This is a genomic window from Mesorhizobium sp. M1338 (assembly GCF_040318045.1).
Taxonomy (GTDB): Bacteria; Pseudomonadota; Alphaproteobacteria; order Rhizobiales; family Rhizobiaceae; genus Mesorhizobium.
In genome coordinates, this window is sequence record NZ_JAMYLL010000004.1 from 1 (window position 1) to 54,760 (window position 54,760).

At 62.8% G+C, this 54,760-nt stretch carries 58 protein-coding genes, 3 pseudogenes and 1 riboswitch (1 of these 62 cut by a window edge); of the genes and pseudogenes, 41 read left to right on the top strand and 20 right to left on the bottom strand.

The genetic code is table 11. The features are described 5' to 3' along the window. A partial coding sequence (locus NKH19_RS05495; protein WP_502910883.1) for a transposase family protein occupies positions 1–270 on the bottom strand: 270 nt, incomplete at its 3' end. Between the two features lie 204 nt (positions 271–474). Here NKH19_RS05495 and NKH19_RS05500 point away from each other — a divergent pair. Continuing rightward, complete coding sequence (locus tag NKH19_RS05500) at positions 475–1,395, top strand: glycine--tRNA ligase subunit alpha (RefSeq protein ID WP_056581147.1); 921 nt, start codon at positions 475–477, stop codon at positions 1,393–1,395. 3 nt (positions 1,396–1,398) lie between these two features. Here NKH19_RS05500 and NKH19_RS05505 read toward each other — a convergent pair whose 3' ends face one another. Continuing rightward, positions 1,399–1,575: a hypothetical protein gene (locus tag NKH19_RS05505; RefSeq protein WP_352950301.1), complete on the bottom strand. Its 177-nt coding sequence runs from the start codon at positions 1,573–1,575 to the stop codon at positions 1,399–1,401. Positions 1,576–1,923: 348 nt separating this feature from the next. Here NKH19_RS05505 and NKH19_RS05510 point away from each other — a divergent pair, with 348 nt between their 5' ends. Beyond that, the gene (locus NKH19_RS05510) at positions 1,924–4,824 is read left to right on the top strand and encodes a glycine--tRNA ligase subunit beta (protein ID WP_352981893.1); all 2,901 of its coding nucleotides are present in this window, start codon (positions 1,924–1,926) and stop codon (positions 4,822–4,824) included. 110 nt (positions 4,825–4,934) lie between these two features. Further along, positions 4,935–5,216 (top strand): ATPase, encoded by a 282-nt coding sequence (locus NKH19_RS05515; protein ID WP_352981894.1) that lies wholly within the window; start codon positions 4,935–4,937, stop codon positions 5,214–5,216. Between the two features lie 107 nt (positions 5,217–5,323). On the opposite strand, the gene NKH19_RS05520 is transcribed toward NKH19_RS05515, so the two are convergent. Both NKH19_RS05520 and NKH19_RS05525 read right to left on the bottom strand, forming a co-directional pair. Then, a complete protein-coding gene (locus NKH19_RS05520) occupies positions 5,324–5,710 on the bottom strand; it encodes a hypothetical protein (RefSeq protein WP_352981895.1) in 387 nt (128 codons plus the stop codon). 177 nt (positions 5,711–5,887) lie between these two features. Beyond that, positions 5,888–6,364 (bottom strand): hypothetical protein, encoded by a 477-nt coding sequence (locus tag NKH19_RS05525; protein WP_352981896.1) that lies wholly within the window; start codon positions 6,362–6,364, stop codon positions 5,888–5,890. Between the two features lie 195 nt (positions 6,365–6,559). On the opposite strand from NKH19_RS05525, the gene NKH19_RS05530 reads away from it, so the two are divergent. From NKH19_RS05530 to NKH19_RS05540, 3 genes are all read left to right on the top strand, one after another. Then, positions 6,560–7,534 (top strand): L-threonylcarbamoyladenylate synthase, encoded by a 975-nt coding sequence (locus tag NKH19_RS05530; RefSeq protein ID WP_352981897.1) that lies wholly within the window; start codon positions 6,560–6,562, stop codon positions 7,532–7,534. An 8-nt stretch (positions 7,535–7,542) separates the two neighbouring features. Then, entirely contained in the window at positions 7,543–8,973 is a 1,431-nt protein-coding gene (locus NKH19_RS05535) for an FAD-binding oxidoreductase (RefSeq protein WP_352981898.1), read from the top strand. Between the two features lie 185 nt (positions 8,974–9,158). Further along, a complete protein-coding gene (locus tag NKH19_RS05540; protein ID WP_352981899.1) occupies positions 9,159–9,725 on the top strand; it encodes a DUF6101 family protein in 567 nt (188 codons plus the stop codon). 97 nt (positions 9,726–9,822) lie between these two features. Here NKH19_RS05540 and ubiA read toward each other — a convergent pair whose 3' ends face one another. Together ubiA and NKH19_RS05550 are read right to left on the bottom strand one after the other, a co-directional pair. After that, entirely contained in the window at positions 9,823–10,806 is a 984-nt protein-coding gene (gene ubiA / locus NKH19_RS05545; protein WP_352982061.1) for a 4-hydroxybenzoate octaprenyltransferase, read from the bottom strand. A gap of 68 nt (positions 10,807–10,874) precedes the next feature. Beyond that, the gene (locus NKH19_RS05550; RefSeq protein WP_352981900.1) at positions 10,875–11,786 is read right to left on the bottom strand and encodes a LysR family transcriptional regulator; all 912 of its coding nucleotides are present in this window, start codon (positions 11,784–11,786) and stop codon (positions 10,875–10,877) included. A gap of 89 nt (positions 11,787–11,875) precedes the next feature. Here NKH19_RS05550 and NKH19_RS05555 point away from each other — a divergent pair, with 89 nt between their 5' ends. Then, positions 11,876–12,697: a phytanoyl-CoA dioxygenase family protein gene (locus tag NKH19_RS05555; RefSeq protein WP_352981901.1), complete on the top strand. Its 822-nt coding sequence runs from the start codon at positions 11,876–11,878 to the stop codon at positions 12,695–12,697. 154 nt (positions 12,698–12,851) lie between these two features. Continuing rightward, the gene (gene purD, locus NKH19_RS05560; RefSeq protein ID WP_352981902.1) at positions 12,852–14,129 is read left to right on the top strand and encodes a phosphoribosylamine--glycine ligase; all 1,278 of its coding nucleotides are present in this window, start codon (positions 12,852–12,854) and stop codon (positions 14,127–14,129) included. A 25-nt stretch (positions 14,130–14,154) separates the two neighbouring features. On the opposite strand, the gene NKH19_RS05565 is transcribed toward purD, so the two are convergent. From NKH19_RS05565 to NKH19_RS05575, 3 genes are all read right to left on the bottom strand, one after another. Next, positions 14,155–15,264 (bottom strand): glycoside hydrolase family 25 protein, encoded by a 1,110-nt coding sequence (locus NKH19_RS05565; RefSeq protein ID WP_352982062.1) that lies wholly within the window; start codon positions 15,262–15,264, stop codon positions 14,155–14,157. Positions 15,265–15,434: 170 nt separating this feature from the next. Further along, a complete protein-coding gene (locus NKH19_RS05570; protein WP_352981903.1) occupies positions 15,435–15,722 on the bottom strand; it encodes a type II toxin -antitoxin system TacA 1-like antitoxin in 288 nt (95 codons plus the stop codon). Beyond that, the gene (locus NKH19_RS05575) at positions 15,658–15,894 is read right to left on the bottom strand and encodes a hypothetical protein (protein ID WP_352981904.1); all 237 of its coding nucleotides are present in this window, start codon (positions 15,892–15,894) and stop codon (positions 15,658–15,660) included. The genes NKH19_RS05570 and NKH19_RS05575 overlap by 65 nt, the downstream gene beginning before the upstream one ends. Before the next feature lie 215 nt (positions 15,895–16,109). Here NKH19_RS05575 and NKH19_RS05580 point away from each other — a divergent pair, with 215 nt between their 5' ends. Both NKH19_RS05580 and NKH19_RS05585 read left to right on the top strand, forming a co-directional pair. Next, on the top strand, positions 16,110–17,879 hold the full coding sequence (locus NKH19_RS05580; protein ID WP_352981905.1) for an acyl-CoA dehydrogenase family protein: 1,770 nt from the start codon (positions 16,110–16,112) through the stop codon (positions 17,877–17,879). A gap of 19 nt (positions 17,880–17,898) precedes the next feature. After that, positions 17,899–18,651 carry a crotonase/enoyl-CoA hydratase family protein gene (locus NKH19_RS05585; RefSeq protein ID WP_352981906.1) on the top strand — a complete coding sequence of 251 codons (753 nt, stop codon included), beginning with the start codon at positions 17,899–17,901 and terminating at the stop codon, positions 18,649–18,651. 9 nt (positions 18,652–18,660) lie between these two features. Here the strand turns inward: NKH19_RS05585 and pdxH are convergent, their stop codons facing one another. Next, entirely contained in the window at positions 18,661–19,278 is a 618-nt protein-coding gene (pdxH, locus tag NKH19_RS05590) for a pyridoxamine 5'-phosphate oxidase (protein ID WP_352981907.1), read from the bottom strand. A gap of 77 nt (positions 19,279–19,355) precedes the next feature. Here pdxH and NKH19_RS05595 point away from each other — a divergent pair, with 77 nt between their 5' ends. From NKH19_RS05595 to NKH19_RS05610, 4 genes are all read left to right on the top strand, one after another. Further along, the gene (locus NKH19_RS05595) at positions 19,356–19,817 is read left to right on the top strand and encodes an RT0821/Lpp0805 family surface protein (protein WP_352981908.1); all 462 of its coding nucleotides are present in this window, start codon (positions 19,356–19,358) and stop codon (positions 19,815–19,817) included. A 261-nt stretch (positions 19,818–20,078) separates the two neighbouring features. After that, positions 20,079–21,008: a DnaJ C-terminal domain-containing protein gene (locus NKH19_RS05600; RefSeq protein ID WP_352981909.1), complete on the top strand. Its 930-nt coding sequence runs from the start codon at positions 20,079–20,081 to the stop codon at positions 21,006–21,008. A gap of 106 nt (positions 21,009–21,114) precedes the next feature. Next, complete coding sequence (gene fabI / locus NKH19_RS05605) at positions 21,115–21,933, top strand: enoyl-ACP reductase FabI (RefSeq protein ID WP_128288839.1); 819 nt, start codon at positions 21,115–21,117, stop codon at positions 21,931–21,933. A gap of 45 nt (positions 21,934–21,978) precedes the next feature. After that, on the top strand, positions 21,979–22,566 hold the full coding sequence (locus NKH19_RS05610) for a histidine phosphatase family protein (protein ID WP_352981910.1): 588 nt from the start codon (positions 21,979–21,981) through the stop codon (positions 22,564–22,566). A gap of 133 nt (positions 22,567–22,699) precedes the next feature. Here NKH19_RS05610 and NKH19_RS05615 read toward each other — a convergent pair whose 3' ends face one another. After that, complete coding sequence (locus NKH19_RS05615) at positions 22,700–22,960, bottom strand: DUF1344 domain-containing protein (protein WP_352981911.1); 261 nt, start codon at positions 22,958–22,960, stop codon at positions 22,700–22,702. A 280-nt stretch (positions 22,961–23,240) separates the two neighbouring features. Here NKH19_RS05615 and aroC point away from each other — a divergent pair, with 280 nt between their 5' ends. Then, positions 23,241–24,341 (top strand): chorismate synthase, encoded by a 1,101-nt coding sequence (gene aroC, locus NKH19_RS05620; protein WP_352981912.1) that lies wholly within the window; start codon positions 23,241–23,243, stop codon positions 24,339–24,341. Positions 24,342–24,436: 95 nt separating this feature from the next. Further along, positions 24,437–25,537 (top strand): 3,4-dihydroxy-2-butanone-4-phosphate synthase, encoded by a 1,101-nt coding sequence (gene ribB / locus NKH19_RS05625; protein ID WP_352981913.1) that lies wholly within the window; start codon positions 24,437–24,439, stop codon positions 25,535–25,537. A gap of 44 nt (positions 25,538–25,581) precedes the next feature. Here ribB and NKH19_RS05630 read toward each other — a convergent pair whose 3' ends face one another. Beyond that, on the bottom strand, positions 25,582–26,805 hold the full coding sequence (locus NKH19_RS05630; protein WP_352981914.1) for an MFS transporter: 1,224 nt from the start codon (positions 26,803–26,805) through the stop codon (positions 25,582–25,584). 121 nt (positions 26,806–26,926) lie between these two features. On the opposite strand from NKH19_RS05630, the gene NKH19_RS05635 reads away from it, so the two are divergent. Both NKH19_RS05635 and NKH19_RS05640 read left to right on the top strand, forming a co-directional pair. Continuing rightward, positions 26,927–27,535 (top strand): TetR/AcrR family transcriptional regulator, encoded by a 609-nt coding sequence (locus NKH19_RS05635; protein WP_352981915.1) that lies wholly within the window; start codon positions 26,927–26,929, stop codon positions 27,533–27,535. A gap of 333 nt (positions 27,536–27,868) precedes the next feature. Next, positions 27,869–28,852 (top strand): hypothetical protein, encoded by a 984-nt coding sequence (locus NKH19_RS05640; RefSeq protein ID WP_352981916.1) that lies wholly within the window; start codon positions 27,869–27,871, stop codon positions 28,850–28,852. 116 nt (positions 28,853–28,968) lie between these two features. On the opposite strand, the pseudogene bluB reads toward NKH19_RS05640, so the two are convergent. Beyond that, positions 28,969–29,643, bottom strand: a pseudogene (gene bluB, locus NKH19_RS05645) (5,6-dimethylbenzimidazole synthase); the annotation flags it as partial. A gap of 3 nt (positions 29,644–29,646) precedes the next feature. Continuing rightward, positions 29,647–29,825: riboswitch (cobalamin riboswitch) on the bottom strand. Positions 29,826–29,946: 121 nt separating this feature from the next. Between bluB and NKH19_RS05650 the strand changes: the two are divergent. The 6 genes from NKH19_RS05650 to NKH19_RS05675 all read left to right on the top strand — a co-directional run bounded on the left by NKH19_RS05650 (position 29,947) and on the right by NKH19_RS05675 (position 34,958). Then, positions 29,947–30,873, top strand: a complete 927-nt coding sequence (locus NKH19_RS05650) for a histone deacetylase family protein (protein WP_352870341.1) — start codon at positions 29,947–29,949, stop codon at positions 30,871–30,873. A 3-nt stretch (positions 30,874–30,876) separates the two neighbouring features. Then, positions 30,877–31,128, top strand: coding sequence for an exodeoxyribonuclease VII small subunit (locus tag NKH19_RS05655; protein ID WP_027046614.1), 252 nt, complete (start codon positions 30,877–30,879; stop codon positions 31,126–31,128). Positions 31,129–31,237: 109 nt separating this feature from the next. Beyond that, on the top strand, positions 31,238–31,504 hold the full coding sequence (locus tag NKH19_RS05660; RefSeq protein WP_023759114.1) for a DUF2277 domain-containing protein: 267 nt from the start codon (positions 31,238–31,240) through the stop codon (positions 31,502–31,504). A gap of 38 nt (positions 31,505–31,542) precedes the next feature. After that, complete coding sequence (locus NKH19_RS05665) at positions 31,543–32,463, top strand: pirin family protein (RefSeq protein ID WP_352981917.1); 921 nt, start codon at positions 31,543–31,545, stop codon at positions 32,461–32,463. A 144-nt stretch (positions 32,464–32,607) separates the two neighbouring features. Further along, positions 32,608–34,521 (top strand): 1-deoxy-D-xylulose-5-phosphate synthase, encoded by a 1,914-nt coding sequence (gene dxs / locus NKH19_RS05670; protein ID WP_352981918.1) that lies wholly within the window; start codon positions 32,608–32,610, stop codon positions 34,519–34,521. 149 nt (positions 34,522–34,670) lie between these two features. Further along, positions 34,671–34,958: a hypothetical protein gene (locus tag NKH19_RS05675; protein ID WP_352981919.1), complete on the top strand. Its 288-nt coding sequence runs from the start codon at positions 34,671–34,673 to the stop codon at positions 34,956–34,958. A 106-nt stretch (positions 34,959–35,064) separates the two neighbouring features. Here NKH19_RS05675 and NKH19_RS05680 read toward each other — a convergent pair whose 3' ends face one another. Continuing rightward, on the bottom strand, positions 35,065–36,213 hold the full coding sequence (locus NKH19_RS05680) for a GNAT family N-acetyltransferase (protein WP_352981920.1): 1,149 nt from the start codon (positions 36,211–36,213) through the stop codon (positions 35,065–35,067). Then, positions 36,210–37,205 (bottom strand): sterol desaturase family protein, encoded by a 996-nt coding sequence (locus tag NKH19_RS05685; protein WP_352870336.1) that lies wholly within the window; start codon positions 37,203–37,205, stop codon positions 36,210–36,212. The genes NKH19_RS05680 and NKH19_RS05685 overlap by 4 nt, the downstream gene beginning before the upstream one ends. A 328-nt stretch (positions 37,206–37,533) precedes the next feature. Between NKH19_RS05685 and NKH19_RS05690 the strand changes: the two genes are divergently transcribed. Continuing rightward, positions 37,534–38,298 carry a TlyA family RNA methyltransferase gene (locus tag NKH19_RS05690; protein ID WP_352870335.1) on the top strand — a complete coding sequence of 255 codons (765 nt, stop codon included), beginning with the start codon at positions 37,534–37,536 and terminating at the stop codon, positions 38,296–38,298. After that, positions 38,295–39,536 carry a class I SAM-dependent RNA methyltransferase gene (locus NKH19_RS05695; protein ID WP_352981921.1) on the top strand — a complete coding sequence of 414 codons (1,242 nt, stop codon included), beginning with the start codon at positions 38,295–38,297 and terminating at the stop codon, positions 39,534–39,536. Before NKH19_RS05690 ends, NKH19_RS05695 begins: the two co-directional genes overlap by 4 nt. A gap of 197 nt (positions 39,537–39,733) precedes the next feature. On the opposite strand, the gene tldD is transcribed toward NKH19_RS05695, so the two are convergent. Together tldD and NKH19_RS05705 are read right to left on the bottom strand one after the other, a co-directional pair. Continuing rightward, positions 39,734–41,146, bottom strand: coding sequence for a metalloprotease TldD (gene tldD, locus NKH19_RS05700; protein WP_352981922.1), 1,413 nt, complete (start codon positions 41,144–41,146; stop codon positions 39,734–39,736). A 201-nt stretch (positions 41,147–41,347) separates the two neighbouring features. Then, entirely contained in the window at positions 41,348–41,872 is a 525-nt protein-coding gene (locus tag NKH19_RS05705; protein WP_352870332.1) for an invasion associated locus B family protein, read from the bottom strand. A gap of 376 nt (positions 41,873–42,248) precedes the next feature. Here NKH19_RS05705 and coxB point away from each other — a divergent pair, with 376 nt between their 5' ends. The 15 genes and pseudogenes from coxB (at position 42,249) to NKH19_RS05780 (ending at position 52,877) form a co-directional block, all read left to right on the top strand. Further along, positions 42,249–43,148, top strand: a complete 900-nt coding sequence (coxB, locus tag NKH19_RS05710; RefSeq protein WP_502910884.1) for a cytochrome c oxidase subunit II — start codon at positions 42,249–42,251, stop codon at positions 43,146–43,148. A gap of 37 nt (positions 43,149–43,185) precedes the next feature. Continuing rightward, entirely contained in the window at positions 43,186–44,838 is a 1,653-nt protein-coding gene (gene ctaD / locus NKH19_RS05715; protein WP_023759128.1) for a cytochrome c oxidase subunit I, read from the top strand. A gap of 76 nt (positions 44,839–44,914) precedes the next feature. After that, positions 44,915–45,859, top strand: a complete 945-nt coding sequence (locus tag NKH19_RS05720; RefSeq protein WP_352981924.1) for a heme o synthase — start codon at positions 44,915–44,917, stop codon at positions 45,857–45,859. After that, on the top strand, positions 45,856–46,023 hold the full coding sequence (locus NKH19_RS05725) for a cytochrome c oxidase system small membrane protein (protein WP_352981925.1): 168 nt from the start codon (positions 45,856–45,858) through the stop codon (positions 46,021–46,023). The genes NKH19_RS05720 and NKH19_RS05725 overlap by 4 nt, the downstream gene beginning before the upstream one ends. Then, positions 46,023–46,653 (top strand): annotated as a pseudogene (locus NKH19_RS05730) (cytochrome c oxidase assembly protein). The gene NKH19_RS05725 and the pseudogene NKH19_RS05730 overlap by 1 nt, the downstream one beginning before the upstream one ends. A 1-nt stretch (position 46,654) precedes the next feature. After that, positions 46,655–47,536, top strand: coding sequence for a cytochrome c oxidase subunit 3 (locus tag NKH19_RS05735; protein WP_352981926.1), 882 nt, complete (start codon positions 46,655–46,657; stop codon positions 47,534–47,536). 146 nt (positions 47,537–47,682) lie between these two features. Beyond that, positions 47,683–47,793, top strand: a pseudogene (locus tag NKH19_RS05740) (L,D-transpeptidase family protein); the annotation flags it as partial. Between the two features lie 21 nt (positions 47,794–47,814). Beyond that, positions 47,815–48,201 carry a DUF983 domain-containing protein gene (locus NKH19_RS05745; protein ID WP_352870403.1) on the top strand — a complete coding sequence of 129 codons (387 nt, stop codon included), beginning with the start codon at positions 47,815–47,817 and terminating at the stop codon, positions 48,199–48,201. Beyond that, positions 48,198–48,953, top strand: a complete 756-nt coding sequence (locus tag NKH19_RS05750; protein WP_352981927.1) for an SURF1 family protein — start codon at positions 48,198–48,200, stop codon at positions 48,951–48,953. Before NKH19_RS05745 ends, NKH19_RS05750 begins: the two co-directional genes overlap by 4 nt. A gap of 88 nt (positions 48,954–49,041) precedes the next feature. Further along, complete coding sequence (ispH, locus tag NKH19_RS05755; RefSeq protein WP_352981928.1) at positions 49,042–50,052, top strand: 4-hydroxy-3-methylbut-2-enyl diphosphate reductase; 1,011 nt, start codon at positions 49,042–49,044, stop codon at positions 50,050–50,052. A gap of 5 nt (positions 50,053–50,057) precedes the next feature. After that, positions 50,058–51,035 carry a homoserine kinase gene (locus NKH19_RS05760; RefSeq protein ID WP_352981929.1) on the top strand — a complete coding sequence of 326 codons (978 nt, stop codon included), beginning with the start codon at positions 50,058–50,060 and terminating at the stop codon, positions 51,033–51,035. Beyond that, positions 51,032–51,562, top strand: a complete 531-nt coding sequence (rnhA, locus tag NKH19_RS05765) for a ribonuclease HI (RefSeq protein WP_352981930.1) — start codon at positions 51,032–51,034, stop codon at positions 51,560–51,562. Before NKH19_RS05760 ends, rnhA begins: the two co-directional genes overlap by 4 nt. A gap of 40 nt (positions 51,563–51,602) precedes the next feature. Then, positions 51,603–52,181, top strand: a complete 579-nt coding sequence (locus tag NKH19_RS05770) for a histidine phosphatase family protein (protein ID WP_352981931.1) — start codon at positions 51,603–51,605, stop codon at positions 52,179–52,181. A 113-nt stretch (positions 52,182–52,294) separates the two neighbouring features. Beyond that, positions 52,295–52,576, top strand: coding sequence for a ribbon-helix-helix domain-containing protein (locus tag NKH19_RS05775; protein ID WP_352981932.1), 282 nt, complete (start codon positions 52,295–52,297; stop codon positions 52,574–52,576). Next, a complete protein-coding gene (locus tag NKH19_RS05780; RefSeq protein WP_352981933.1) occupies positions 52,566–52,877 on the top strand; it encodes a type II toxin-antitoxin system RelE/ParE family toxin in 312 nt (103 codons plus the stop codon). Before NKH19_RS05775 ends, NKH19_RS05780 begins: the two co-directional genes overlap by 11 nt. Before the next feature lie 4 nt (positions 52,878–52,881). On the opposite strand, the gene NKH19_RS05785 is transcribed toward NKH19_RS05780, so the two are convergent. The 3 genes from NKH19_RS05785 to NKH19_RS05795 all read right to left on the bottom strand — a co-directional run. Then, a complete protein-coding gene (locus NKH19_RS05785) occupies positions 52,882–53,358 on the bottom strand; it encodes a DUF2938 domain-containing protein (protein ID WP_352981934.1) in 477 nt (158 codons plus the stop codon). An 81-nt stretch (positions 53,359–53,439) separates the two neighbouring features. Continuing rightward, positions 53,440–53,916: a peroxiredoxin gene (locus NKH19_RS05790; protein WP_352868851.1), complete on the bottom strand. Its 477-nt coding sequence runs from the start codon at positions 53,914–53,916 to the stop codon at positions 53,440–53,442. Between the two features lie 83 nt (positions 53,917–53,999). After that, positions 54,000–54,760, bottom strand: the 3' portion of a protein-coding gene (locus tag NKH19_RS05795; protein ID WP_352981935.1) for a protein-disulfide reductase DsbD domain-containing protein. The gene runs 46 nt beyond the window's last position; only the last 761 of its 807 coding nucleotides appear in the window; its start codon lies beyond the right edge, outside the window — the gene reads right to left on this strand; it ends in the stop codon at positions 54,000–54,002.

The window sequence follows — 54,760 nt, forward strand, 5'->3', positions numbered from 1 at the left end:
GTTCATCAGAATGGTCAGCCAGCGCCCGCCTGGCACGCCGTGGTGGTAGGGCATATAGCGGCGCAGGAAATCGAGATGCGCCTCCCCCCATTCGGCGATGCCGTCATAGTCGTCGCAGTCGCAGATCGTGCCGCAGACGACCACAAACAGCACTTCGGGCAGGGGATGTGCGACCCGCCACGGTTCGCGCGGGTCTTCGATTGCAGAAAGGTGCTCCAACAGCGCCTTCAGGCGTGGCTTCTCGAAACCTTCGAGTGCGGTAATGGTCATGGCAGGGCTCCGAATCATGGGAACCCAATGGAATCAGATCAGCCGCAACCCCAAAAGCGCGTTAACCCGAGTTCGTAGCCCTGGGCGGGCGGGCGCCTTGCTTGACGCTTCGCCGCCGTGTCTCTAGGACGTGCCTGCAAGCTAGCCTGTGCTGTCGAGGCCCCCGTGACGATTGAAATCCCGACGATTGAAATCCCCGCCCATATGCATCCCAGCCGCTCGTTCCAGGGGCTGATCCTGACCTTGCACAACTATTGGGCGGCCTATGGCTGCGTCATCTTGCAGCCCTACGATATGGAAGTCGGCGCCGGCACGTTTCATCCGGCAACGACACTGCGCGCGCTCGGGCCAAAGCGCTGGAACGCCGCCTATGTCCAGCCTTCGCGTCGTCCCAAGGATGGCCGCTATGGCGAGAACCCGAACCGGCTGCAGCATTATTACCAGTATCAGGTGATCCTGAAGCCGAACCCGCCCAATTTGCAGGAACTCTATCTAGGCTCGCTGGCGGCGATCGGCGTCGACCCGCTGCTGCACGACATCCGCTTCGTCGAGGACGATTGGGAAAGCCCGACGCTGGGCGCCTGGGGCCTCGGCTGGGAATGCTGGTGCGACGGCATGGAAGTCTCGCAGTTCACCTACTTCCAGCAGGTCTGCGGCATCGAATGCGCGCCGGTGGCCGGCGAATTGACCTACGGGCTGGAGCGGCTGGCCATGTATGTGCAGGGCGTCGACAATGTCTACGACCTCAACTTCAACGGCCGCGAAGGCGCCGACAAGGTCACCTATGGCGATGTCTTCCTGCAGGCCGAGCAGGAATATTCGCGCCACAATTTCGAATACGCCAACACCGCGATGCTGCTGCGCCATTTCGAGGACGCCGAGGCCGAGTGCAAGGCGCTGCTCGATGCCGGTGCGCCGGCGTCGAACGACAATCTGCCGATGCACCGCATGGTTTTCCCGGCCTACGACCAGTGCATCAAGGCCAGCCATGTCTTCAACCTGCTCGATGCGCGCGGCGTGATTTCGGTCACCGAACGGCAGAGCTACATCCTGCGGGTGCGCAATCTGGCCAAGGCCTGCGGCGAGGCATTTTTGAAGACGCAGGCGGGTGGCTTGGCGGCCTGAGTTTCAGGCACGCTTCATCATCTCGAGGGAAGCGTTGATTGGCGACAGGATCTGCCCGCTCGGGCCGGCCATTGTCCGCAATGCCTGCCGTACACCCGGCATCGAGAACGCGCCGTGAGCCTGCGCGGTGAAGCAGGCGCTGAGTGCGAGGATCTGCAGAAGTCTGGATGCCGTTTTCATGGTCGTTCAGCCAATGGTTCCCTGCCTGAGCGTGGGTCGCTTCAGCGCTGCATTAGGTTCATGGAAATCTTTGATCCAAGGACGGGTGCGATCGTCTCGTCCCGACAGGGACGGCCAAGATTTCTGAAAACGGGCGCAAATCGGCGATCGCCGCGCCATTCGCTTCTGGAACCATGAAATCAAAAACGAACTGGATTCCGTGCTCGATACGATCTATGCGGCGGTGGAAGAACGAAAATCACACCTCGGCGCGCGAGACGCCGAAGGCGCTTGAAACCGAGACGCCGCCACCCCACCCCGGCGCTGACGCGCCGACCCTCCCCATCGAGGGGAGGGTGAGGAGCTACTATGCCTGACCTGCTTCTAGAACTTCGCTCCGAGGAAATCCCCGCCCGCATGCAGCGCAAGGCGGCGGGTGACCTCAGGAAGATGCTGACCGACGGTCTGGTCGAGGCGGGGCTGACCTATGAGGCGGCACGCGAGTACTGGACGCCGCGGCGTCTGACGCTCGATATCAGGGGCCTGACCGCACGCTCGAAGGACATTCGCGACGAGATCAAGGGGCCTTCGACATCAGCGCCTGAACAGGCTGTGCAAGGTTTTCTGCGCAAGGCAGGGCTTGCTTCGATCGCCGAGGCGCATGTCCATTCCGACCCGAAGAAAGGCGACTTCTACGTCGCCCATATCTCGAAGCCGGGCAGGGCGGCCGAAGAGATCATCGCCGAGCTCGTGCCGGGCATCATCCGCAATTTTCCATGGCCGAAATCGATGCGTTGGGGCCCGGCCTCGGCCAAGCCCGGTTCGTTGCGCTGGGTACGCCCGCTGCAATCGATCCTGTGCACCTTCGGCCCGGAGACCGAGGAGCCAGTGGTGGTCGATTTCGAGATCGACGGCATCCGCTCCGGCAACATCACCTACGGCCACCGCTTCCATGCGCCCGATGCCATCACAGTGCGCCGCTTCGACGACTATGTTTGCAAGCTGGAAGCGGCGAAGGTCGTGCTCGATGCCGACCGCCGCAAGGAAATCATCCTTGCCGATGCCCGCAATCTTGCCTTCGCCAACGGGCTCGATCTGGTCGAGGACGACGGGCTGCTGGAGGAAGTGTCCGGACTGGTCGAATGGCCGGTCGTGCTGATGGGCGAGTTCGAGCAGGCTTTCCTCGCCATACCCGCCGAAGTGATCCGGCTGACCATCCGCGCCAACCAGAAGTGCTTTGTAACGACGCGCCTAATCTCCCCCCTCGAGGGGGAGATGTCGGCGAAGCCGACAGAGGGGGTCGGTACGATCGGACGCGACCTCCTACCTTGGACAGAGGATGCAGGCGCTTCACGCGCGGCGACCCCCTCTGGCCTGCCGGCCATCTCCCCCTCGAGGGGGGAGATTAGCCAGCTTTCCAACCGCTTCATCCTCACCGCCAACATCGAGGCGAAGGACGGCGGCAAGGAGATCGCCCACGGCAACGGCAAGGTGGTGCGCGCCCGCCTGTCCGATGCGCTGTATTTCTGGACGACCGACCAGGGCGATTTGCCGGATCTCGGCGAGCTCAAGGCATCGGCGGAAAAATTCGGGCTCGATCTGGCCAAGCCGCTCGACCAGCGCATGGCGCGCCTCGACCATCTCGGCGTCACTTTCCACGCCAAGCTCGGCACGCAGGGCGAGCGGGTAGAGCGGATCAAGCGACTGGCGGAAGAACTGGCGCCGATCGTGGCGCAGTCGATCTCCCCCCTCGAAGGGGAGATGGCCGGCAGGCCAGAGGGGGTCGCCGCGCATGAAGCGCCGGCATCCTCTGGCCGCGATGGGGCGTCGCGTCCAGTCGTGCCGACCCCCTCTGTCGCCTTCGGCGACATCTCCCCCTCGAGGGGGGAGATTGCCGAGCTTGCAAGTCGCGCCGCGGTTCTCGCCAAGGCCGATCTGACAACCGAAGTCGTCGGTGAGTTTCCGGAACTGCAAGGCGCGATGGGGCGCAAATACGCGCTGCTCCAAGGCGAGCATCCATCCGTGGCGGCAGCGATCGAGGAACACTACAAGCCGCAAGGCCCATCCGATTATGTGCCGACCGACCCCGTGTCGATTGCAGTGGCGCTTGCCGACAAGCTCGACACGCTGGTCGGCTTCTGGGCGATCGATGAAAAGCCGACAGGGTCGAAAGACCCGTATGCGTTGAGAAGAGCAGCGCTGGGCGTGGTGAGGATTTTGGTCGAGAATAAGATCAATTTGCGCCTAAGCGAATTTGCCCGGCACGCAGCGACCATTTTGCTAGCCCCGCTGGGGGGAATGTACCGTCAGGTCAGTGACGCAGTCCATTCCGAAGGCGTATCGGAGGCTAATATGCGAAAGCTTATTGAGAATCCGATTGTTTCGCTGGTTCTGAATTTCGATGGGAAATTCACAGTCGAAAATTGGCGTCATCCAGTCCATGGAGCCAGTGAATCGTCGCGCAGATACGATGATTTGTTTTTTTATGTGGTCCAAGAAAACAAGGCCGTTTTGGACGGTATGTTTCCAAATGAAAGTTCGCTGAAACAAAATTCGGAAATGCTGGCCAACAGCCGTGCAAATGTCTTGGGAAAGGCTGACAAGACCGACGACCTCCTATCCTTCTTCCACGACCGCCTGAAAGTCTACCTCCGCGATCAGGGCGCCCGGCACGACTTGATCGACGCGGTGCTGGCGGCAGGTTCGCGCCCAATCTCCCCCCTTGTGGGGGAGATGTCGGCGAAGCCGACAGAGGGGGGCGCTGTCCCGCCGACCTCTCAGCGCGAAGCGCGCCCCTCTGGTCTGCCGGCCATCTCCCCCACAAGGGGGGAGATTGGCCATTCGCCGAACGACGACCTCCTGCAGATCGTCCGTCGGGTCGAGGCGCTCGGCTCCTTCCTCGACACCGAGGATGGCAAGAACCTGTTAGCCGGCACCAAGCGTGCGGCCAACATCCTGGCCGCCGAGGAGAAGAAGAAAACGGCGGTCGCCGAAACCGTTGAGCCGGCGCTGTTGCGCGAGGATGCCGAGAAATCGCTGTTTGCAGCGGTGAATCAGGCTGAGAAGCAAGCCGGCGAAGCGATTCAAAACGATGACTTTTCCGCCGCGTTGCTGGCACTTAGCGTGTTGCGCGAGCCGGTTGATTCATTCTTTGAGCATGTTCTCGTGAATGATGAGGACCAGGCGGTGCGCGGCAACCGACTGGCCCTGCTCGCCCGCATCCGCGCGGCCACCGGTCAGGTCGCGGATTTCTCGAAGATTGCCGGTTAAGGCGAAGAAAATATTCTTTGCCACCGGCCGTTCGAGCCGGCTTACAGTCATATGACGATGATCTCTCCGTGGCAAAAGGGACATGTTCCCCAACCCCCACGGAGGCTTCCATGAATTCCGATCACGACATCGAAGTGACAGAAGAAACCACGGCTCCCGCCGAGGCGCTTGAATCCGCTTCCGAAACCATCCTCGATCATGCCGCGGCCGCCGCGGTCGAAGCCGCTGACCTGTCGGATGACGACGAAGACGGCGACGATGAAGAAGGCGAAGATGAGGACGAAGACGACGCCCAGGACAGCGTGAAGGCTGAAGGCGAGGACGAAAAGTCCGAAGAAGAAGCTGAAGACGGCGAGTCCGAAGAGGACGACGACAAGGAAGAAGCAGCCTGATTTTTTCAGCTGTCGATCCTATCGATGGCAGGGCGGCGCTGACGCGCCGCCTTTTTCGTCAGTCTTCCCCGATGCCGACTTGTCAGTCGTCCCGGGTGACGGCCCGGTCAGTTCTCGAGGATGCTGACGCGCACGCTGTTTTCGTAGACGTCGACCTGGATCAGCGGTTCGCCATTGACGATGGCACGCTTGGTCGAGGAACTCATGGCGCCGCTACGCTCCAGCATGCGTTGCAGATCGGCGCGCTGATCATTGGTCCTGAACCAGCGATCGCCCTCATCGTCGCTGTCGCGGCGGTGGAATTTGTGCCAGTTAGCGCGGTCCTGCCGCACCATTTGCGCGGCGTTGTCCAGTGCATAGCCGTCACTCGCTTGGTGGTCGCGGTCGGAAATGCGCGCGACATAAGATCCCAGCATGTCGTCGGCATGAGCCGCGCCACCAAGCAACGACGCCAGCAGAAGCCCGGCCGCGGTGACGATTCCAGATTTTCTCATGATCAACCCCCTTTACCCCTAACGATGAAATCCCGTCTGCCAGAGCCGCCTGACGAAATCTAGGCGATGGTATCCAGCGGCGATAAACCGGGACGGGATTTGCCCGGCAATGGTGCGCTGGGCGCCGGACCGCCGTCAAGTCACGCCATCAATGCCAGGCTGATCTTTGAGCCAAGGCTATTTGGTATAGCCGTTGGGAGGCAACCGCTGGCCTGCTGCCTGCGCTGGGGCGCTCGGCGGGGTGGACTGGTTCTCGGCGTTGCCCGAGGGGGCCGCGGAGGCGGTGGCTGTTGCCGGCGCCATGCCTGGCGCCGGCGCGGTGCCTGCCGCCGGCGCGACATCTGTCGCGGGTGCGGCGGTTGGCGCCGGTGCCGAGAAGGCGGGACCGGTAACGCCGCCGCGAATGACCATCGGGCTTGGCTGGAAGCCATGCCTGGTCTCTGGCTTGTCCGGGATCGCCGCCACCTTTTCATCGGTGACGCCGGGCTGGGCATTACCGACCGCCACCACCGACTTCGCATCGCTGGCCATAGGTGCGCCCAGCCTGATGACCGACGGTGTCGAGGACGACGCGCCCGGGAAAACGAGAGACGAGGCCTGGGCCCCGCCGGTTGCCGCCGCAAGAATTATACCCAGCAGGATACGCACAGACATGATGACCGCTCCCCTTTGCCCAGAAGCTGCACAATAGCGGACCGGAATTGATACCGGCTTTCGTGGAAGCATAGCATTTTAGGAATTGATAAATTGCCAATGCCCCAAACTTGTCCGACAACGCCTTGCCCTAACAGCCGACTTGCCCAACGGCCGCCATCGTACTACGCACCCCGCATCTGTGAGGTGACGAGAGTGGCTGAAATTCTTGCTGTCGGCGAGGCGATGGAGCAGGCGCTGGCGCTGCTCAGGGGTGGCGATGTCGTCGCCATCCCGACTGAGACCGTCTACGGGCTCGCCGGCGACGCCACCAACGGCATCGGCGTGGCGCGCATCTTCGAGGCCAAGGGGCGGCCGCGCTTCAACCCGCTGATCGCCCATGTCGCCGACATGGCTATGGCGGAGCGCCTCGCTTTGTTCGATCCGCTGTCGAAGAAACTGGCGCTGGCATTCTGGCCCGGGCCGCTGACGCTGGTGCTGCCGCAACGGTCCGGCAACGGCATCCATCCGCTGGTCACGGCCGGGCTCGATACGATCGCCTTGCGCATGCCGAGGGGCTTTGGCGGCGACCTGATCGCCAGGCTCGGCCGCCCGCTTGCCGCGCCCAGCGCCAATTCATCCGGCAGGATCAGCGCGACGACCGCGCAAGCGGTAGCGGCCGATCTCGGCGCGCGGATAAAGCTGGTGGTCGATGGCGGCGCGACGCCGGTCGGGCTGGAATCGACCATCGTCAAGGCCGAGGGGGACAGAATGCGGCTGCTGAGGCCCGGTGGCATTGCCGCCGGGGAGATCGAGGCGGCCATCGGCATGGAATTGTTGCGCGGCGGGGCCGCTGGCGTCGAGGCGCCCGGCATGCTTGCCTCGCACTATGCGCCGGTTGCTGCGATGCGGCTCAATGCCGGGACGGTCAGCGAAGGCGAAGCTCTGCTCGGCTTCGGCGGCCAACGGGCGGCAGGCTGGCGACACGCCGCCGCTTTCCTCAATTTATCCGAAACCGGAGACCTGCGCGAAGCGGCGAGCAACCTGTTCGCTTTTATGCAGGAGCTTGACCGCAGCGGCGCGCGGACCATCGCCGTCGAGCCGGTTCCCTTCGACGGCCTGGGCGAGGCGATCAACGACCGGCTTTCGCGTGCCGCCGCCCCTCGTGACAACACGCTGTCCACGACATAGTTTTCCGCATGACCGAAAATTCAGCCAAACTGGATCCCGCACTCATTGATCGCTTCGCGGCGATCGTCGGCGACAAATATGCGCTGCGTGGCGAGCAGGATATCGCGCCTTACCTCGTTGAGCGGCGCGGGCTCTGGCACGGCGTGACATCGCTGGTGCTGCGGCCGGGCAGCGTCGACGAGGTCAGCCGGATCATGCGGTTGGCGACCGAGACAGGCACGCCGGTCGTGCCGCAAAGCGGCAACACCGGGCTGGTCGGCGCCCAGGTACCGGACAGGTCCGGCCGCGAGATCATCCTGTCGCTTTCGCGGCTGAACCGCATCCGCGAGATCGATGTCCTGTCCAACACGGTGACGGTCGAGGCCGGCGTCATCCTGCAGACGCTGCAGGAGGCGGCGGAGGCCGCCGACCGGCTGTTTCCGCTGTCGCTGGCCGCGCAAGGCTCCTGCCAGATCGGCGGCAACCTGTCGTCCAACGCCGGCGGCACCGGCGTGCTTGCCTACGGCAATGCGCGCGAACTCTGCCTCGGTGTCGAGGTGGTGCTGCCTACCGGCGAGGTGTTCGACGATCTGCGCAAGCTGAAGAAGGACAACACCGGCTACGATCTGAAGAACCTGTTCGTTGGCGCCGAAGGCACGCTCGGCGTCATCACGGCCGCCGTGCTCAAGCTGTTTCCGAAGCCGAAGGGTCGGGAAGTCGCCTTCGTCGGCCTGTCGTCGCCCGAAGCCGCGCTCTCCCTGTTCAGCCTGGCGATCGATCGTGCCGGGGCAGCACTGACCGCCTTCGAACTGATCGGCAAGCGGCCATATGATTTCACGCTCGCGCATGCCCAAGGCGTGACGCGGCCGCTGATCGAGGAGTGGCCATGGTATGTGCTGATGCAGATCTCGTCCGGCCGTTCATCGGAAGATTCGAGAGCCTTGATCGAGGACGTGCTCTCGGCTGGCCTTGAACAGGAATTCGTTGGCGACGCCGTCATCGCTGCGAGTCTCGGGCAGGGGGATGCATTCTGGAATTTCCGAGAGGTACTGCCCGAGGCGCAGAAACCGGAGGGTGCCTCGATCAAGCACGACATTTCGGTGCCTATTGCATCGATCCCGCGCTTCATCGCAGAAGCAGCCGCCGCGGTGGCGTCGGTGAGCGCCGGGGCTCGCGTGGTCTGCTTCGGCCATATGGGTGACGGCAATCTCCACTATAACATCTCACGGCCTGTCGACGGTGACGACGAGGCATTTCTTGCCCTCTATCATCCCATGAACAAGGCGGTGCACGACGTCGTGCGCAGCCTGCACGGTTCGATCTCGGCCGAGCACGGCATCGGCCAGTTGAAGCGCGACGAGCTGATCGCCACCGCGCCACCGATAGCGATCGATCTGATGCGCCGGGTGAAGGCCGCCTTCGACCCGGCCGGCATCATGAATCCCGGTAAGGTTATCTGATCCTTTCAACGTCTTGTGGCTGGTGGCATTCCGATAACCATCCCTGAGATCAGCAAAATTTAACCGACTTTCTTAAGCGGGGCGGTAAGGAGCCCGCGCTACTGTCTCCATACAAACGAGGCTGGAAAAACCGGCCCGGAGAGAACCGGACACCGGCTCTCAGGAGACAGACAGGAAGGCAATCTATGAACACCGGACTGAAGCCAGTCTGGGCGGGACGCAACATGCGTCTCGACCCATTTCGCCTGCCGCAAGTGGTGAGCTACGCGACCCGCGACGACTACGGCGACGTGACCTTCACCATCGACCAGCGTGGCGCCGTGATCCGCCGCGTGCTCGAGATGAGCGGCCTGCCCGCGATCGTCGTGCTGCCCGCCAATGCGTTCCGCGGCGTTGCCGCCCGCGCCATGGAGGACCCGGACGGCAATGTCACTGTGACCTTGGAACTCTTGCACAACGATCCGATGCTGTCGGTGCCGCTGCTGGTTGCCGACGATCTCGACGATGTCGCCGCCGACTGGCGCGCCTGGGCCGACGCTTATCGTCTGCCTATGCTGCTGATCGAGTCGGACGGCGTTGCCCGTACCCTGGAAGAATCGCTTGGCGCCGCCATCAAGACGCTGCCGCCGCAGGATCGCCGCAAGGGGCGCGTTTCCCACACGCGCCGCCCGCGCTTCCTCGCCCGCCGCAGGGCTGGCGCCCTCGGTCTCAGGCTGGTCATCGACGGCCAGGAAATCATTTCGCGGGAGTGAGAAGCGGTCCGCGACAGCGGACGAAAAAGCCAATTGCTTGGCTTTTCGAGCTTCGAACGCCCTGAGCCTGCGAAGGGCCTGGGCGAGGGACCTAGCGCTAAACCAGCGGCTTCACCGCCACCCACACAGCGCCGCCGATCAGGCCGAGGAAGATCAGCCAGCCGACTTGGTTGTTCGACCTGAACAGCCGCAGGCATTGGTCCGGATTGTCGATATCCAGAACCGCGATCTGCCGGGCCATATGGGCGCCGGCGGCGATCAGTCCGGCCAGCGCCACCACCGGCGCCTGCGCCGAGGCGAAGGCGATGGCAAAGCAGATCAGCGCGCCGCCATAGAGCCCTGCCAGCCACGATCTGGTGTTGTCGCCGAACAGGCGTGCCGTCGAGCGCACGCCGACGATGGCGTCATCTTCCTTGTCCTGATGCGCGTAGATCGTGTCGTAGCCGATCACCCATAGGATCGAGCCGATATAGAGCATGATTGCGGGTCCATCGAGATCGCCGAACTCGACCGCCCATCCCATCAGCGCGCCCCAGGAGAAGGCAAGGCCAAGCACAAGTTGCGGCCAGTTGGTTATCCGCTTCATGAACGGATAGATGGCTATGACAACCAGCGAGCAGATACCGAGCAGGATGGCGAAGCTGTTGAACTGTATGAGCACCGCGAGGCCGACCAGCGCCTGCAGGGCAACAAACAGCCATGCCCGCCGGCGCGTCGCCTTGCCCGACGGCAGCGGCCGCGAGCGCGTGCGCTCGACTTGGTTGTCGATGTCCTGATCGACGAGGTCGTTGTAGGTGCAGCCGGCGCCGCGCATGGCGACGGCGCCGGCCAGGAACAGCACGAGATACCATGGCGCCGGCAGCAACGAGAGCAGCGGGTCGCCGGGACGCGGATAGGCGCTCGCCGCGAGTGCCGCCGACCACCAGCACGGCCACAGCAGCAACTGCCAGCCGATCGGCCTGTCCCACCGGGCAAGCTGCGCATAGGGCCATATCGAGCGCGGCAGCACGCGGTAAACCCAATGGCCGTTCGGCGCATCGGCGACACGGCCCTGCGCCGTTTTCGACTGGATAGTTTCCATGTCCATGGAGTGGCAGCAGCGGCGGAAACCGTCAAGCGGCAAGCGTGGGAGTGGCGTCCGTCGCCCTTTCACGAAGCAAAGATGTCGCGGGTGGCGAACCAACCCTTGGCTATTTCGATGAAGGACAGCGCCGCATTCGACACACGCTGATGCGTGTCATAGGTGAGCAGGATCCGCTGCATCGGCAGCGGATCGGACAGCGGCTTGCAGATCAGCGGCAGCCCGTCATAGCTGCGGTCGCCGTGCGGACGGGTATAGCTGACCGCGACGCCGAAGCCGTTGGCGACCATGCTGCGCTGCAGTTCGAACGAGCTTGTCGTCGTATCGGCCACCGGCGAAAGGCCGCGGCTGCGGAACAGGTCGAGCATGTGCTGCCAGCTGTGCGGCTGGTCCGTGGTGATCAGCGGATAGGCGGCAAGATCCGCAAGGCTGACCGACGGGCGATCCGCCAGGGCATGGCCCGCCGGCAACAGTGCATGCGGGTGAAGTTCGCGCAGCAGGATGCGGGCGAAATGCGTCGGCAGGCCGAGATCATAGGTGAGGCCGAGATCGATGGCCGCATCGCCGAGCCGTCTTCCCAGCGTCTCGAAGGTCTCGTCGCGAACGACCACCTTGACGGCTGGATAGCGTTCGGAGAAGGCGCGGATCAGGGCCGGCGCGAAGAAAGGTGCCAAGTCCTCGAAGCATCCCAGCACCAGCTCACCGCTGACAGCTGATTTGCTTGAACCCAGGCCGATGAGTTCGTCCGTTTCGGTGAGAACCTGTCTTGCCTTGGCCACGACGGCGCGACCGAACGATGTCGGTGACACGCCGCTTCCGCGTTGGCGGACGAACAGCTTCTGGCCGAAATTCTTTTCGACCGCGTCGATGGCCACCGAAATCGACGGCTGCGAGACGTTCAGCACCTTTGCCGCACCGGTGACACTGCCGTAACGCGCCACGGCGACAAGGTAGCGCAACTGCGTAAGGGTCATGTTCATAGGCATACTCTATGTGCTGAATGGAAAGTTATTATTTTACTGAATGAAGGTTGGTTGCGATAGTCGGTTCATTCCAAGAGGAGAACACCATGGCTTTCGCAATCGACACCCAGACGATCGATGCCCAGACAATCGACGCTAAGACGATTGCCGACTATCAGCGTGACGGCGCCGTCTGCATCCGTGGCGCCTTCAAGGGCTGGGTCGACGCGATTGCCGCCGGCATCGAGCGCAACATGCGGAACCGCAGCGCCGCCGCATCCGACATCGCCAACGGCCGCGGCAGTTTCTTCGACGACTACTGCAACTGGGAGCGCATTCCCGAATTCGCCGAGGTGGTGCGGAAATCACCGGCCGCCGAACTGGCGGCAGCGGTCATGCGGTCACGCACCGCGCAGTTCTTCCACGACCACGTGCTGGTCAAGGAGCCCGGCACGCAGAAGCCGACGCCCTGGCATCAGGACATTCCGTACTACTTTGTCGATGGCCGCCAGACGGTAAGCTTCTGGATTCCCATCGATCCGGTGAAGGAGGCGACGCTGCGGCTGATCGCCGGTTCGCACAAATGGGACAAGATGATCCTGCCGGTTCGCTGGCTCGACGACAGCAATTTTTATGCCGGCGAGGGTGACTATCTGCCGGTGCCCGATCCCGACAATGATCCGTCCCTGAAGATTCTCGAATGGGAAATGGAGCCGGGCGACGCCATCCTGTTCGACTTCAGGACCGCGCACGGCGCGCGCGGCAATCTGACCGCGGCACGGCGTCGGGCGCTGTCGCTGCGCTGGGTCGGTGACGATGCGCGCTACGTCGAACGGCCGGGGCGCACCTCGCCGCCCTATCATGGCCATGGCATGCAGCCGGGACAGAGATTGCGTGAAGATTGGTTTCCGGTCGTCTACCAGGGTTGAGTTCGAGCCAGAATATGGGCGCCGTGTTCGGCGCCCATATTCGGCTGGGGATAACGTTCCCGTGCGCAATTCCGATCAAAGCATCCTGATGCCTTGACCCGTCGTCCAGAGAGCAATAGCGGGTGCTTTAAGATATCGGCATCAAGAGGTGGCCATGAACGTTCTTCTTCTCGGCTCCGGCGGCCGCGAACATGCGCTCGCCTGGAAGATCGCCGCATCGCCGCTGCTGACCAAGCTCTATGCCGCTCCCGGCAATCCGGGCATTGGCGGCGAGGCCGAACTGGTGAAACTGGATATAGCCGACCATGCCGCTGTAGCCGCGTTCTGCCGGGAGAAAGAAATCGACCTCGTCGTGGTTGGTCCGGAAGGGCCGCTGGTCGCCGGCATTGCCGATGATCTGAGCGCGCAAGGCATTCGTGTCTTCGGGTCATCCAAGGCCGCCGCACGGCTGGAAGGCTCGAAAGGTTTCACCAAGGACCTCTGTGCCCGATACAACATCCCGACCGCTGCCTATGGCCGCTTCGGCGATCTCGCCTCCGCGAAGGCCTATGTCGAAAAGATGGGTGCGCCGATCGTCATCAAGGCTGATGGATTAGCCGCCGGTAAGGGCGTCACCGTCGCCATGACGCTGGATGAGGCGCGGGCCGCACTCGATGCCTGTTTCGACGGTTCCTTCGGTGCCGCTGGCGCGGAGGTGGTGGTCGAGGAGTTCATGACCGGCGAGGAGGCGAGCTTCTTCTGCCTCTGCGACGGTAAGACTGCGCTGCCCTTCGGCACCGCGCAGGATCACAAGCGCGTTGGCGATGGCGACACCGGCCCCAACACCGGCGGCATGGGCGCGTATTCGCCTGCGCCGGTGATGACGCCGGAACTGGTCGAGCGCACCATGCGCGAGATCATCGAGCCAACCATGCGCGGCATGGCTGAACTTGGTGCGCCCTTCGCCGGCGTGCTGTTCGCCGGGCTGATGATTTCAGACAAGGGGCCGAAGCTGATCGAATACAACACCCGTTTCGGCGATCCGGAATGCCAGGTGCTGATGATGCGGCTGAAGGACGATCTGCTGGTCCTGCTCAATGCGGCAACCGACGGCCAGCTTGCGCATACTTCGGTGCGTTGGCGCGACGAGGCCGCGCTCACCGTGGTGATGGCGGCCAGGGGCTATCCGGGCACGCCGGAAAAGGGATCGGTCATCCGCGGCGTCGACGACGCGGCGAGCGACGGCGTTCAGATATTTCACGCCGGCACCGCCATCAACGGCGGCGCGCTGGTTGCCAATGGCGGCCGCGTCCTCAATGTCACGGCGACAGGAAGCACGGTCGGCGAGGCGCAGAGACGAGCCTATGCCGCGCTAGACCGCATCGACTGGCCAGATGGCTTCTGCCGCCGCGACATCGGCTGGCAGGCCGTGGCGCGCGAACAGGCAAACTGAAGATCTCTATTGGAGAGACGGCAGTCTACCGCTGGCGGCGATCGATCTCGGTCGAAGCGGTGCTGAGCGGATCGGCGACGGCAAAGGTGGCATCGAGTTGGGCCGGGGAACGCTGTTCGGTCCGCTTCCAGGCGACATACTGGACAATGCCGAAGCCCGGCCGTCGCGGCACCGTCTTCACGACAGGCATGCGGAAACCGTCGCGAAATTTCGTCCAGCGCGTGCCCAGCGCTGCCACCATCTCCTCGAAGGTCGGTGGTGCTGCTACCGACGCATAGGTGATGGTGACGTTGCCTGCGAGGCCGGCTTCGCGTGAGATCGGCACGGGTATCGAGGCGAGATAGTCGGGCGGCACGTCGATGAGCCCACCGAACGGCCATTGCGCACGCAGTGTGGCGGCATCCGTCGGCGCGACATTGACGTCGATGTCCTTGGGCGTGCCGGCGACCCTGTAAGGGCAGCGGAATCTGCCGCAATTGGCTTGCGCCGAAAACTGCCACAGCGCGTAGCCCTGCCAGTTGCCCATCGGAAAATGCTCGTCGATGTCGTTGATGTAGCGGGCATACCAGAGCGGCAACCGCGACAGGAGCCTGTATCTGTAGCTGTTGTCGGCAATATACCGGGCCGTCTTGCCGTTGGTATAGATGACCGGGAAGCGGCCGATGCGCCGATGCACCTGGCGCACGAATTCCTCGGCATCGTCGAGCGACATCCATTGCGAAGGATCATTGCCCTCGATGTCGAGAGCCATGAGATCGTCCGGCGCGGGTTCGGCGAAATCGAGGAAATTATTGGCCTGCTCGACCGGATTGCCGGGGCGGGCGAGATGATAGGCGCCCCATTTCAGGCCAAGCGCCTTGGCCACGACCCTGCGCGTCTGGAACAACTCGCGCGTCACCGCGTGGCGTTTCCACAGTGCCTTGCACAGTTTCACCTCCGTGTCGTCGCCCAAACAGAAATAGGGCGGCGGCATGCCGTCGGACGCCTTGTTGATGAAGCCGACCACCCGCTTGTCGGTGGCGAGTTGGGCCCAGTCGATGGAATTGTATTCGTAGGCGTCGACGACCAGGGCGCGATCAGCGTTCTTCCAGGGCTCGGAAAAATCCGAGGCCTTTGCCGCCATCGACAGCGCCATCGTCGCCGCGAAAGCGAGAAGCGCTGTGCGGCGAAGGAGGCGCGCCGTCCTTTTCAAACAGGGGATCCCCGTTGATCAAAGGCAAATCCTGGACCGCTATGGTTAAGGAAGTGCTTCGGCCGGGGAGCTACGGTCGAACGGCCTTTGACGGAGCGACAGTCAGGACAAGACTACTTGGTTTCAACGACAAGTCGTTTATGGGCGTCAGCAGCTTTGCGTAGCGCTTCATTCGGTTCCGGCGGGTTCAAAATCGTTTCCACCAACGCCATCTGATCCTCGATCGAAAGGTGGATGATGTCGGCCTCTTCATTGAAGGGCTGAGCTGCCTCCTGGTCTGCTTCGAGGCGGGTACCGGTCTGTTTGTTTGGCATCGTGATCACCTTGATCCGGTCGTCATCGCCGGACAAGCGGCTGAACCTCAAACGGATCAGGCGCTGGCTCTTGCCGTAACGTGCCATCGGCCGTGCGTTTGCGGTGGTAGGCCAGCGAGCATCGCGGCGAACACAATATGCCGCGATCCGACCAGTAGGCGGCGGCGTTCTCGATCTTGCCCTGATAATACCAGAATCCCTCCGACCGGTAGGGCAGGCCGCATTCGCTGCAGCGATAGGCGTCGGGTCTGGCAAGCATAGGGATGGTTTCCGGTCGGCTGGTCTGGTCTGTCGCCGGTCGATTTGATGCGGCGTCGGCCGAATTTAATACAGGCCGACGCGATTGCAAAATCAGCGTGACAAAATTTGACGTTTACGTAAAAGAAGATGGGAGACCGCCCAAAGGGCGGGCGGTTTTGCAGCGGCACCGGCTCCAGGGTTGACCGGGCCGATGTATCGGGAGGAGGAAGCGGCATGTATCGAGCACCGGTCGAGGATATCGCTTTCACGCTCAAGCACGTGGCCGGCATGAAGTCGGCGCTTGATGCGGGCAGGTTCGGCGATCTCGGCGAGGATATGGTCGATGCCGTCCTTGCCGAGGCTGGCCGTTTCGCCACCGAGGAGGTGGCACCGCTCTACAAGATCGGCGACGAACAAGGTACGGTGCTGAAGGGTGGTGCCGTCACCACGCCGCCCGGCTGGAAGGAGCTCTATCGCCGCTGGATCGACGGCGGCTGGAACGCGCTCTCCGGGCCTGAAGCCTATGGCGGTCAGGCGCTGCCCACCATGCTTGGCGTGGCGGCGCTCGAAATGTGGAACTCCGCCGCCATGGCCTTCGGCATCGGTCCGACGCTGACCATGGGCGCGGTCGAAGCGCTCGACAAACACGCCTCCGAAGACCTCAAGGCAAAATATCTCGAAAAGCTCGTGTCCGGCGAATGGATGGGCACGATGAACCTGACCGAGCCGCAAGCCGGCTCCGACCTCGCCGCCTTGCGTGCCCGCGCCGAGCCGGCCGATGACGGCAGCTACCGTATCTTCGGCCAAAAAATCTTCATCACCTATGGCGAGCACGATTTCACCGACAACATCATCCACCTTGTGCTGGCGCGGCTGCCCGATGCGCCGGCCGCCACGCGCGGCATCTCGCTGTTCTTGGTGCCGAAATTCCTGGTCGGCGACGATGGCTCGCTCGGCGCGCGCAATGACGTCTTCTGTTCCGGCCTCGAGCACAAGCTCGGCATCCATGCCTCGCCGACCTGCACCATGATCTATGGTGACGGCTTCCAGGGCGCCAAGCCGGGTGCCGTCGGATGGCTGATCGGCGAGGAGAACAAGGGCCTCGCCTGCATGTTCACCATGATGAACAATGCGCGGCTTTGTGTCGGCATGCAGGGGGTCGCGGTCGCCGAGGCCGCAACGCAGAAGGCAATTGCCTACGCCAACGACCGCCGGCAAGGCAAAGCGGCAAGCTACGCTGGTGCCGGCATGGCGCCCATCGTCCATCACCCCGACGTGCAGCGCAATCTCCTGACCATGAAGGCGCTGACGCAGATCGCGCGGGCGATCAGCTATTCCTGTGCCCACGCCATCGACCTGGCCCGCGTCTCTGACGGCGACGAGGCGGCGCACTGGCGCGACCGTGCCAATCTGCTGACGCCGCTGGCCAAGGCTTTCTCGACCGATGTCGGCGTCGAGGTTGCGTCGCTCGGCGTCCAGGTGCATGGCGGCATGGGCTTCATCGAGGAGACGGGCGCGGCCGCCTTCTACCGCGATGCGCGCATCGCGCCGATCTATGAGGGCACCAACGGCATCCAGGCGATCGATCTGGTCATGCGCAAGCTGCCGCTCGGCGGCGGCGACCATGTGCATGGTTATATCGATGAACTGGCAGCGGTGGCAGGAGCGGTGCGAACCTCGAACCTGCAGGGTTTCGGCCGCACCGCCGATGCTCTCGACGCAGCATTTGCCGATCTGACGCAAGCGACTCGTTTCCTGCAAAAACTGGCGGCCGACGGCCGCTCGGACGAGGCGCTGGCGGGTGCTACGCCCTATCTCAGGCTGATCTCGCTGGCCGCCGGCGGCGCCTATCTGGCGCGGGGCGCTCTTGCCGATCAAAGCCGTATTCCCCTTTGCCGTTTCTTCGCCGAAAACCTGCTCGGCGAGGTCAGTGCCTTGAAGGAGCGCGTCGTCGATGGCGCCGAGAGCCTCGCTGTAGCCGGCAAGACGCTCATTTCTGCCTGACGTTCACAAGGAAAAGACCGTGACAGACCATATCCTCGTCGAGCGCCAAGGCGCCATCCAGATCATCCGCATGAACCGGCCGGACAAGAAGAACGCGCTGACGCGCGCCATGTATGCCAAAATGTCAAACACCCTGGCCGAGGGCGACGCCGATCCAGCGATCCACGTCCATGTGTTCCTCGGCGTGCCCGGCGCCTTCTCCTCCGGCAACGATCTCGCCGATTTCATGGTCGTCGCCACCGGCGGCGATGGCGGCACCGAGGTCTGGGACTTCCTGATGGCGCTTGCCAGGGTGGAAAAGCCCATCGTCTCCGGCGTCGACGGCATCGCGGTCGGCATCGGCACGACGCTCAACCTGCATTGCGACCTGACCTTCGCCACGCCGCGCACCGTTTTCAGGACGCCTTTCGTCGATCTCGGCCTGGTGCCGGAGGCGGGATCGAGCCTTTTGGCGCCGCGGATATTGGGACAGCAAGGCGCGTTTGCGCTGCTCGGCCTCGGCGAAGGCCTTTCGGCCGAACGGGCGAAGGCCGCCGGCTTGATCTACGAGGTGGTCGAGGAAGCAGCACTTGAAGCTGCGGTGCTGGCGGCGGCCGGCCAGATCGCGGCCAAACCGCCGCAGGCGCTGAAGATCGCGCGCGACCTGATGCGCGGCCCGCGCGACGATCTCCTCGCCCGCATCGGCGAGGAAAGCGAGCATTTTCGCGAGCGGCTGAAATCGGATGAGGCGCGCGCGGCGCTCACGGCGTTCATGACGAGAAAGAAGGCCTGAGCCTCTCTTTCACGGGTAAAGCCGCGTCTTGTCCCAGCCGCCTCTCGCATCGCGGGAAAAGACCACGCGGTCGTGCAGCCGGAACGGCCTGTCGTGCCAGAATTCGATCGTCCGCGGGACGATGCGAAAGCCCGACCAGTACTTTGGCCTAGGGATCTCGCCGATCGCATGGCGCGCTGTGTATTCGGCCACCGCCTTCTCCAGGGCGAAACGGCTTTCCAGCGGTCGCGACTGTTTCGAGGCCCAGGCGCCGATGCGGCTGCCGCGAGGCCGCGTTGCGTAATAGGCATCGGCCTCGGCGTCGCTGACGATCTCGACCGGTCCACGAATGCGCACCTGTCGGCGCAGCGATTTCCAATGGAAGCACATCGCCGCCTTCATGCTGCCAAGAATTTCCTGGCCCTTGGCGCTCTCGAAATTCGTATAGAAGACAAACCCGCTTTCATCGAACCCCTTGAGCAGTACCATGCGCACGTTCGGCATGCCGTCGGCGTCGACGGTCGCCAGCGCCACGCCGTTGGGATCGTTCATTTCGCTCTTCGTGGCGTCCTCCAGCCATGCGGCAAAGAGGCGAAACGGCTCCGCGGCCTCGGTAAAGTCACCGCTTGTTAACTCTGTGTCACTCATAGTTTTTCTCAATTTGTCACGAAGCCCAGAATTTTTTACGAAGCCCAGATTTTCAAGAAGCAGGGGGAGGTTGCCGATTGTCGCGTATCGCGCAAGCTTTTGACAGCAGGCAATGGCGCGTTATCGCTTCGGCCAGCACGAAAGTCGCGATCGTGGCGGTCGCCTTGCCGCTTGCCGCCTGTGGCGCCGGTGGCTTCAGCCTGGAAAAGGCCGAAGTCGACCGCTCGATCCTGACCAGCAGCACATCGGCCTCGGCCGCGCCGGCCAATTTGGATCGCGACTCCGACCAGACGACGATCGGCAACGCGGTGTCCTCGGCCGACATCGAGCAGCTCGGCGGGCAGGCCGTGCCGTGGGCCAATGCCGGTACCGGGTCACGCGGTTCCATCACCGGGCTGGCCGAATTGAAGGACAACGGCCAGACATGCCGCCGTTTCAGGGTCTCGCGCGAAAGCTTTGACGGCGTCGCCATGTTCGAGGGCGAACTGTGCCTCGCCAGCGCCGGCGGCTGGCGCATGCAGGACTTCAAGGCGCTCTGAGCTTGATCCGAAAGTCGATCGGGTCGGCTCGGTGGGTCTTTTCGCCGGCCGCCGTGTCGCCAATCTTGCCGATATCCCGATATCGGCTGCGATCGGCTCCTTCCGGATCGACAGAAATCACTCGCCAGTCCTCAACCGCCGACTTTCGGATCAAGCTCTGATTTTCCGCTTTTGATATGCTGCTCCAGCACTGGAATTTCTTCCTATGCGAGCGCATATAGGGGGCAACCAGAGACTCAACTCTTCTCCAGGGCAGTAAGCATGCGCGACCCCTATGAGGTGCTGGGCGTTGCCAAGAACGCATCGGCCAAGGACATAAAATCGGCGTATCGGAAACTCGCCAAGAAGCATCATCCGGATCAGAATCCGAATGATCCCAAGGCGAAGGACCGTTTTGCCGCGGCCAACCAAGCCTACGAGATCGTCGGCGACGAGAAGAATCGCGCCGCTTTCGATCGCGGCGAGATCGACGCCGACGGCAAGCCGCGATTCCAGGGCTTCGAGGGCGCCGCCGGTGGCGGCGATCCCTTCGGCGGATTTCGCCGGCAGCAAGGTCCGGGCGGTTCGCGATTCGAATTCCGCTCCGGCCGCCCGGGCGGCGATCCGTTCGACGGCAACAGCGACATCTTCAGCCAGATATTCGGTGATGCCTTTTCGGGCGCGCGCGGTGCCGGCATGGGCGATCGCCGTCAGCCGGCGACTGCTGCCGACCTGAATGTGACGCTCGACGTGACCATCGAGGAAGCGGCGACCGCCGAAAAGGTGACGGCGATGTTCCCTGACGGCCGCAAGGTGGCGGTGAAGCTGCCGGTCTATGTCGAGGACGGCCAGACCATCCGTCTGAAGGGGCAGGGCGAGCAAGGGCCCGGCCTGCCGGGCGACGCGCTGGTCAAGATCCATCTGCGCCGCCACCCGCGCTACCGCATCGAGGGCCGCGACCTGCACGCCGATCTGCCGGTGGCACTGGCGGATGCGGTGCTCGGCGCCAAGGTGCCAGTCGATACACCGACCGGCCGGCTCGCGGTCAACATCCCTGCTTGGTCGAGCTCCGACAAGGTCCTGCGGCTGAAGGGCAGGGGCCTGCCGGAAAAGGCCGGCGGCCACGGCGATCTCTACGCCCATGTGCGGATCATGCTGCCGGAGGGCGGCGATAGCGCGCTCGAAACGCTGTTGCGCGGCCAAAAAGGCTGATCGACGGCTTTTGTCCCCTGAACTGTCCGGTTTGAGCGCTTGAAGGGGCTCTGTGCCTGTGCGATAGGGCACTCCACAAAGCAGAAACCTTGCGGAGAGCGCTCACATGGCGGGTGGACAGGGCCTAATGGCCGGCAAGCGCGGCCTTATTCTTGGCGTCGCCAACAACAGATCGATCGCCTATGGCATCGCCAAGTCGTGCGTCGATCATGGCGCCGAGATCGCGCTGACCTATCAGGGCGAGGCGTTCAAGAAGCGTGTCGAGCCGCTGGCGGCGGAACTGGGCGCTTTTGTCGCCGGCCATTGCGACGTCACCGATCCGGCGAGCCTCGACGAAGTTTTCGCCAATGTCGCCAGGCATTGGGGCAAGCTTGATTTCCTCGTCCACGCCATTGCCTTCTCCGACAAGGACGAGCTGACCGGCCGCTATGTCGAGACGACGCGCGACAATTTCCTGCGCACCATGGACATTTCGGTCTACTCCTTCACCACCATTGCCAAGCGCGCCGAAGCGCTGATGACCAATGGCGGGTCGCTGCTGACGCTGACCTACTACGGCGCCGAAAAGGTAATGCCGCATTACAACGTCATGGGCGTTGCCAAGGCGGCGCTCGAGGCCAGCGTGCGCTACCTGGCCGTCGACCTGGGCGCCAAGAAGATCCGCGTCAACGCCATCTCGGCTGGACCGATCAAGACGCTGGCCGCTTCCGGCATCGGCGATTTCCGCTACATCCTGAAGTGGAACGAGTACAATTCGCCGCTGAAGCAAACGGTGACGCAGGAGGAAGTCGGCGATTCAGGCGTCTATTTCCTGTCCGATCTGTCGCGCGGCGTCACCGGTGAAGTGCATCACGTCGATTCGGGCTACCACGTCGTCGGCATGAAGGCGGTCGACGCGCCTGATATTTCGACGGTCAAGGACTAACACCCACCAACCGTCATCCGTCCCGATCCCGCACCGGAAGACTTGATGTACCCGCTGGTTTATATCGCGCGCCACGGCCAAACCGCGTGGAACGCCGAATTCCGGCTTCAGGGGCAGGCCGACACCGATCTCAACGCTCTTGGCCGCGAACAGGCGACCGGAAACGGCCAGCGGCTCGCCGGACTGGTCCAAAATCCTTGGGAATTCGACTTCGTCGCCAGCCCGATGAAACGGACGCGCGAAACGATGCAGCGCGTCCGCGCCGCGATGAAGCTCGATCCGGATGCCTATCGAACCGACCCGCGCCTCGTCGAAGTCAATTTCGGCGATTGGCAGGGATTTACCTTTGCCGAGCTCGAGACACGGTATCCCGGAGCGAGCAGGACGCGCGCGCTGGACAAATGGAACTTTCAGCCGCCGGGCAAAGGCGCGGAGAGTTACCAGATGCTGCTCGAACGGGTGAGGCCCTGCTTCGACGCGATCCAACGCCGGACGATCTGTGTGACCCATGGCGGCGTCATGCGCACCTTGTTCCGCTTCGTTCTGGGACTGGCCGAGGACGAGGCAGCGAACCTGGACATACCGCACGATCGCCTGCTCAAGCTCGAAGGCAAGAGCCTGGAGTGGCTGTAAGCCACTGAATGCATGTCACCCAAATGGGGGAATGACATGCGCAAAATCAATGACCCGAAGCGCGTCGCCTGAATCCGTTCGAACGCGACGCGCTTAGAGGGCGGAACCGTCGCTCCGATCTTGGCAGAAAGCCTTAATTCGCCGAGCTGTCCGGCAGTTCCATGTCGGTGATGACGTTTTCGCCATTGGTCACGTCGTAGGCGATGACGATGTCCATGCCCGGCTTCAGCGCGTCGAGATCGGTCTCGGCGTTCAGCTTGTAGGACTTGCCGTCATCCAGCGTCAGCGTCAGCGCGTCCTTGTCGACGTTCTTGATCAAGCCTTCGGTCTGGCCGGCGAAAGCAGCGGTGGAAAGCAGCAGTGTGGCGGCAACGGCGCCAATCAGGGTACGCATAATCGTTCCTCTTTATCATTGCACCGGCATGGCGGCGGACGTTCAACAGCGGATGGAGCAGAGCAGAAACCAACCGAATGTGTCAAAACTAAATCCGCCAGATCACAGTTTGACCCCTGTGAAAAACGCCAATAGAAGGCAAGCTACAGCGCCGCGCGTCCTCATGGACGCGCAAAGGACGCTGTAGCACTTTTGATTTTGCGCATGATCCTTTCCGAAAATCGCTCCGATTTTTGGGGTCATGCGCCAAGCCGGCTCCGATGCCGGGCAGGGTCATTTTATGTCTCACAACACGTTCGGCCACCTTTTCCGCGTCACCACCTGGGGCGAAAGCCATGGCCCGTCGCTCGGCTGCGTGGTCGACGGCTGTCCGCCCGGCATCCGCTTTACTCAAGCTGACATCCAGGCGGAACTCGACAAGCGCCGGCCGGGACAGTCACGTTTCGTAACGCAGCGTCGCGAACCAGATGAAGTGAGGGTTCTGTCCGGCTTCATCCTCGACGAGGACGGCGAGACGATGATCACCACCGGCACGCCGGTCTCGATGCTGATCGAGAATGTCGACCAGCGTTCAAAGGATTATGGCGAGATCGCTCGCCAATACCGGCCCGGCCATGCCGACTACACCTATGACGTCAAATATGGCGTGCGCGATTACCGTGGCGGCGGCCGCTCCTCGGCCCGTGAGACGGCGGCGCGGGTGGCAGCCGGTGCCTTGGCGCGCAAGGTGGTGCCCGGCGTTGTGGTGCGCGGCGCGCTGGTGTCGATGGGGGAAAAATCCATCGACCGCGCCAACTGGAACTGGAATTTCCTCGGCGACGCGGAAAATCCGTTCTTCACCCCCGATCCGGCTTCCGTTCCCGTCTTCACTAGATATCTCGACGGCATCCGCAAGGCGGGCTCCTCGGTAGGTGCGGTGATTGAGATCGTCGCCGACGGCGTTCCAGCAGGCCTCGGCGCGCCGATCTATGCCAAGCTCGACCAGGACATCGCGTCCGGCCTGATGTCGATCAACGCGGTCAAGGGCGTCGAGATCGGCAACGGCTTCGAGGCCGCCCGCATCACCGGCGAGCAGAATGCCGACGAGATGCGCATGGGCAATGACGGCAAGCCGGTATTCCTGTCCAACAATGCCGGCGGCATCCTGGGCGGCATCTCGACCGGCCAGGCGATCGTCGCCCGTTTCGCCGTCAAGCCGACCTCGTCGATCCTGACGCCGCGAAAGTCGATCGACAAGGATGGCCACGACGTCGAGATCATGACCAAGGGCCGCCACGACCCATGTGTCGGCATTCGCGCCGTGCCGATCGGCGAAGCAATGGTTGCCTGCGCGATCGCCGATCACTATCTGCGTCATCGAGGACAGACAGGAAGGGAATAGGCAGTAGGCAGTATGTTGGGCTGTCTACAGAGACAGTCTTTTTCCCTACTCCCTACTCCCTACTCCCTACTCCCTACGAACGAAGCGAGTTTTTCATGCCTTACGATCAGAAGAAAATCGTCGAAGCCCTGCGCGCTTTCGAACGCGGCGAGATCGTTGTCGTCATGGATGATGACGGGCGCGAGAACGAGGGTGATCTGATCGTCGCCGCCGTCCACTGCACGCCGGAAAAGATGGCGTTCATTGTCCGCCACACGTCCGGCATCGTCTGCACGCCGATGCCGCGCGAGGAAGCAAAGCGGCTCAACTTGCAGCCGATGGTCGCCGACAATGATTCTGCCCACACCACCGCTTTCACCGTCAGCGTCGATTTCAAGCATGGCACCACGACCGGCATTTCGGCCGAGGACCGCACGCTGACCGTGCGCAACCTTGCCAACGGCAATGTCGGCGCCTCTGACTTCGTCCGGCCCGGCCACATCTTCCCGCTGATCGCGCGCGAGGGCGGCGTGCTGATGCGCTCTGGCCATACCGAAGCCGCGGTCGATCTGTGCAAGCTCGCCGGCCTGCCGCCGGTCGGGGTGATTTCGGAATTGGTGAACGACGACGGCACCGTCAAGCGCGGCCCGCAGGTGCAGGCTTTCGCCCAGGAGCACGGCCTGAAGCAGATTTCGGTCGCCGATCTCATCGCCTACCGGCAGCGCAAGGAAACGCTGGTCGAGCGCGTAGCCTGCTCCGAAATCGACACGCTTGGCGGCAAGGCGCAGGTCTTCACCTACACGCTGCCCTGGGACTCCATGCATCATGTCGCGATTGTCTTCGGCGACATCCGCGACGGCGAGGACGTGCCGGTGCGTCTGCATTCCGAGGATGTGGTGACCGATGTCTTCGGCACCAGCCACCGGCTCGACGGCATCATGAAGGCGATGGGCGAGCGCAGGCGCGGCGTCATCGTCTATCTGCGCGAAGGCTCCGTCGGCGTCGCCCATCAGGAGCGCAAGCGGCCGGCGAGCGGCGACCGCGAGGATCACGAAGAGGCGCGCCGCCGCGAAAACGAGTGGCGCGAGATCGGGCTCGGCGCGCAGATACTCAAGGATCTCGGCATTTCCTCGATCAACCTGATCGCCTCGCGCGAACGCCACTATGTCGGCCTCGAGGGCTTTGGCATCCATATCGCCAAGACCGAGATTCTCTGAGTCTCCGGCCGACAGCGCCCGGTTTCAAACCGGGCGCCCATCGATTATTCCGCGGCAATCGCGGCGGCTTCGCATCCGTCCAGTTCGCACTCCTGAGTGGCAAGGCTGCGCTGCCCAAACTGCACGGTGGCCAGTGCGATTGTGCCTGAAGCCACCGAGACCCAGAACCCGTTCTGGGCGCCGAACGCGTCCACCACCGCACCTGCGGCGAATGACCCGATGGCCATGCCGATGCCGATCCCGGTCATCACCCAGGTGATGCCTTCGGTCAGCATCGCTTCCGGCACATGCCGCTCGATCAGGCCGAAGGCGGTGATGAAGGTCGGCGAGATCGCCACGCCGCTGATGAACACGGTCAGCGCCAGCAGAGGCACGGTGTCGGCGGTGAGCGGCAGCAGCGTGCCGAGCGTGACGAGGGCGACTGCGATGGCCAACTGGCGTTGCAGCGGCGCTTTCAGGTTGAGCGCGCCAACGATGATGCCCAACACGAACGATCCCAGCGCATAGACGCCGATGACGAGGCTCGCGGCCCCCGGTTGGCCAAGCTCCTTGGTGATCGCCACCGTGCTTACTTCGGTCGTTGCAAACGTCGCGCCGATGAAGATCAGGGCGAAGGTGATGATCCGCACCGGCCGCAGGCGGATTGCCGAGCCGCGTGAACCCTGTTCCACCGGCCGCACTTGCGGCTCGGTCGAACGCTGCAGGATGAAAGCGGTCGAGCCGAAGGCAAGGAACAAGGTGCTCACCAGCATGCCCGCTTCCGGGAACAGGGCGGCACTCAGGCCCACCGACAGCGATGCCCCGGCGATATAGACCAGTTCGTCCGCCGCCGACTCGAAGGCGAAGGCGGTGTTCATCTGCGGCCGCCCGCGGAAAATCTCGGTCCAGCGCGCGCGCACCATTGCCGGGATGCTGGGCATCGCGGCAGCCAGCAGTGCCGACACGAACAGCGTCCATACCGGCCAGTCTTGATTTGCCGCCGCTATCAGGACGGCGAAGGCCAGCACGGAAATGATGGTGGTGGGCACTACGATCCGCGTCTGGCCAAGGCGATCCACCAGTCTTGATATCTGCGGCGCGAGGAAAGCGTTGGCGAGCGCGAATGTCGCGGCGACGGCGCCGGCCAGCCAATATTCGCCGCGCGTCTGCGACAGCATTGCCACGATGCCGATTGGTGCCATGGCGATCGGCAGGCGCACTATGAAGCCCGCGGCGGCAAAGCCCTTGGCTCCGGGGGCACGAAAGATTTCCGAATAGGGATTTTGCATGGGTTGGTTCCTCGACAAAGGACGATTCGACAATTACATACGATGCGTATGAATGTTAAATAGAGCATACGCCGCGTATGTCAATTGGCATACGCAACGTATGTGAATAGGTCCAGAAGCCATGCACAAACCCCGCAAGGAGATGATTGCCGAGACGCGCGCCAAGCTGATCGCGGCCGCCCGCCATGCCTTCGGCACGGTCGGCTATTCGGAAGCCTCGATGGATGACTTCACTGCCTCAGCCGGGCTGACGCGCGGCGCGCTCTATCATCACTTCGGCGACAAGAAGGGACTGCTGCAGGCGGTTATCGCCGAAATCGACGGGGAGATGGCGGCACGCATCAATGAGGTCGCGTCGAGAGCGCCGACCCGCTGGCAGCATTTTGTCGACGAATGCACGACCTATATCGAGATGGCGCTTGAGCCGGAAATCCAGCGCATCATGTTCCGGGATGGCCCGGCCGTTCTCGGGGATCCGGCACAATGGCCGAACGCCAATGCGTGCATCGCTTCAATGACCAGCCATCTGACGGCGCTGCAGGAGGAGGGAGTCGTCGTCTCCAGCCTCGACCCCGAAACGGCCTCGCGGCTGATCAACGGCGCGAGCAGCCAGGCGGCGCAACGGATCGCCAATTCGAACGACCCCGAAGCGACCTCGAAGAAAGTGGTGACGGCGTTCAAGCAACTGCTCGAAGGCCTGCTCAAAAAGCCGGGTTCGCAATCGAACTGAAATCCCATCGGTGGCCCGGCGCCACGGTAGGGCTTCGAACTCAAAAGACCTTACGACAGCCAGTTCGGCGGTGCCGGCAGCTTTTCACGATAGGAATTTTTTCTTGCTTCCATGACCTCAGCTATGGTACATATTCGTCCATGGTGCTGATTTGCGCCAGTGACCCGCCGCACAGGCGGGTTTTTCGGTTGATGCTCCGTCAGCCAACGCGCCGGCGAAGGCTGCGAAGGAAACCCGTTAACCCGAGTTCGTTGCCCGGGCGCCAACCCGGCAATTGACAATCGCCGGGTTGGGTCCATCCTTTCCGACCACCTCTGAGGGGAGATTCGGGGCATGTGGGATTTCGATATCGGCGGGTCGGTGTCCATCGTGATGCGAACCTGGCCGTTCATTGTCTTTCGCATGATCGTCTATTTCGGCATTACGCTGGCCTACATCATGGCGACGGGCACCGGCGCTAGCGTCGGCTATGGCGTCGGCCATATCTCCACCGATCCCGACGGGCCGCTGTCCTTTGCCCTGTGGGGCGGCGTGGTCGGTTTCGGTATCGTCTCGATCGCCGTCTACTGGATCCGCGAATACATCCTCTATGTCGTCAAGGCCGGCCACATCGCCGTCATGGTCCATCTGATCGACGGCCGCGACATTCCCGGCGGCCAGGACCAGATTGCCTACGCCAAGGATATCGTCACCCAGCGTTTCGCGGAGGCCAATATCCTTTTCGTCGTCGACCAACTGGTCAAGGGCGCCATCCGCGCCATCACCGGCCTCATCGGCGGCATCGCCGCCTTCCTGCCGATCCCGGGCCTGGGCGGCCTGGTCTCCTTCATCAACACGGTGATCCGCCTGTCCCTGACCTATGTCGACGAGATCATCCTCGGCTACAACATCCGCATCAATTCGTCCTCGCCGTTCGAGACGGCGCGCCAGGGCGTCGTGCTCTATGCCCAGAACGGCAAGGTCATGGTCAAGAACGCCGTCTGGCTGGCGGTCATCATGTGGGGCGTGTCCTTCGTCATCTTCCTGCTGATGCTGGCGCCTGCCGGCGCCATTCTCTTCCTGATGCCCGGCCAACTCGCCGGCTGGGCCTTCGTGCTCGCCATCGTCTTCGCCTGGGCTTTCAAGGCGGCGTTCATCGAACCCTTCGCCATCGCCTGCCTGATGCAGGTCTATTTCAAGACCATCGCCGGCCAGGTGCCCGATCCCGACTGGGATGCCCGGCTGGCCGAGGCGTCGTCGAAGTTCAGGGAGCTTAAGGATAAGGCGCTGGCCTCCTTCGGCGGCTCGCGTTGGGGCACGGCCGGCGCGACAAGCTGATCGGCGAGGCTCGCCGGCGTGGCAGCAACGGTGTTGAGGCGCGCCACGGTCGATTTGAGCAACGCTTCACCTTGCCCGGAAAAAACCTCGCTCATGATCAGTTCCGGCAACGGCAGCCGCCGTCCCCAGCCATGCGTTTCAAGGTCCGGCTTTGGCGCGAACTCCGAGACACGGCCGACGCAGAGATAGGCGACCGGGGTCACATGCTCCGGAATTGACAGCAGGCCTTTCAGCGCTTGCGCCTCGATGATGCTGACCCAGCCGACACCGACGCCTTCGGCGCGCGCCGCCAACCAGAAATTCTGCACCGCGCAGACCGTGCTGTAGAGGTCCATCTCCGGATTGTGCCAGCGTCCCAGCGGCGAACCTTCCGAGCGCTGCCGGTCGCAAGTGATGCAGATGTTGAGCGCGCTTTCGCAAATGCCTTCCAGCTTGAGTTTGCGGTAGAGCGCCTGGCGCTCTTCCTCGATGGCCGGCAATTCCTGCTCGCGCGCCGCCAGGAACAGGTCGCGCACCTTTTCCCGTCGTTCGGCATCGCGAATGACGATGAAATTCCAAGGCTGCATGAAGCCGACCGACGGCGCGTGATGAGCGGCAAGCAGCAGCCGCGCCAGCACCTCATCGTCGAGCGCGGTGGGCAGGAAGTGGCTGCGCACATCGCGCCGCGTGAACATGGCGCGATACACCGCATCGCGCGCATTCTGCTCAAATCCATCGCCAACGGCAGCGGTCATGTGTTCCGGCATCGCTTGTCCCCTTGCGATTGCAATCAATGCCATCCGCCTGACCATGCGGATGACGATGCCTGCCAGGCCGGTCTTCTGGCTTGGGATCAACCCGCGTCCGGTGCCTTCCCGTATCGACAGTGGCACATACCGGCGCGGTCCCCCTTACAGCGTTGGGCACGCCACGGAGTTCAACCGTGTTCCCGATTCTCCCACTTGCGGCGGGCACCAGGCAGTGCCACGGACCTTACGCCGAAGCGCGGACGACGCCAATGCCTGCCGCGACGCGAATGGACGCAGGCGCGATTTTCCCCAATCATCGGCCGCCCGTGCATGGCCTTTGTCGATCCGGGTCACTAGATTAGGACGATGGCTACCCGTCTCTATACCCATCCAGTCTTCCTTGAGCACCTCACGCCGCCCGGCCATCCCGAGCGGCCGGACCGCTTGCGCGCCATCGAGCGCGTGCTGGACGACGAAGCTTTTGCCGCGCTCGATCGTATCCAGGCGCCGGAAGGCGACGAGGCCACCATCCTCTATGCCCATCCCGCCGATTTCGTCGCCCGCGTGCGCGCCGCCATTCCCGACGAGGGAATCGCCCGCATCGACGCCGACACCACCGCCAGCCCGAAGAGCTGGCAGGCGGCGATCACCGCGATCGGTGCGGCCAACGCCGCCGTCGACGACGTCTTTGCAGGCCGCGCCGACAATGTCTTCGTAGCCGCCCGGCCGCCCGGCCACCATGCCGAAAAAACCACGTCGATGGGTTTTTGTCTGTTCAACACCGCGGCGATCGCGGCGCGTTATGCGCAGAAGAAGCATGGTGTCGAGCGGGTTGCCGTCGTCGACTGGGACGTGCATCACGGCAACGGCACGCAGGATATTTTCTGGGACGATCCGTCGGTGCTCTATTGCTCGACGCACCAGATGCCGCTCTACCCCGGCACCGGCGCGAAGAACGAAACCGGCGCCGGCAACATCGTCAACGTACCGCTGGCGCCGCAGACCGGCAGCGAGGTGTTTCGCGATGCCTTCCTGTCGCGCGTGCTGCCGGCGCTCGACAATTTCGCGCCCGATCTGATCATCATTTCGGCCGGGTTCGACGCGCATCACCGCGATCCGCTGGCCGAGATCAACCTGACCGAGGACGATTTCGACTGGGCGACCGGCCAGTTGATGCAGCGCGCCGCGCGTCACAGCGGCAACCGGCTCGTCAGCCTGCTCGAGGGTGGCTACGATCTGCAGGGATTGGCATTTTCGGTCGCCGCCCATGTCGGGCGACTGATGAAAGGATGAATGATGGCCGGTGAGACCAACGAAGATGTCAAGGCGATGAGCTTCGAACAGGCACTCGACGCACTCGAAAAGATCGTCGATGATCTTGAGCGTGGCGACGTGCCGCTCGACCAGTCGATTAAGATCTATGAGCGCGGCGAGGCACTGAAAGCGCATTGCGACCGGCTGCTGAAGGCCGCCGAGGACAAGGTCGAGAAGATCAGGCTGTCGCGCGATGGCAAGCCGGTCGGAACGGAGCCGCTTGACGCGGATTGAGGCGGTCCGAACGGTGGTCTTGCCTCACGGGCTTTTGGACATGATCATGATCGAGGATAGAACGCGTCCCGATTGAAAGCGCTCCAGGACAAGAGGAGATACGGAAGCGATGTGCAGAAACATCAAGACCCTGTTCAATTTTGATCCGCCCGCTACCAACGACGAAGTCCGCGACGCGGCACTTCAGTTCGTCCGCAAGCTGAGCGGAACGACGCGGCCTTCGAAGCAGAATCAGCATGCCTTCGACCACGCGGTCGAAGCCATCGCGGCATCGGCGCGCGAACTGCTTGATTCACTCGAAACCCATCAGCATCCGCGCAATCGCGAAGAAGTGGCGGCCAAACTAAGGGCGAAATCGGCGATCCGGTTTGCCTGATACATCCAGGCTGCCTCTGGCGCCGACGAGGAGAGTTCATGAGCTTTTTCCCGGGGAAAGACCCTGAAGTCGGCGACGCCTTCGCCAGCGACCAGATCGAGCTTATGGTCATCCCGAATGCCAAGGACATTGGCGGTTTTCAGGTGCGCCGCGCCCTGCCGACCGCCAAGAGGCGGTTGGTTGGACCGTTCATCTTCTTCGACCGGATGGGCCCCGCGATCCTGCGCGCCGGGCAGGCGCTCGATGTCCGTCCGCATCCGCATATCGGCCTGTCGACGGTCACCTATCTGTTCGACGGCAGGATCAGGCATCGCGATTCACTCGGCACCGAAATGGTCATCCAGCCCGGTGACGTAAACCTGATGACCGCCGGCCGCGGCATCGTCCATTCCGAGCGTACCCCCGAAGAACTGCGCGGCGCGCCGATGTCGATTTCCGGCTTGCAGACCTGGTTGGCGCTGCCGGACGGCAAGGAAGAAGTAGCCCCGGTTTTCGAGAACACCGCAGCACTACGGCTGCCCGAGATCGACGCCGAAGGCGTCAGCGGGCGCATCGTCATAGGTGATTTCCAGGGATTGCGGTCCCCGGTCAGGGCCGACTCCGAGACGCTTTATGCCGACCTGCGCCTTGCGCCAGGCGCCGGCGTGAAGATCCCGGCCGATGCGGAAGAACGAGCCATCTACACACTGGAAGGAGAGGTCTCGATTTCGGGCGACGTTTTCCCGGCCGAACGGCTGCTGGTGTTTCGGCCCGGTGACGAGATCGTCGTATCGTCGCGGACCGGCGCGCATTTTATGCTGTTCGGCGGCGCTTCGCTCGGCTCGCAGCGCTACATCTGGTGGAATTTCGTCTCATCGTCGAAGGAACGCATCGAGCAGGCCAAGCAGGAATGGAAGACGGGACGCTTCGATATTGTTCCTGGCGATGAGGAAGAGTTCATTCCGCTGCCGGAAAGCTGATGCATGTTGTCCAAAAGTGGCCCCGGTTTTGGGCGAACGGCGTGCATCAAAACAAAAACCACGGCCTGATCCGCGTCACTGACATGCATTTACATTCTCCGGCCGGCGGCCTATTTCGCCAATGAACAGAAAGCCTGGGCACCCGTGAACGCAACGCCGCATACGCCGCTTCTCGACAAGGTCCGCATCCCAGCCGACCTGCGCACGCTTGCCGAAAGCGAGCTGCCGCAATTGGCAGCCGAGCTTCGCGCCGAGCTGATCGACGCCGTCTCTCACACCGGCGGCCATCTTGGCGCCGGCCTTGGCGTGGTCGAGCTGACGGTGGCGCTGCACTATGTCTTCAACACCCCCGATGACCGGCTGATCTGGGATGTCGGCCACCAGGCCTATCCCCACAAGATCCTGACCGGCCGCCGTGACCGCATCCGCACATTGCGCCAGGAAGGCGGCCTGTCGGGCTTCACCCGCCGCGCCGAGAGCGAGTACGATCCCTTTGGCGCCGCCCACTCCTCGACATCGATCTCGGCCGGCCTCGGCATGGCCGCCGCCCGCGATCTCTCCGGCGGCCGCAACAATGTCATCGCCGTCATCGGCGACGGTGCGATGTCGGCCGGGATGGCCTATGAGGCGATGAACAACGCCGGCGCGCTCGATGCGCGGCTGATCGTCATCCTCAACGACAACGACATGTCGATTGCGCCGCCGACCGGCGCGATGAGTGCCTATCTGGCGCGCCTGGCCTCGGGCAAGGCCTATATCGGCCTGCGCGACTTCGGCAAGAAACTGACGTCCTACCTCGGCAAGCGCGCCGACCGCGCGATCACAAGGGCGGTCGAGCATGCACGCGGTTACGTCACCGGCGGCACGCTGTTCGAGGAGCTCGGTTTCTATCACATCGGCCCGATCGACGGTCACAATCTGGAGCATCTGATTCCGGTCCTGAAAAATGTCCGCGACAATGGCGAAGGCCCGGTGCTGATCCATGTCGTCACCCAGAAGGGCAAGGGCTACGCACCGGCGGAAGCGGCCGCCGACAAATATCACGGCGTCAATAAGTTCGATGTCATCACCGGCGCGCAGGCCAAGGCGCCGGCCAACGCGCCTGCCTACACCAAGGTGTTCGCAGAAAGCCTGGTTCAGGAAGGCCGCGAGGACGACCGCATCGTCGCCGTCACCGCCGCCATGCCGAGCGGCACCGGCCTCGACCTGTTCGGCGAAGCGTTTCCGTCGCGGACATTCGATGTCGGCATCGCCGAACAGCACGCGGTGACTTTCGCCGCCGGCCTTGCCACCGAAGGCTACAAGCCGTTCGCGGCGATCTATTCGACCTTCCTGCAGCGTGCCTACGACCAGGTCGTCCACGACGTCGCCATCCAGAAATTGCCGGTGCGCTTTCCCATCGACCGCGCCGGATTCGTCGGCGCCGATGGCGCGACCCATTGCGGCGCTTTCGACACCACTTTCCTGGCGACCTTGCCGGGTTTCGTCGTCATGGCGGCTGCCGATGAGGCGGAACTGCGCCACATGGTGCGGACCGCGGCAAGCTATGATGTGGGCCCGATCGCCTTCCGCTATCCGCGCGGCAACGGCATCGGCGTCGACATGCCGGAGCGCGGCTCGGTTCTCGAGATCGGCAAGGGCCGCATCGTCAGGGAGGGCACCAAGGTGGCGCTGCTGTCCTTCGGCACGCGGCTGCAGGATTGTCTGATCGCCGCCGAGGAGCTAGGTGCCGCCGGACTTTCCACCACGGTCGCCGATGCCCGTTTCGCCAAGCCGCTCGATGAGGATCTGATCCGGCGGCTGGCCCGCTCGCATGAGGTGCTAGTGACTGTGGAGGAGGGCGCCGTCGGCGGCTTCGCCAGTCACGTGCTGCAGTTCCTCGCCCATGAAGGTCTGCTGGAAAGCGGCCTGAAGGTGCGTCCGCTGGTGCTGCCCGACGCGTTCACCGACCACGCCAAGCCGGAAAAGATGTACGCCGATGCCGGGCTAGACGCGGCCGGCATCGTGCGCACCGTGTTCGTCGCGCTCGGTCATACAGTTCGCGCTCAGCGCGCCTGAATCAAAGCCTCAACGACTTGAATCAATTAGCCGACGCGCGACCTTAACCCATTGTTTACGCTGCAATTTGGCTTTTCGCTTACCGTGTCTCTTGGCCGTTTTTCAACGGCGCCCTGCTAGATCGTTGATCAGGCAGGGAGACAACAACAATGAAAACGCTTCTGTGGGGCGTAGCGCTTTGCGCCGTCATCGTCGCGCCGGCCGCCGCCGAGACGCGCTATGATCGCAGCCTCGAAAAGGCGGCCATGGGCATCGTCGCCGGCAAGATGGGCGATATCCGCGGCGGTTTTTCCTACAAGCAGGTGCCGCAGCTTGTGGTCGTGCCGGGCGTAGCGCCGGCGGCCGTGACCGAACGCCCACTCGAGGAAGCCACGGGCAAGCCGGATGACGGTCTGTCGCCCGCCGTGGAACGGCAGGTTTCCCGAACCATATTCTAATTCTAAGTTCCAACGAGACCAGTAAGCCTGGGAGCCGCTTAGCAAGGTATGATCGGCATCGGTTTCCGGCCGATGCCCTTTCATTGTCCCAGCCGCCATGCCGGCGTTACTCCTCCGCCAGTTCCGCTCGTTTCGACGGTTTCTCGGAGCGCCATGATTTCGTGGCGTGGTGGGCCCGGTCGGCCAAGGCAGCGAGGCGCCCGCGCAGGCTTCGCCCACCCATCACCGACGACAAGGTCACCGAATGCGTCGAAAAGCGGCGCTTGAAATCCTCGCCGCCGCAGAGAAAGTCGACCGTGGTCAAGCCTTGGTCTAGCGACCACTGGATATAGTCCATCATCAAGACCATGCCCGGCGAGGCCCGCTCGAAGGCCGGGTCATAGGTCGTGACGAAAGCCATCATCGTTCCATGCTGCTCGAAATTGATCGAGATGGCGATGATCGCATCGTCGCGTTCGAGCACGAAGATGCGCAGCAATCCGAGCCCGGCCAGGACGGAGACCAGCGCCGCCAGAGCGGTGGAGCCTTCGTCGAAGAGGTCCGACGCGCGGCCGTGCTTTGCCAACCATAGCCGCTTCAGCGCCGCGACGCGCTCGAGCACCGGCTCGCGGTCTTCGTGCGCATCCATCAGCCGGAAGCGCAGCGCGCCGCCTTCCTCCATGAATTTGTGGCCACGGCGATAGTTTTGCCGGGTTTTTTTCGATTGGCTTTCGAACCATTGCGCGCCGTCTTGCCAGGTGCCAACGACACGATAGCTGATCTCGCTGCGGTGGTTTGGCTGCAGGATCGTGCCGCGGCCTAGGACGGCGGGATCGAGCAGGGCTTGGAACCGGGCATCCGGCAACAAACGATTTAGATAGACGAGGTCGAAGCCGCCATCGTCGAGAATGCGTTGCCAGAGCTGCGGCAGGATCTGCGGATCGCAGTCGGGGGCGAGCAAGACATCGCCATAGTCGCAGTGATCCTTCGCCGCCCATTCCAGGATGCGGATGCCGGAGCGCTTGAAGGTCGCGAGTGGAATGACGGCCACGAGCCGCTCGTCGCTCCAGACCAACCCGATCCTGAGGCCGCGCCGGTCCTGATGCGGCGTCGTGCGCCACCAGGCCGAGATCCAGTCCGGATGCTGGAAAACGAGGCCACCGGCGCGTTGCCAGAGCGCCGTCCAAGCGGGCGCTATTTCCGCCAGGCGCGCGGCCGAGGTCGCGACCTCGATCCGGTGCGTTCGCGGCAGCCGGCACACGACAGGCCCGTTCAAGGCTCGCCCCTTTGCGGCAATTGCCGTGGCTCGGGCTTGTCGGTGCGGAAGTGTCTGGCGATCTGCCGCCACATCCGCTTCAGCGGCAGGATATAGAGGCCTGCGAGCGACTGATAGTCGCGCGCGTTGCGTTCGATCAACCCGAACTTGAAATCCTCGTCCGGTCTGGGGACGCATAGAGTTCCGAACAGCCGGTCCCAGAACGAGAAGAGGAGCCCGAAGTTCTTGTCGTAATGACGCGGGTCCGTGCTGTGGTGCAACTGATGCCAGTGCGGGCACAAGATCAGATTGTTCAACGGCCCAAACGAGATCTTGAAATGCGTGTGCCTGACGAAATCCATCATCAGGATGTTGCGTATGATGTAGACGTTGACGCCGAAGATCGTCAGTTCGACGAGGTTCAACGCGACCAGCGACCAGATGCCGAAGCAGATGCCGGGAATGACGCCATCCCAGGCCCGGTTCATCAATTCGTCGAGCGGGTGGACGCGATCCTTGGTGATGCCGACCATCACCTCGGCCGAATGGTGCACCTTGTGCAGTTCCCAGAGCACCGGATAGCGGTGCTGGGCGACGTGATAGAGATAGTACGAAATGTCGTAGGCGAGCAGCATGGTGATGGTGAAGATGGTCACCGTCACTGGCCCTGCCGGGCCCTCCACAAGGGGCGGCTGGATCGCCAGGAGCGTCGAGAGCAGCCAGTTCGTCGCATAGCCGACGGCGCTGACGAAGACGATGCCGGCAGGCAGCATGAGGAATGGCATCAGGGCCTTCCTCGTCACCCAGAACAAAAGGTCAGCCCTAGCCGAGGGATGAGTGATCACCTCGTGCGGGATCGCGAACTCGAAGAATTCTTTCCAGCTCTTTTTCTCGACCGTGCGCCAATAGGCGACGAGAGCGCTGAGCAAAGCGGTCAGCAACAGAAGTCCGGTCGCCAGCAGGCCAGCACCGGAAATCCGATCAAGCACCTTGTAGACGATATCGCTGGCCATTTCCAAGGTTGCCGCCTCTTCATTCCGTTTTGCGGGCTGTCGCAGTCATAACATTTAAGTCCTCAAGCAAATGCGACAAAAATAGGTTAACGATCCATGAGATTTCTGGAACTCGGGACAGTGGTCCGCAAAACGGCGACGCCTGGTGCTTCGGCAACCACGCGCGCCACCGCGTGTAGTTTTCAAAGAATGGTGGGCGCGACAGAAATACTCGCCGTCGTCTCAAGCCCAATGCTGGGCATGGTGGTAGGGATGGGAGACGAAATGCTTCCCTTCGATGCCGGGCTAGTGCCCTTGCCATCGTCGTCCGCTTTCGCCATGAAGGCCGATGACTTCACCTCTGCCAGCCAGCGCACGCCAGCGGCTCGACGACTTGCTCGTCCAGCGCGGGCTGTTTGCCAGCCGCTCGCGTGCCCGCGACGCGGTCGAACGCGGCACGGTGACTGTCGACGGCGTCCTTGCCCGCAAGCCCGGTCAGAGCGTTTCGCCGCAATGTCTCATCGCCATCGATGATCCGGCGCAAGGCTATGTGTCGCGCGCGGCGCTCAAGCTGATCGGCGGGCTCGACCATTTCGGCCTCGATCCCGCCGGCTGTGAGGCGCTCGACATCGGCGCCTCGACAGGCGGCTTCACCCAGGTCCTGCTGGAGCGCGGCGCTGCCCACGTCACTGCCATCGATGTCGGGCATGGTCAGGTGCACCCTGATGTCGGGGGAGATCCGCGTGTGACGGTGATCGAAGGCCTGAACGCACGCGATCTCACCGTCGCCGATCTTGGCGGTCGTATTCCGGATTTCATCGTTTCCGACGTCAGCTTCATATCGTTGAAACTGGCGATGCCGCCGGCGCTTGGCCTTGCGAAAGCTGGCGCAAAGGCCATGTTTCTGGTCAAGCCGCAATTCGAGGCTGGTCGCGAAGCGATCGGCAAGGGTGGTCTGTTGAAAGATCCCTACAACGCCTCCCGTGTCGCCGGCCTGCTGCAGGATTGGCTGGACGCCGTTCCCGGCTGGCGCGCGCTCGGGCTGCATTTGTCGCCGATCGAGGGCGGCGACGGCAATCGCGAATTCCTGCTCGGTGGGATCAAGGATCGATGAGCGCGCGCTTCAACATCAGGAAACTTGGCGCCCAGGGCGACGGCGTCGCCGAGACCGAGACAGGCGATCTGTTCATCCCCTTCACACTGCCCGGCGAAACGGTCACCGCCGCGCGCGAAAGGGATCGCGCCATGCTGATGGCGGTGCTGGAAGCCTCGCCGCTGCGCATCGATCCCGCCTGCCGCCATTTCACCGAATGCGGCGGCTGCGCCCTCCAGCATTTCGAAGCCGAAGCCTATCGCCAGTGGAAATGCGAAAAGGTGGTGCACGCCCTGAAGGGCAAAGGCATCGATTGCGAGATCGGCGAACTGGTCGCCTGCGCGCCGCACACGCGCCGCCGTGTCGTGCTTGCCGCCCGGCGCACCGACACGGGCATGCTGCTCGGCTTCCATCGCCATCTGTCGCCGGAGATCATCTCCATCGAGGAATGCCCGATCTCGCTGCCGGAGATCGTCGCCGCGCTCGATCGCTTGAAGGCACTCGCTGAATTGGTCTGCGCCACCACCAAATCGTTCCGCATGGCGGTCACCGTGACCGGTTCGGGGCTCGATGTCGCGGTCTATGAGTCAGGCAAACTGGGCGAGAACCAACGTCGGGTTGCCTCCAACTTCGTCATGGCCCGGGGATTTGCCCGGCTTTCGATCGACGACGAGATCGTCATCGAACCCAAAAAGCCGGTGGTTATGTTCGGCGGCGTGGCCGTCGCCATTCCACCGGGCGCCTTCCTGCAGGCGACCGAGGCCGCCGAACAGGCGATGGCCGATATCGTCGGCGGACATCTGAAGCGTGCCAAGAAGGTAGCGGATCTTTTTGCCGGTTGCGGCAGCTTTGCCTTGCGGCTAGCGGCCAAATCGGAAGTCCATGCGGTGGAAGGTGATGCGGCGGCCCTTTCGGCACTCGACCGGGGATCGCGCTTCGCGACCGGGCTGAAGCGGGTGACGGGCGAACGCCGCGACCTGTTCCGCCGACCGCTGACGTTCAAGGAATTGAATGCCTTCGACGGCTTGGTGTTCGACCCGCCACGGGCGGGCGCCGAGGACCAGTCGAAGCAGATCGCCCGCTCGGATGTTCCCTACGTCGCCGCGGTGTCCTGCAATCCGGTGACGCTCGCGCGGGATTTGCGCATCCTCATCGACGGCGGCTACACCTTGAAAAGCGTGACGCCGATCGACCAGTTTCTGTGGTCGCCGCATGTCGAGGCGGTCGCGCTGCTGGAGAAGCCGAAACGGCGACGGTAGATCATTCGCTGGTTTGGCGACGCCGTGCTTCCGCGAGCACGCCCGTTTCCATTTCTCTCAGTGTTTTCGACTTGCCTCTGTTGGGCAGCGACCCGAACACATCCTCCGGTCGCGTTGGGGGAAAGACCGGAGCAGGCCGTGTGACCTGATCGTCGGTTGAATTGGAGGCAACGGACTTTTCTCCAGTGGCCATCGCATCAAACCCTGGTGCCGCCGACCGTCATCTGGTTCATGCGCAAATGCGGTTGCCCGACGCCGACCGGCACGCCCTGTCCGGCCTTGCCGCACATGCCGATGCCGGTGTCGAGCTTCATGTCGTTGCCGATCATCGAAACGCGGTGCATGGCATCCGGGCCGTTGCCGATCAGCATGGCGCCCTTGATCGGCTGCGTTACCTTGCCGTTCTCGATCATGTAGGCCTCGGTGCAACCGAACACGAATTTTCCCGACGTGATGTCGACCTGGCCGCCGCCGAAGGAGACGGCATAGATGCCGTTCTTGACCGAAGCGATGATTTCGTCCGGCTCCATGTCGCCCGCCGTCATGTAGGTGTTGGTCATGCGTGGCATCGGCTGGTGGGCATAGCCTTCGCGGCGGCCGTTGCCGGTGGCCTTCATGCCCATCAGCCGGGCGTTTTGGCGATCCTGCATGTAGCCGACCAGCTTGCCGTCCTCGATCAGCACGTTACGGGCCGAAGGCGTGCCTTCGTCGTCGACGGTGAGCGAGCCGCGTCGCTCGGGCATGGTGCCGTCGTCAACGACGGTGACACCTTTGGCGGCGACCTGCCGGCCCAGCAGGCCGGCGAAGGCCGAGGTCTTCTTGCGGTTGAAATCGCCTTCCAGCCCATGGCCGACGGCCTCGTGCAGCATGACGCCCGGCCAGCCGCTCGACAGCACGATGTCGAAGGTGCCGGCCGGCGCCGGTATCGCCTCGAGATTGACCAGCGCTTGCCGGAGCGCCTCCTTGGCGGCGTGCTTCCAGCTGTCCTCGACCAGGAATTCGCCAAAGGCCTTGCGGCCGCCCATGCCGTAGGAGCCGCTCTCCTGGCGGTCGCCATTGCCGACCACGACGGAGACGTTGATGCGGACCAGCGGCCTGATATCGCGCACCACATGGCCGTCGGCGCGCACGATCTCGACATGCTGCCAGGAGGCGGCAAGCGAGGCTGAAACCTGGCGCACGCGCGGATCCTCGGCGCGCAGCCAGGCGTCGATTTCCTGCAGCAGCTTTGCCTTGGCCTCGAAGGAAGGCGAGGGGATCGGGTTCTCGTCGCCATAGAGATGGCGGTTGGTGCGGGCGGGTGCGGCGGCAAGCGTGCCGGAATAACCACCCTTGACGGTTGAAACGGCGTCGGCCGCGCGCAGCAGCGAGGCCTCGGAAAGATCGCTGGAATGCGCGTAACCGCTGGCTTCGCCGGCGACGGCGCGCAGGCCAAACCCCTGGTCGGTGTTGAAGTTGGCGGTCTTCAGCCGGCCATTGTCGAACATCAGCGCTTCGCTTTCGCTGTATTCGAGAAACAGTTCGCCGTCGTCGGCACCATTGATGGTCTCGGCGACGATCTGCTTGATGCGATCGTCTGAAATGTCGAATTGGCCGATCAGGCTGTTCATGGCGCGTCCGTTCACAGGAGGAATGGGTCTTTGCCACGATGTAGGCGCGAAGGCGCGTCGAGACAATCGTCCCGTCGCATTGCGAAGACAAATGCGCTCCGCCGACAGCTTCTCGACGTCACTTCTGGTTGATGAAGTCCTTGATGTCGCTGACCAACGAATCCCAGTTAGAGAGCTGGGCTTCCAGGAAGCACCAGACTGTCAGGGCAGGGCGGCAAAGCCGTCGGCAAAGCCCTTTAGGTCGACGGGGATGCCGATGCCTTCTTCCGGGGTCTGGAAGACGATGAAGGTGGCCGACGTGCCGGTCTTCAGCGTGTCGAGCAGAGGCTTTTCGAGAATGACCTCGGCATAGCAGCCGTCCTGGAAACAGCGCACGAAATAGGCGCGGCCGATGTCCTTGCCGTCGACATTGAGGCCTAGCCCGTTGGGTAAAAGCACGCCGAGCGGCGCCAGCACGCGCAGGATCTCCGCCTTGTTGTCGGCGGTGCGCAGCACGACCACAGACAGCCCCATCTCGGGACGATCCTCGGCGACGACGTTCTGCATCATCACGCATTGTTCCGAGGTGGCGCCGGCCGGCGTGTCGCAAATGATCGACCATGCGCCGTGCGTCGAGCGGACGGTGCCGCTCGGCTGCGCGGCAGTGGCCGTGCCGGGCAGGCCCGTCGTGGACAAGGCGGCGAGAAAGATGACCTTCGCCAAGGTTCTCGAAAGCCAAGAGTTCATGACGGCTCCATTGCGAATCACGGCACTTTAAGCTGCGCCAAAGCCAAGTAAAGGACGAGACCGCAACCGGTCTGCCCTGAAAAAGCCAATTCGGCGCTTTTCCCTGCCAAATTCGCCCGAATTGCGACGCCCGGTACGAGCGGCCCGCAGGAATGCAACCGTTGGCCCAACATAGGCGATTCGGGGCCGCCGCTGCTGCCTTCAAAGGCTCATCCGGGCTTGCGCGCAAAAATGCCGCACGGTTTTGCCCGCTCCTTTCTTGCGGAGGGAAAAAGAGTATGGTTTGAACCAACTTGAGACAGTCGGGATTCCCGTCCCGGCGTTGTTCGTTATTCTCGTGGGTACAGCGGCGAGGAACTGGGAGACGATGAGGGCGATGAGAAATTTCCTGGCAAACGCCAAGTTTCCAGCAAGTGCCAAGCTTCTAAGTGCTTGTGCCGCTATCACGTTTTTCGCCGGCACTTCCGCCCATGCCGACCAGCCAAAGAACTGGGAGACAACCTTCCAGGCGCCGGCGACGGACATGATGCGGCAGATCGAATGGTTCGGAAATTACACGATGTGGTTCATCGTCCCGATCACCATCCTGGTGCTGCTTCTCCTCGCCTATTGCATCGTGAGATTCCGCGCCAGTGCGAACCCGGTCCCGTCCAAGACCAGCCATAACACGCTGATCGAGGTGATCTGGACTGTCGGCCCGGTCGTCGTTCTGCTCTGCCTCGCCATTCCCTCGTTCCAGCTGCTGACCGCGCAATATACGCCGCCGGAAGAAGCAAAGCTGACCGTCAAGGCGACCGGCAACCAGTGGAACTGGGACTACGAGTACCAGACCGAGAACACGCTCTCCTTCAACTCCGCGATCCTCCAGGACACCGACCGCACCGCCGCCGGCAAGGAGGACCGCAAGGAATATCCGCGCCTGCTGGCCGTCGACAACGAGCTGGTGGTGCCGGTCAACACCATGACCCGCGTGCTTGTCACCGCGACCGACGTCATCCACTCCTTTGCCATGCCGTCGTTCGGCATCAAGATCGACGCCATTCCGGGCCGCACCAACGAGACCTGGTTCAAGGCGGAGAAGGAAGGCCTCTACTACGGCCAGTGCTCGCAGCTCTGCGGCAAGGACCATGCCTTCATGCCGATCGCCATCCGTGTCGTCTCCGATGCGCAGTTCAAGACCTGGCTGACGGCGGCCAAGACCGATCTGCCCGGCGCCAACAAGACGCTGATGGCCGAGGTCGACGGCCAGAACAAGGTAGCGGCCGCCGGCAACTGATGCCGCGGCCAGAAAAGATCAGGGAACGGAGCGGAACATGGCAGACGCTGCAGCTCACGACGGGCACGACCATAAGCCTTATCACGGCTGGGTGCGCTGGGTTTACTCGACCAACCACAAGGACATCGGTACGCTCTACCTGATCTTTGCGATCATGGCCGGCATCATCGGCGGTGCCTTGTCGGTTGCCATTCGCATGGAGCTGCAGGAGCCCGGCATCCAGATCTTCAGCGGTCTGGCGCAGATGGTCTACGGCATGAACGGTGACGCCGCGATCGACGGCGGCAAGAGCATGTACAATGCCTTCGCCACCGCGCACGCGCTGATCATGATCTTCTTCATGGTCATGCCGGCGCTGATCGGCGGTTTTGCCAACTGGATGGTGCCGATCATGATCGGCGCGCCCGACATGGCGTTCCCGCGCATGAACAACATCTCCTTCTGGCTGCTGCCGCCGGCCTTCATCCTGCTGCTCACCTCGATGTTCGTGCCGAGCGCGCCGGGAGCCTTTGGCGTCGGCGGCGGCTGGACGCTTTATCCGCCGCTTTCGACCTCGGGCCAGCCCGGACCGGCGATGGATCTGGCGATCCTGTCGATCCACATTGCCGGTGCGTCGTCGATCCTTGGCGCCATCAACTTCATCACCACCATCTTCAACATGCGCGCGCCCGGCATGACGCTGCACAAGATGCCGCTGTTTGCCTGGTCGGTGCTGATCACCGCCTTCCTGCTGCTGCTGTCGTTGCCGGTTCTGGCCGGCGGCATCACCATGCTGCTCACCGACCGCAATTTCGGCACGACCTTCTTTGCTCCCGATGGCGGCGGCGATCCGATCCTGTTCCAGCACCTTTTCTGGTTCTTCGGTCACCCGGAAGTCTACATCCTGATCCTGCCGGGCTTCGGCATCATCAGCCACGTCATCTCGACCTTTTCGAAGAAGCCGGTGTTCGGTTATCTCGGCATGGCCTACGCCATGGTGGCGATCGGTGCCGTCGGCTTCATCGTCTGGGCGCACCACATGTACACGACCGGCCTGTCGCTCGACACGCAGCGCTATTTCGTCTTCGCCACCATGGTCATCGCGGTGCCGACGGGCGTGAAGATCTTCTCCTGGATCGCGACGATGTGGGGCGGGTCGATCTCGTTCAAGACGCCGATGCTGTGGGCGCTGGGCTTCATCTTCCTGTTCACCATCGGTGGCGTCACCGGCGTCCAGTTGGCCAATGCCGGCCTCGACCGTTCGCTGCATGACACCTATTTCGTCATCGCCCACTTCCACTATGTGCTGTCGCTGGGCGCGGTGTTCGCCATCTTCGCCGGCTGGTACTACTGGTTCCCGAAGATGACCGGCTACATGTACTCGCCGGTCATCGCCAACACCCACTTCTGGGTCACCTTCGTCGGCGTCAACCTGATCTTCTTCCCGCAGCATTTCCTCGGCCTCGCCGGCATGCCGCGCCGCACCATCGACTATCCGGACGCGTTTGCCGGCTGGAACTACGTGTCGTCCATCGGCTCCTATATCTCGGCCGTCGGCGTCCTGATCTTCCTCTATTGCGTGTTCGAGGCTTTCCAGAAGAAGCGGATCGCCGGCGCCAACCCGTGGGGAGAGGGTGCAACGACTCTCGAATGGCAGCTGCCTTCGCCGCCGCCTTTCCACCAGTGGGAACAGCTGCCGAAGATCAAGTAAGGCGGCTGCCCGCTCGAATACGAAACCGCCGGTCCGCCGGCGGTTTTGGCCAACGGAATAATGGACTTAAGTACGCATGGCCCTTGTCGACGACCCATTGATTGACGAAGCGGGCTTTCGCATGTCGGAAGCAACAGCGGGCGATTTCTTCGCCCTGCTGAAGCCGCGCGTCATGTCGCTGGTGGTGTTCACCGCCTTTGTCGGCATGGTCGCGGCACCCGTGACCATCAATCCGCTGCTGGCGGTGATCGCCATCCTGTCGATTGCCATTGGTGCTGGCGCCTCCGGTGCGCTGAACATGTGGTACGACGCCGACATCGATGCGGTGATGACCAGGACCGCCAGCCGTCCGGTTCCGTCCGGTCGCATCCAGCCGCACGAGGCGCTGAGCTTCGGTCTGGTGCTGTCGGTGCTGTCGGTGATGACGCTCGGCGTGCTGGTCAACTGGCTGGCGGCAACGCTGCTGGCCTTCACCATTTTCTTCTATGCCGTCGTCTACACGATGTGGCTGAAGCGCTGGACGCCGCAGAACATCGTCATCGGCGGTGCCGCGGGCGCCATTCCGCCGGTGATCGGCTGGGCCGCGGCGACCGGGACGGTCAGCCTGGAAAGCCTGATCCTGTTCCTGATCATCTTCCTGTGGACGCCGCCGCACTTCTGGGCTCTGGCGCTGTTCAAGTCCGAGGACTACGCCAAGGCCGGTATCCCGATGATGCCGAACGTCGCCGGACACGCTTCGACCCGTCGCCAGATCTTCGCTTACGCGTTGGTGCTGGCCCCCGTCGGTGTGGCGCCCTGGCTGCTTGGCTACACCACGCCGGTCTATGGCGTGGCCGCCGCGCTGCTCGGGGTCGGCTTTGTCTGGTATGCCTGGAAAGTGCTTGGCATGGCCGATGACGACCGAGTCATGAAACCGGCCAAGGCTCTGTTCGCCTATTCGCTGCTATATCTCTTCGCCATCTTCGCTGCCTATCTGGCCGACAGCGTCGTCGAGCGCGCGCTTGCCATGAGCGGAGCATGACCATGATCGAAGAAAAGCTCGAACTGGTCACGCTGACCGAGCGGCAGAGGAAGGCCAGACGCAACCGTTCGGTCGCCATCGGCGTGGCGCTGGCTGTGCTGGTCGTCATTTTCTATATCGCGACGATCGTGAAGTTCGGCCGCAATCTGTCAGGCACGATGTGATGAGCGTCGAGACGTCCAAAAGGCCTGCCGGGAAGAGCAGCAACGTCGTCGTCGCAGCCGTCTGCCTTGCCTTCTTCACCGGCATGATCGGCATGGCCTATGCCGCGGTGCCGCTCTACAAGATGTTCTGCCAGGCGACAGGCTATGGCGGCACGACGCAACGTGCCGGGAAGCAGTATGCTGGCCGTGTGCTCGACCGGGAGATCACCGTCCGCTTCGATGCCAACATCGCCGGCGTGCCTTGGGACTTTCAGCCGGTCCAGCGCGCGATGACCATGAAGATCGGCGAGACGGTGCAGGCGCACTACAAGGCGACCAATAAGTTCGATCGCCCCGTGACCGGCCGCGCCACCTTCAATGTGCAACCGGAACTGGCAGGGCCCTACTTCAACAAGGTCGAGTGCTTCTGCTTCACCGACACGACGCTGAAGCCCGGCGAGACGCTGGACATGCCGGTCCTGTTCTACGTGGACCCCGATATCGTCAACGTGCCGGAACTGAAGGACGTGAGGACGATCACCCTGTCCTATACGATGTTCCCGGTCGAGAAGACCAAGCCGGTCGCCTCCTCGGAAGGCCAAGGGCAATAGCAAGACAATTTCGAATACCGAAGCAAATCTCGGGGGTTGATATGGCAGACGCGCACGCAAAACCACAGCATGACTATCATCTCGTCGATCCGAGCCCGTGGCCTTTCCTGGGATCGGTAGGAGCGCTCGTCACCGCCTTTGGCGGCGTCTGCCTGATGGAGTACCTGAAGGGCGGCAGCTTCCCGATCTTCGGCTTCAACATCGCCAATCCGTGGCTGTTCTTCATCGGCATCGTGATCGTCCTCTACACAATGTTCGCCTGGTGGTCGGACACGATCAAGGAAGCGCATGAGGGCCATCACACGCGTGTCGTGTCGCTCCATCTGCGCTATGGCATGATCATGTTCATCGCCTCGGAGGTGATGTTCTTCGTTGCCTGGTTCTGGGCCTATTTCGACGCCAGCCTGTTTCCCAGCGAAGTCCAGCAATATGCCCGCACCGCGTTTACCGGCGGTGTCTGGCCGCCGAAGGGCATGGAGGTTCTTGATCCCTTCCATTTGCCGCTCTACAACACCGTCATCCTGCTCCTGTCGGGCACCACGGTCACCTGGGCGCACCACTCGCTCATCCATGGCGATCGCAAGGGACTGATCAACGGGCTGGTGCTGACCGTCGGCCTCGGCATGCTGTTCACCATGGTGCAGGCTTATGAGTACATGCACGCTCCGTTCGCGTTCAAGGATTCCATCTATGGCGCCACCTTCTTCATGGCGACCGGCTTCCACGGTTTCCATGTCATCATCGGCACCATCTTCCTGGCTGTCTGCCTGATCCGGGCCATGAAGGGTGATTTCACCCCCAAGCGGCATTTCGGCTTCGAGGCCGCCGCCTGGTACTGGCACTTCGTCGACGTGGTCTGGCTGTTCCTGTTCGCATCGATCTACGTCTGGGGATCGGTCGGCGCGGTGGTCGAGGCCCACTGATCTAGCATTTAGGATTTCGATTTGGGGAGGGGCGGCCGCGGCGACGTGGCCGCCTTCTTCTTTTCGGCGCAATGATCGCCGATCGATGGACGATGCGGCCGACAATTCCCTGCCATTTGCGCATTCATGATCATGATGTTGCCGAGCTGCTTCAATTGGTCGACTGGACCGACGGCCGCATTGCGGTTACGGACTCCGACATGGACGAAATCTGGGCAATGGTGGCCGATGGCACACCGATCGAGATCGAGCGGTAAGCAATGAGCGACGACGCTTCAATGGGTGAAGATAGGGCGATCTGGCCGCCGGTCGACCCGATTTCGGCCGGCCTGCACGGCCGCTGCCCGCGCTGCGGCGAGGGGCGGCTGTTTTCCGGTTTCCTCACCGTCGGCAAGCGCTGCGTCAATTGCGGCCTCGACTATTCCTACGCCGATGCCGGCGATGGACCGGCGGTTTTCGTCATCCTGATCATCGGCTTCCTCATTGTCGGTCTGGCGCTCTGGGTTGAAGTCACGCTGAGCCCGCCGCTCTGGCTGCATCTGCTGGTCTGGATCCCGCTGGCTGTCGTGTTGTGCCTGACGGCGCTGCGGCTGATCAAGGGCGTCCTGCTCACCCTGCAATACCGAAACAAGGCGGCCGAGGGGCGGCTGGATCGCGGCGAATGAGCGAGGCGTCCATCAAAGCCGGTGGCCGCTCGCGGCCACGGACGGCATTGCTGTTCGGCCTTGGTCTGGCGCTGTTCCTGATCCTGCTGGCGCTCGGCACCTGGCAGGTCCAGCGCCTGTACTGGAAGGAAGGTCTTCTCCAGACCATCGACCAGCGCACCCATTCAGCGCCACGGCCGCTAGCCGAAATCGAGAAAGAATTCGCCGCCACCGGCGACGTCGACTACACGCCGGTCACCGTCACCGGCACGTTCCTGCATCAAGGCGAACGGCATTTCTACGCGACCTGGGAAGGCGAAGCCGGCTTCAACGTCTATACGCCGCTTGCCCTCGACGATGGCCGCTTCGTCCTGGTCAATCGCGGCTTCGTGCCTTACGATCTGAAGGATGCCGCCAAGCGCGCCAAGGCACAGGTGACGGGCAGGGTGACGATCACGGGGCTTGCCCGCAATCCGCTGCCGGCAAAGCCGTCGATGATGCTTCCCGACAATGATGTGGCGAAGAACATCTTCTACTGGAAGGACCGCGACGCGATGGCGGTGAGCGCCGGGTTGTCGGCGGGCGCCGCGCTGGTGCCGATCTTCATCGACGCCGACAAGACGCCAAATCCAGGCGGATTGCCGGTTGGCGGCGTCACCATCATCGATCTGCCGAACAGCCATCTGCAATATGCGATGACCTGGTATGGCCTTGCCGCAGCACTCGCCGCCGTGCTCATCCTGCGGCTTCGCCGTCCCGCGAAAGAGGAATGAACGCGCCCGACGTCCCCCTCTCTACCGATGCCCTTGACAGGGCGGGGGTACGCACCTCATTTCGGCTTTGATCAACCGGCCTGGATTCATGCTTCAGACAACGACCAAACCACCCCTGACGATCCGGCTTTGCCAGCCGCGCGGTTTTTGCGCCGGTGTCGACCGTGCCATCCAGATCGTCGTGCTGGCGCTGAAGAAATATGGCGCGCCGGTCTATGTCCGCCACGAGATCGTGCACAACCGTTACGTCGTCGAGGGACTGCAAAGCCTTGGCGCCGTCTTCATCGAGGAGCTCTCCGAGATCCCGGCCGAACACCGGCAGTCGCCAGTCGTGTTCTCGGCGCATGGCGTGCCGAAGTCGGTGCCGGCGGATGCCCAGGCGCGCAACCTCTTCTATCTCGATGCCACCTGCCCGCTGGTGTCGAAGGTCCACAAGCAGGCGATGCGGCATCAGCGGCTTGGTCGTCACGTGCTCTTGATCGGCCATGCCGGACATCCCGAGGTGATCGGCACCATGGGGCAACTCCCGGACGGCGCGGTGACGCTGATCGAGACAGAAGCCGATGCGGCAAAGCTCGCGCCCGCCGACCCACGGGCGCTCGGCTTTGTTACCCAGACCACGCTGTCGGTCGAGGACACCGCCGGCATCATCCGCGCCTTGCAGGATCGCTTTCCAGCCCTGCAGGCGCCGGCGGCGGAATCGATCTGCTACGCCACCACCAATCGCCAGGAGGCGGTCAAGGAGACCGCTGCCGGCGCCGATCTCTATTTGATCGTCGGCGCGCCCAATTCCTCCAATTCGCGGCGCCTTGTCGAAGTTGCGGAACGTGCCGGCGCCTCGATGTCGCTTCTCGTGCAGCGCGCCGCCGAGATTCCGTGGAATGACATCGCCAACATCTCGACGCTCGGCCTGTCGGCCGGCGCGTCGGCGCCCGAAATCATCGTCGACGAGATCATCGATGCGTTCCGGCAACGCTTCGATGTGACGATCGATCTGGCCATCACGGCCACGGAAACGGAGGATTTTCCGGTCATGCGGGTACTGCGCGATGTCGAACTGACGCGGGCCGACATGGCCTTCGTCAATGGAGCCGCGTAAGGCACATGGCGGTCTACACCGACGTTGCGGAAGGCGAACTTGGCGCGTTCCTGAAGCACTATCCGGTCGGCGAGCTCCTGTCCTACAAGGGCATCGCCGAAGGCACCGAGAACTCGAACTTTCTGCTGCACACCTCCAGCGGCTCCTACATCCTGACGCTTTATGAAAAGCGCGTCGAGAAGGCGGATCTGCCGTTTTTCCTCGGGCTGATGAGCCATCTCGCCAACAAAGGCGTGTCCTGCCCGCTGCCGGTGACCGCGGATGACGGCAGCGTCATCGGCACGCTCGCGGGCCGGCCGGCGGTCATCATCACCTTCCTCGAAGGGCTTTCGCTGCGGCGGCCGACAGCAACGCATTGCGCCGAGGTCGGCAAGGCGTTGGCGCAATTGCATCTGGCCGGTGCCGATTTTTCGATGACGCGCCCGAATGCACTGGCCATCGACGGCTGGCGCAAGCTCTGGAACGCGGCGCGCGATCGCGCCGACGAGGTCGAGCCGGGCCTGGCGGCCGAGGTCGATGCCGACTTCGCCGATTTCGAGCGGAACTGGCCGAAAGACCTGCCGCAAGGCATCATCCATGCCGATCTTTTCCCGGACAACGTCTTCTTCCTTGGCGAAAAGCTGTCCGGTCTGATTGATTTCTATTTCGCCTGCGACGACCTTTATGCCTACGATGTCGCCACCTGCCTCAATGCCTGGTGCTTCGAGAAGGATTTTTCCTTCAACCTCACCAAGGGCAAGGCGTTGCTTGCCGGCTATCAGAGCGTGCGTCCCCTAAGCGACCAGGAGAAGGCGGCGCTGCCGATGCTGGCGCGCGGTTCGGCGCTGCGTTTCATGCTGACCCGGCTGTACGACTGGCTGACCGTTCCCGATGGCGGGCTGGTGATGAAACGCGATCCGACTGAATATATCCGCAGGATGCGGTTCCACCGGGCGATCAGATCTCCTTCGGAATATGGATTGGCCGAATATGGGGTGTCATGAGCAAGCAGGTTGAGATTTTCACCGACGGCGCCTGTTCGGGCAATCCCGGCCCCGGCGGCTGGGGCGCGATCCTGCGTTTCAACGGCACCACCAAGGAGCTTTCCGGCGGCGAGGCCGAGACGACCAACAACCGCATGGAACTTCTCGCCGCCATCTCGGCGTTGAACGCGCTGAAGGAACCTTGCTCGGTCGAGCTTCACACCGACAGCAAATATGTCATGGACGGCATTTCCAAGTGGATCCACGGCTGGAAGAGGAACGGCTGGAAGACCGCCGACAAGAAGCCTGTGAAGAACGGTGAACTCTGGCAGGCGCTCGACGAGGCCAATAGGCGCCACAAGGTCACCTGGAACTGGATTAGGGGCCACGCCGGCCATACCGAAAACGAGCGCGCCGACGAACTCGCGCGCGAGGGCATGGCACCGTTCAAGAGAGGCTCGTTCAAGCCTGCAGCAGCGCCAAAGCCAGCCGCGCAGGCAACACAGCCTGCGGTCGCGAAAGCGCGGCGCTCGACCCAGAGTTATTGAGTTCCGGGAGCGGGGCGCCTCTCAGCCGAGGACCTCTATCGTGCCGATCCTCTATTATGTCACGCATCCCCAGGTTCAGGTCGATGCCAATGTTCCCGTGCCGGAATGGGGGCTGTCCGACATTGGACGGGCGAGAGCATTTGCAATGCTCGATCAGCCCTGGGTTGGGTCGATCCGACGTATCGTGTCGTCGGCTGAGCGCAAGGCGCTTGAAACCGCCGAGATCCTCGCAGCGCATCTGAGTCTTGCCATCGAGGTGAGGGAACGGATGCATGAGAATGACCGATCGGCAACGGGTTTCCTGCCGCCGCCGGAGTTCGAAGCGGTGGCGGATCAGTTCTTTGACAATCCACACGAGAGTGTTCGCGGATGGGAGCGGGCTATCGATGCGCGGCAGCGTATCGTGAGCGAGGTCGACACCGTGCTCCGCACCAATGACGCCGACGACATTGTTTTCGTGGGGCATGGAGGAGTGGGAACGCTGCTGCTGCTGTCTCTCAGTGGTAGCGAGATCAGCCGCGAAGCGGATCAGCCAGCCGGTGGCGGAAACTATTTTGCGTACGATATTGGCGCTCGCGACGTTATCCATGGATGGCGGCCGATCGACAGGCTGCCTTGATCAGCGGGCGTACACATAGGGCAGGACAGACTCTTCTGGTGGCTGTGCAGTTGCTCAAGGATATGGATGGGAGTAATATTTCCTACTATAGAGCAATGCAGTAAGGAAGCAGCATGGCAAACGTGGAAAAAATGAGCGTGGCTGTGACCCCGCAACAGGCAGCCGTCATGCGAGAGGCTGTGGAAGCGGGCGAATATGCCACTGCAAGCGAGATTGTGCGTGAAGCGGTGCGGGATTGGTTGGCCAAGCGCGAACTGCGGCATGACGATATCCGACGGCTGAGGCAGCTGTGGGATGAAGGCAAGGCAAGCGGGAGACCGGAGCCTGCGGATTTCGATGCATTGCGAAGGGAAGCTCGGCGAAAGCTGACGGAAGCCTCGCCGAATGGCCGTTAGGCTAGTCTGGTCACCTGCGGCCAAGGCGGACCTCATCGACATCTACGTGATGGTAGGCAGCGAAAACATACGGGCCGCCGATCGCTATTATGATCAGATAGAAGCGCGGGCCATGCAGCTGGCAGACCAGCCGCGCATGGGTGTTAGACGCCCGGACATTAGGTCCTCCGCTCGAATGCTGGTGGAGGCGCCGTTTGTACTGCTCTACGAAACGATTCCGGACACCGACGACGGCCCTGTTGAGTGGGTTGAAATCGTCCGTGTGGTGGACGGCCGGCGGAATCTGAGCCGTTTGTTCTAGCTGTCTATCGTATCAGCAACGCCGTTCCGTACAGCCCGAGCGCGAACACCGTGTGCGATACCAAATTGAGGGCACGGATTTGCATCGGATTGGGCCGTTTCGACGCAGCCCAGCCAGCGCCCATGCCGGGCGCCAGCAGGAACCAGCCGGCGCCGACGGTGACGATGCCGAGGATAAAGGCTGGCAGGAAGGTCGGCGCTGCAAGCCAGCCCGCTCCGGCCAGCACCACCAGGATGATGCCGTAGACGATGCCGACAAAATAGTGGAAGGCCCAGCCCAGCGCCTTTTCATGCGCGTAAGGTGCTGCATCGCCGATATCGTCGTGAAAGACCTTGTCGCGGAGATGCCAGACCCAGCGCCCGACCGGCCCCCAGTTCGGCCGTGGCTGGCCGAATGCCTTGTGGAGGAAGATGGCCCACAGGTCCATCGCCACGGTGGCGCCGATGCCAATCGCGATAGCGCGCCAGAAGATGTCAAACATCGCTAAGGTCCCCCCAGAGGCAAACCCTGGACTACAGGCGCGATCGTGGTTGCGGTCTCACGCCCGACGCCTCGCTGAAGTTCAGAGCTGTCCCAGAATATGAGCCGCGCCGGACTCGTCGACACCGGGCTTGGTCTCGACATTGAGCGCGGTGACCTTGCCATCGTCGATGACCATTGAGAAGCGCCTCGAGCGCAGCCCCATATCGTTGCTGATGTAATCGAGGCCGGTCGCCTTGGCGAAATCGCCACCGCCATCGGCGAGGAACAGGATCTTGCCCTCACCGCCGGTGAAGCGCGCCCAGGCGCCCATGACGTGCGCATCGTTCACCGAAACGACGGCGATGGTGTCGACACCGCGCGCCAGGATGGCGTCATGGTTTTCGAGATAGCCCGGCAAATGGTTGTTGCTGCAGGTCGGCGTGAAGGCGCCGGGAACCCCAAACAGCACCACCTTCTTGCCGGAGAATATCTCGGCTCCGGTAATCGGCTTGGCGCCATCGGCGGTCATCGTCTTGAAGGTCACGTCAGGTAGCTTGTCGCCAACGGAAATGGTCATGAATTCCTCGCTTGGGAAAATCGGGAAGGGTGTCTTTGCGTAGCGAACTCAACGGCTTCCTGCAACCGTTCGGGCAGGCTGGATCAAGGGAAAGGCAAAAGCCCTTCGACCGCGCCCGCCGAACTCGTCAGCGTGTAGTGAAGCCCGCCATCCGTCGGCGTCGTCGACGGGCGATTGAGGATCGGCACGGTGAAAATCAGCTTGCCGTCCTTTTCGCTGCGCGCTGGGGTGCCGAACATGTAATCCCGCTCGCCGGCAACGAAGAAATCCGCCGCCTCCGGATCGCCGGGAAGATTCGCCTCGACAATCAGCGTTTCGTGGTCGCCCGGCAGGACTTTGATGCCGAAATCGGCCCTTGCGGGCGTCGGCAATGCCGAAAAACTTGCCTTCACCAGCGCCGCGTCCTCGGCATTGTCCGGATCGGAGGCAGGATCAACGGTCAGCCGCGTCTGCACCGGGATGCAGATCGTTTCGCAGATGCCGAGAAAGATGTCGGCATCGATCACCGCCGGCTGGTTCGGCGTCGCCAGCGTGAATGTCACGGGCAGCGAAACCGGATAGTTGTAGCCTGCCCATTTGCCATAGCCGTCGTCGTGGCGCTGGGGAGCAGGAAACGACAGAGCGGCGTCGGCGATGTTGGTGCTGGCGGAAATGTCGAGCTGGGGCGGCACGCCCGCGTCGCCCGGATCGCGCCAGTAGGTCTTCCAGCCGGGCTTGAGCGCTATGTCGAGAACGCCCTGGATGCGGCCGGCGTCGTCGGGTTGGCCTGATGTCACCAGCCGGACCTTACCGCCTTCGCTGTTGTACCATGCCGATGAGGAGGCGGCGGCGGGAAGAGCGGTTG

Bases quoted from the DNA above. Each gene is read 5' to 3' on its own strand.
- NKH19_RS05745 (WP_352870403.1), top strand. From the start codon at position 47,815: ATGGGTGAAGATAGGGCGATCTGGCCGCCGGTCGACCCGATTTCGGCC.
- ispH (WP_352981928.1), top strand. From the start codon at position 49,042: ATGCTTCAGACAACGACCAAACCACCCCTGACGATCCGGCTTTGCCAG.
- NKH19_RS05650 (WP_352870341.1), top strand. From the start codon at position 29,947: ATGGCTACCCGTCTCTATACCCATCCAGTCTTCCTTGAGCACCTCACG.
- aroC (WP_352981912.1), top strand. From the start codon at position 23,241: ATGTCTCACAACACGTTCGGCCACCTTTTCCGCGTCACCACCTGGGGC.
- NKH19_RS05570 (WP_352981903.1), bottom strand. From the start codon at position 15,722: ATGGCACGTTACGGCAAGAGCCAGCGCCTGATCCGTTTGAGGTTCAGC.
- NKH19_RS05725 (WP_352981925.1), top strand. From the start codon at position 45,856: ATGACCATGATCGAAGAAAAGCTCGAACTGGTCACGCTGACCGAGCGG.
- NKH19_RS05660 (WP_023759114.1), top strand. From the start codon at position 31,238: ATGTGCAGAAACATCAAGACCCTGTTCAATTTTGATCCGCCCGCTACC.
- NKH19_RS05600 (WP_352981909.1), top strand. From the start codon at position 20,079: ATGCGCGACCCCTATGAGGTGCTGGGCGTTGCCAAGAACGCATCGGCC.
- NKH19_RS05760 (WP_352981929.1), top strand. From the start codon at position 50,058: ATGGCGGTCTACACCGACGTTGCGGAAGGCGAACTTGGCGCGTTCCTG.
- NKH19_RS05735 (WP_352981926.1), top strand. From the start codon at position 46,655: ATGGCAGACGCGCACGCAAAACCACAGCATGACTATCATCTCGTCGAT.
- NKH19_RS05630 (WP_352981914.1), bottom strand. From the start codon at position 26,805: ATGCAAAATCCCTATTCGGAAATCTTTCGTGCCCCCGGAGCCAAGGGC.
- NKH19_RS05565 (WP_352982062.1), bottom strand. From the start codon at position 15,264: ATGGCGCTGTCGATGGCGGCAAAGGCCTCGGATTTTTCCGAGCCCTGG.
- NKH19_RS05550 (WP_352981900.1), bottom strand. From the start codon at position 11,786: ATGAACATGACCCTTACGCAGTTGCGCTACCTTGTCGCCGTGGCGCGT.
- rnhA (WP_352981930.1), top strand. From the start codon at position 51,032: ATGAGCAAGCAGGTTGAGATTTTCACCGACGGCGCCTGTTCGGGCAAT.
- ctaD (WP_023759128.1), top strand. From the start codon at position 43,186: ATGGCAGACGCTGCAGCTCACGACGGGCACGACCATAAGCCTTATCAC.
- NKH19_RS05685 (WP_352870336.1), bottom strand. From the start codon at position 37,205: ATGGCCAGCGATATCGTCTACAAGGTGCTTGATCGGATTTCCGGTGCT.
- NKH19_RS05655 (WP_027046614.1), top strand. From the start codon at position 30,877: ATGGCCGGTGAGACCAACGAAGATGTCAAGGCGATGAGCTTCGAACAG.
- fabI (WP_128288839.1), top strand. From the start codon at position 21,115: ATGGCGGGTGGACAGGGCCTAATGGCCGGCAAGCGCGGCCTTATTCTT.
- NKH19_RS05720 (WP_352981924.1), top strand. From the start codon at position 44,915: ATGGCCCTTGTCGACGACCCATTGATTGACGAAGCGGGCTTTCGCATG.
- NKH19_RS05640 (WP_352981916.1), top strand. From the start codon at position 27,869: ATGTGGGATTTCGATATCGGCGGGTCGGTGTCCATCGTGATGCGAACC.
- NKH19_RS05555 (WP_352981901.1), top strand. From the start codon at position 11,876: ATGGCTTTCGCAATCGACACCCAGACGATCGATGCCCAGACAATCGAC.
- coxB (WP_502910884.1), top strand. From the start codon at position 42,249: ATGAGAAATTTCCTGGCAAACGCCAAGTTTCCAGCAAGTGCCAAGCTT.
- NKH19_RS05695 (WP_352981921.1), top strand. From the start codon at position 38,295: ATGAGCGCGCGCTTCAACATCAGGAAACTTGGCGCCCAGGGCGACGGC.
- NKH19_RS05540 (WP_352981899.1), top strand. From the start codon at position 9,159: ATGAACACCGGACTGAAGCCAGTCTGGGCGGGACGCAACATGCGTCTC.
- NKH19_RS05580 (WP_352981905.1), top strand. From the start codon at position 16,110: ATGTATCGAGCACCGGTCGAGGATATCGCTTTCACGCTCAAGCACGTG.
- NKH19_RS05780 (WP_352981933.1), top strand. From the start codon at position 52,566: ATGGCCGTTAGGCTAGTCTGGTCACCTGCGGCCAAGGCGGACCTCATC.
- NKH19_RS05615 (WP_352981911.1), bottom strand. From the start codon at position 22,960: ATGCGTACCCTGATTGGCGCCGTTGCCGCCACACTGCTGCTTTCCACC.
- NKH19_RS05520 (WP_352981895.1), bottom strand. From the start codon at position 5,710: ATGAGAAAATCTGGAATCGTCACCGCGGCCGGGCTTCTGCTGGCGTCG.
- NKH19_RS05575 (WP_352981904.1), bottom strand. From the start codon at position 15,894: ATGCTTGCCAGACCCGACGCCTATCGCTGCAGCGAATGCGGCCTGCCC.
- NKH19_RS05775 (WP_352981932.1), top strand. From the start codon at position 52,295: ATGGCAAACGTGGAAAAAATGAGCGTGGCTGTGACCCCGCAACAGGCA.
- NKH19_RS05675 (WP_352981919.1), top strand. From the start codon at position 34,671: ATGAAAACGCTTCTGTGGGGCGTAGCGCTTTGCGCCGTCATCGTCGCG.
- NKH19_RS05535 (WP_352981898.1), top strand. From the start codon at position 7,543: ATGACCGAAAATTCAGCCAAACTGGATCCCGCACTCATTGATCGCTTC.
- NKH19_RS05510 (WP_352981893.1), top strand. From the start codon at position 1,924: ATGCCTGACCTGCTTCTAGAACTTCGCTCCGAGGAAATCCCCGCCCGC.
- NKH19_RS05785 (WP_352981934.1), bottom strand. From the start codon at position 53,358: ATGTTTGACATCTTCTGGCGCGCTATCGCGATTGGCATCGGCGCCACC.
- ubiA (WP_352982061.1), bottom strand. From the start codon at position 10,806: ATGGAAACTATCCAGTCGAAAACGGCGCAGGGCCGTGTCGCCGATGCG.
- tldD (WP_352981922.1), bottom strand. From the start codon at position 41,146: ATGAACAGCCTGATCGGCCAATTCGACATTTCAGACGATCGCATCAAG.
- NKH19_RS05665 (WP_352981917.1), top strand. From the start codon at position 31,543: ATGAGCTTTTTCCCGGGGAAAGACCCTGAAGTCGGCGACGCCTTCGCC.
- NKH19_RS05515 (WP_352981894.1), top strand. From the start codon at position 4,935: ATGAATTCCGATCACGACATCGAAGTGACAGAAGAAACCACGGCTCCC.
- NKH19_RS05690 (WP_352870335.1), top strand. From the start codon at position 37,534: ATGACTTCACCTCTGCCAGCCAGCGCACGCCAGCGGCTCGACGACTTG.
- pdxH (WP_352981907.1), bottom strand. From the start codon at position 19,278: ATGAGTGACACAGAGTTAACAAGCGGTGACTTTACCGAGGCCGCGGAG.
- purD (WP_352981902.1), top strand. From the start codon at position 12,852: ATGAACGTTCTTCTTCTCGGCTCCGGCGGCCGCGAACATGCGCTCGCC.
- ribB (WP_352981913.1), top strand. From the start codon at position 24,437: ATGCCTTACGATCAGAAGAAAATCGTCGAAGCCCTGCGCGCTTTCGAA.
- NKH19_RS05610 (WP_352981910.1), top strand. From the start codon at position 21,979: ATGTACCCGCTGGTTTATATCGCGCGCCACGGCCAAACCGCGTGGAAC.
- NKH19_RS05505 (WP_352950301.1), bottom strand. From the start codon at position 1,575: ATGAAAACGGCATCCAGACTTCTGCAGATCCTCGCACTCAGCGCCTGC.
- NKH19_RS05705 (WP_352870332.1), bottom strand. From the start codon at position 41,872: ATGAACTCTTGGCTTTCGAGAACCTTGGCGAAGGTCATCTTTCTCGCC.
- NKH19_RS05500 (WP_056581147.1), top strand. From the start codon at position 475: ATGCATCCCAGCCGCTCGTTCCAGGGGCTGATCCTGACCTTGCACAAC.
- NKH19_RS05750 (WP_352981927.1), top strand. From the start codon at position 48,198: ATGAGCGAGGCGTCCATCAAAGCCGGTGGCCGCTCGCGGCCACGGACG.
- NKH19_RS05635 (WP_352981915.1), top strand. From the start codon at position 26,927: ATGCACAAACCCCGCAAGGAGATGATTGCCGAGACGCGCGCCAAGCTG.
- NKH19_RS05525 (WP_352981896.1), bottom strand. From the start codon at position 6,364: ATGTCTGTGCGTATCCTGCTGGGTATAATTCTTGCGGCGGCAACCGGC.
- NKH19_RS05790 (WP_352868851.1), bottom strand. From the start codon at position 53,916: ATGACCATTTCCGTTGGCGACAAGCTACCTGACGTGACCTTCAAGACG.